Origin of the sequence: Nocardia arseniciresistens (assembly GCF_046764875.1) — a bacterium.
Classification (GTDB): Bacteria; Actinomycetota; Actinomycetes; order Mycobacteriales; family Mycobacteriaceae; genus Nocardia; species Nocardia arseniciresistens.
Genome location: NZ_JBKORD010000029.1, coordinates 1 through 56,411, shown reverse-complemented (window position 1 = coordinate 56,411; position 56,411 = coordinate 1). Strand labels below are relative to the sequence as shown.

Here is a 56,411-nt window from a genome sequence, read left to right as displayed (position 1 = left end):
GCCCGACTTGCGCGAACTCTGGCGCAGGCGGCACGAGCCCGACTATCGCGCGCTCTTTCGCAAACACCGGGTCCTTATCGCCGGACTCTGCGCGACCGCGGTATTCGCCGCCGCCGATTCGTCGGTCACCTGGGGCATCACCGATCGGGTTCCCAGCACGGCCGAAGCGCAACGTGTCGCCTTCGCCTACCCGATCCAGATGCAGTCGACCCCGCCCTCGGTGCGCAGGTACCTCAACGCGATCGCCACCGGCGAGCAACTGCGCGAGCAGGCGGTGGTCGCGGCCGCCGCGCGCAACACCCTCGAGCGCGCAAAGGCGGAGGCCGCCGCGGCGGTGGCGGGGGAACCGCAACCGTGGATGACCGGCAGCGCGCCGGTGCTGCCAGGCTCGGTGCTGCCCGGCTCGGCGCTGCCCGGCATCACCGGTTTCGTGCTGCCGACCCGAGGCACCTTCACCTCCGGCTTCGGTTCCCGCTGGGGCACTTTCCACAACGGCATCGATATCGCGGGCCCGATCGGCACCCCGATCTACGCCGTCGCCAACGGCACCGTCATCGACGCGGGCCCTGCCCAGGGCTTCGGTCTATGGGTGCGCATCCGGCACGACGACGGCAGCATCACCGTTTACGGGCACATGTACGACTTCTTCGTTTCCGTCGGCGAGCGCGTCCCCGCGGGCATGCAGATCGCCCGCATGGGCAACCGCGGCGACTCTTCCGGGCCGCACCTGCACTTCGAGGTGATCCTCGGCGGCCAGCACGTCGACCCGCAGCAATGGCTCGCGGTGCACGGCCTCACCTTCGGCTGACCCGCGTCAGACCGTGATGCGGTCCTCGACGGCGGCGAGGCCGATGTCGGTGCGGTAGTGGCTGCCGGGGAGTTTGATCGAGGCGATGCGGTCGTAGGCGTGCGCGCGGGCCTCGGACAGGTCGGCGCCGATGCCGACGACGCTGAGGACGCGACCGCCCGAGGAGACCAGCGCACCGTCCTCGCGCTGCGCGGTGCCCGCGTGCAGCACGGCGGAGTCGTCCCGGTCGCCGTCACCGGCGCCGGTGATGACGTCCCCGATGCGCGGACGGCCCGGATAGTTTTCGGCGGCGACAACCACGGTGATGGCAGAACCGTCGCGCCAGCGCGGTGCGGCGACCTGGGCGAGAGTGCCGGTAGCGGTGGCGTTCAGCAGCTCGGCGAGCGGGCTTTCCAGCAACGCGAGCACCGCCTGGGTCTCGGGGTCACCGAAGCGACAGTTGAACTCGACGACCGACGGGCCCGCCGCGCCGATCGCGAGACCCGCGTAAAGCAGGCCGGAGAAGGCACTTCCGCGCCGCACCATTTCCGCGGCGACCGGCTTGACCACGTCCTCGACGATCGCGGTGACCGTCTCTTCGGGCAGCCACGGCAGCGGCGTGTAGGCGCCCATGCCGCCGGTGTTCGGCCCGGTGTCGCCGTCGCCGACTCGCTTGTGATCCTGTGCGGGCAGCAGTGGGACTACCGTCTCGCCGTCGACCAGGCAGAACAGCGAAACCTCCGGCCCGTCGAGAAAGGATTCCAACAGCACGGGGTGACCGTTTTCGAGCAGCTCGGCACCGTGGTCACGTGCCGCGTGCCGGTCCGCGGTCACCACAACGCCCTTGCCCGCGGCCAGGCCGTCGTCCTTCACCACCCAGGTCGGTCCGAAGCGGTCGAGGGCGTCATCGAGTTCGGCGGGGGTGTCCACGATCTCGCTGTGCGCGGTGCGTACCCCGGCCGCGGACATGACGTCCTTGGCGAAGGCCTTGGAGCCCTCGATCCGCGCGGCCGAGGCAGAAGGACCGAAGCAGGCGATGCCCGCGGCCCGCACCGCGTCGGCGACGCCGAGCACCAATGGCACCTCGGGGCCGATCACCACGAGATCCGCGTTCAGGTCGGCGGCCAGCGCGACGACGGCTTCGGCCGAGCACGGATCGACGGGGCGGATCTCGGCGAGCTGGGCGATCCCGGCATTGCCCGGCGCCGCGTACAGCGCGTTCACCGCTGGGTCCCGGCGCAGCGCCAGGACGAGGGCATGTTCACGGGCTCCGGAACCTATGACGAGTACGCGCACGGCCATCAGCTTAAAGTGTGCCGATTCCAGCGCGACCGGCTAGTCCGCGGAGTGAACATACGACATCAGATGTCGTCTTCTCCGCCGCCGGTGAAACAGACAGGGATGATGGTTGCAGAGAGCACCGGTGCGGGCCGAGCGCGGCCGCACTCCGCACCCTGACTGCGCAAAGGACGTGCTGAAATGGGTCTGATCGACGGACTGATGGGCAATGCCGGGCGGATCGATCCCGGCCAGGCGCAATCGGAATACGCGAAACTGCTCGGCAACGGCGAGCAGATCTACGCCGCGTATCTGCTTGTCCGCGATGCCATCCTGTTCACCAACCGCCGACTGATCCTGGTCGACAAGCAGGGGCTTTCCGGCCGAAAAGTGAGCTATCACAGCGTTCCCTACCGGGCGATCACCCATTTCTCGGTAGAGACCGCAGGCACCTTCGACCTGGATGCCGAACTGTCCATCTGGATCTCGGGCTCGCACGAGCCGATCCAGAAGCGCTTCAACCGCCAGGTCGATATCTACGAGGTGCAGGGCATCCTGTCGCATTTCGTCTCGGTGTAGGTCGCGCGAACGACCCACACCGCCGAAAGGCCTACGCGGGCAACCATGTCCGATCGTCGGCCAGCACCGGCCGCACCCTGGTCAACAGCAACTCGAGGAACTGCTCGGGCTGCCAGAACGCCGCGAAATGGGTGGCGTCGGTGATCAGCGCGAACTCCTTGTGCGGCGCTTGCACGTCGCCGAAGTAGCGACGGGCGCGCTCGACAGGCATCAGGATGTCGTGTTCGCCGTGGAAGATGAAGATCGGGATCTCGAAACGGGTTCCGTCGCGCCAGGAATCGAAGTGCACGGACTCGACGCCGATCTGCTCGGCGAACTTCATGCCGTCCATGCAGTCCTTCAGGTCGCGCAGCCGGTGCTGGGGTGAGAACCACATCGAAGGGAGTATCAGCTTCTTCAACATGCTGGCGAGGAAGGGGTCGGAGACGGTCTTCAGCCTGGCGTGCAATCCCCAGTCCGTCGCCGACCACTTGGTCGCATCCGGGCCGATCTGCTCCAATTTCGCTGCGTCGGAACGCTTTCCGTTCTCGCGTAGCCGCTGCACGGTCGCGTGGAACTCGCCCTCGTCCAGCTCGGTGCCGCAAATGTTCTGATCGACACCGACATACGCCGAGTACAGCTCGGGGCGGTCGCGCGCCAGGCGCAGGCCGAGCACCGACCCGAAGGAATTGCCGACGAGCACCACCTTGTCCGTGCTCAGCCTGCGCCGCACATAGTCGGTGACCTCCAGCGCATCGGCGAACAGTCGATGGAAGCTCATCTCGCCCTGCTCTCCGCGACCGAAGGTCTTGCCGCAGCCGCGCTGGTCCCAGCGAACGACGGTGAAGTGCCGCTCCCATTCGCGGGTCCGGTTGGTGAAGAAGGTGTTGGTGGCGCCGGGACCACCGTGCAGCTCGAGCAGGACCGGGTTGGCCATGTCCTCGCCCCGGATCTCGATCCACTGGTCGATCCCACCGATGCGCACGAATCCGGCTTCGGAGATGCCGTTCGGGGTGTCGATACGAAGCGCCTTCGCGTTGCCGCGACGACGCAGTTGGCGATGACCGAGCAGACCGGCGGGAGCGGCGGCGATTGCGGCGAGTGCGATGGGGATCATGTCATTCCTAAACTGTGTCTATCGGAAACTGATATGTGTATATTAGACACAGTTTCACGGTAGCGTCAACATCAAGCGGCCGGTCGACACCTACCGGCCGACCCAGCGGCCTGCGCGTAGCCTGCGGGCATGGCTTCTGTTTTCAGTGCGATCATCGACGGTCAACTGCCTGGCCGATTCGTCTGGGAGGACGACGATTTCGTCGGTTTCCTGACCATCGCGCCGGTCACCCAAGGTCACACCCTTGTGGTGCCCCGCAAGGAAATCGACCAGTGGCAGGACATCGACGCCGATACCTTCGCCCGACTCAACGCCGTCGCCCAGAAGATCGGGCAGGCCGTACGGCAGGCATGGGATGCCCCGCGCGCCGGACTCCTCATCGCGGGCCTAGAAGTACCGCACCTGCACGTGCACGTCTTCCCGGCATTCACGATGGGCAATTTCGACATCTCGGGTGCCGACCCCAACCCCTCCCCCGAATCCCTCGACGAAGCGCAGACCAAGATCAAGCAGGCGCTGCGCGACCTCGGCTACGGCGCGAACGTTCCCGACTGACCTCGTCATGTACGGAAAAGCCGAAAGGGCGGTCAGGCGCAAAGTTGCGCGCTGACCGCCCTTTCGATCGAGCCCCCAGTCAGGATTGAACTGACGACCTTTCGCTTACAAGGCGAGTGCTCTACCACTGAGCTATGGAGGCGGGAAAACGGTGACCATCATAACCGGACACACCGACTGTGTGACACCGCATTACGGTGCCACACAGGCGGCGGTTCGTCGAACGTCCCTGCGGCGGTATCCAGCTGGGTACCGCGGGTCAGGACTGGGCGCCCTGTCGGGCCGCGTCATCGGCGGCCATCGCGTCGCGCAGGCTCTTCGGACGCATATCGGTCCAATTCTTTTCGACGTACTCGACGCAGGCAGCGCGGCTGTCCTCGCCGAAAACGACTCGCCATCCGGCCGGAACCTCCGCGAAGGCCGGCCACAGCGAATGCTGCTCTTCATCGTTGACCAGGACGAAGAAGCGGCCGTCTTCGTCATCGAAGGGGTTGGTGCTCAAGTTCACCTCACTGGATACTGGCGCATGTACGGGACTGGCTCGTGGGTCGGTCCGCCGCTGCTGAAGCGTCGGAAGTCCCCGAGCGATGTGTCGACCCTAGCAAGGTAGACGTTACGTGTTGGTAGTTACCTCAGGCCCCGAAAAAATCGAGCAGGATCTTGTTAACCGCTTCGGGACGCTCGAGGTAGCCGTAATGGCCCGCATCGGGAACCTCCTGGTAGCGCGCACCAGGAATGACCTCGGCGACCTCGCGCGACAGATAGGGCGGGATCATCCGATCATCGGCGAATCCGATGGACAGACACGGCACCTTGATCCCGCGATAGGCCTGCACCCTGTCGAAATCGTGGTCCATCCTGCGCTGCGCGCGGATACCCGGCGTGACCGGGCCGTTGGTGAATTCGAACAGATCGAGCCAGTCGCGCGCGGAGTTCGGATCGGCAAGTGTGGCGGGCGAAAGGTTCATCACGGCGGTCACCGCGGCCTCATACTTCGCAGGCAACTTCACCCCGCTCGCGTCGAGCTCGTGCTCGCCGAGCGAGAGTGTCTTCTGAAACTGGTCGAGCCGGCCGTGACCGGCCATGAACGCGGCCTTACGGACCAGCTCGGGGCGGGCAAGCGCCAGCTCCTGGGCCACCCGAGCCCCCATCGAGGTGCCGACAACGAGCGCGGGGCCCTCATCGAGCAGTTCGATGAGCCCGGCGGTATCGGCGGCCAGCTGGTCGATCGTCATACCGGACGCGGCCTCGAAAGAGGGCGCGATTCCGCGATTGTCGAAGGTACACACCCGATATCCCGCGGCGATCAGCGCAGGAACCTGATGCAACTCCCAGACCCGGCCCGGGCTACCGGTCCCCATGATCATCACGACAAGCGGCGCCGATCCCGGCGTCTGCGCTGCCTTGGTTCGGTCGCCCTTGACCTGGTAGTTGAGGGAAATTCCATTCACCGTCGCCAGCGGCATCTTCGAACCCTTTCGTGGAGTGGTGCGAGGCCCCAACGGTATAGGGCGCACCGAGCTGCCACACCGGCCGGGCGAACTGCTATCCCGGGTGCGGCGCGCCCGCACCAGGTCCGGATACCATTGACTACTCGCACGTACGAGCGTAACGAGCCGGGAGGACAAGAAGATGGCCGCGAAGGGCAGCGCGAACGACATCGCGGACGACGATCTGGAACCACTCGCCGACGAGACTGCCCGCCAGGCGCAGCGCGTCGTCGCCGCGTACGCGGAGGACGCCGACGAGTGCCGGATGCTGTTGTCGATGCTCGGCATCGCACCACCGACCGCGCGAGTCGAATAGCGACCGAGCCGACCAGATCGAGCTCGACGACAACGGCGCCGTCGACGAAACCTATAACTGCAGCGGGATAAGCGACGCCGCAAAGGATGCGTGGGTGGACCAGATGACCGATCAGCTGTCCGACGACTCCGAACACGTCCTGCCGGAACCAGTGCAGGGCCACACCGAGACGAACGGCGCAGGCTCCGGTTTCGTCGTTGTCGCCAATCGGCTTCCGGTAGACCTCGAGCGGCTGCCGGATGGCTCGACTCGCTGGAAGCGCAGCCCCGGCGGCCTGGTCACCGCGCTGGAGCCGGTGCTGCGCAGCAACAAGGGTGCGTGGGTCGGCTGGGCAGGCGTGCCCGATATCGACGTCGACCCGATCATCGAGGACGGCCTGGAGCTACACCCGGTGCCGCTCACCGCCAAAGAGGTCTCCGACTACTACGAAGGCTTCTCCAACGGCACCCTGTGGCCGCTCTACCACGATGTGATCGTGCGACCGGTCTACGACCGCAGCTGGTGGTCGGCGTACGTACAGGTGAACCGCCGCTTCGCCGAGGCGACCGCGAAGGTGGCCGCCGAGGGCGCGACCGTGTGGGTGCAGGACTACCAGCTGCAGCTGGTGCCGAAGATGCTTCGGATGCTGCGCCCCGATCTGACCATCGGCTTCTTCCTGCACATCCCGTTCCCCCCGGTCGAGTTGTTCATGCAGATGCCGTGGCGGGCCGAGATCATCGATGGCCTGCTCGGCGCCGATCTGATCGGCTTCCACCTGCCCGGCGGCGCGCAGAACTTCCTGTATCTGGCAAGGCGGCTCGCCGGGCAGCCCACCTCCCGCGGCACCGTCGGCGTGCGCTCCAAGCTCGGTGTTGTACAGGTCGGTTTCCGTACCGTCCGGGTTGGCGCGTTCCCGATCTCGATCGCCTCCGCCGAACTCGACGAACACGCCCGGCGCAGATCGGTGCGCGAACGCGCCGCGAAGATCCGCGCCGAGCTCGGCAACCCGAAGAACATCCTGCTCGGCGTCGACCGGCTCGACTACACCAAGGGCATCGACATCCGGCTCGGCGCGCTGGAGGAACTGCTGGTCGAGGGCCGGATCGATCCGGAAGAGACGGTCATGGTCCAGCTGGCGACACCGAGCCGCGAGCGGGTGGACAGCTACATCCAGATGCGTGGCGATATCGAGCGCCAGGTCGGCCGGATCAACGGTGAGTTCTCCCAGGTCGGCCACCCGGTGGTGCACTATCTGCACCGCCCCATCGCTCGCGAGGAACTCCTCGCCTTCTTCGTGGCCGCCGACGTCATGCTGGTGACCCCGCTGCGCGACGGCATGAACCTGGTCGCCAAGGAATATGTGGCCTGCCACAGCGGCCTCAACGGTGCACTCGTCCTGAGTGAATTCACCGGCGCCGCAGCCGAACTGCGTCAGTCCTACCTGTGCAACCCACACGACCTCGACAGTGTGAAAGACGCCATTGTCTCCGCACTCGAGGACGACCGCGACACCAAGCGCCGTCGCATGCGCTCGCTGCGCCGCCAAGTCCTCGCCCACGACGTGGATCGCTGGGCCCGCTCCTTCCTGGAAGCACTGGCCCAGGATCAGGTCGCGGGCAGCGCCCTGCTCAGCGACGACGACACCTTCCCGGAATCGCACTCACCGCGTAGATGAAGCCGTTGTTCACAGGAATCACCCAGCCAAGGTCCAGCGAGTTATCAGCCGGGTGTCGGACGATGTGATGATGAGCGCGCCTGCGGAGAGCACACCCAAGGCTCGGGTCCTTGTGGTGGACGACGAGCCGATGATCGTGGAGTTGCTTTCGGTGAGTCTGCGCTACCAGGGGTTCGAGGTGGATACCGCTGTGGACGGCGCACAGGCGCTCGACAAGGCCCGCAGCTTCCGTCCGCAGGCCATGATCGTCGATGTGATGATGCCGGGGATGGACGGTTTCGGACTGTTGCGCAGGCTGCGCGCCGACGGCATCGACGCGCCCGTGCTCTTCCTCACCGCACGAGACGATGTGCAGGACAAGGTCGCCGGGCTCACCCTCGGTGCCGACGATTACATCACCAAGCCCTTCAGGCTCGAGGAAGTGGTGGCCAGGCTGCGGGTCGTGCTGCGCAGGTCCGGTCAGCACACGCCGATACGGGAGAGTCCGCGAATTCGGTTCGAGGACATCGAACTCGACGACGACACCCACGAGGTGTGGAAGGCGGGCGAACCGGTTCCGTTGTCCCCCACCGAATTCACGCTGTTGCGTTACTTCATGGTGAACGCGGGGACCGTGCTGAGCAAGCCGCGCATTCTGGATCACGTGTGGCGCTATGACTTCGGCGGCGAGGTCGGCGTCGTGGAGACCTACGTGTCCTATCTGCGCAAGAAGGTCGATACCGGGGATCAGCCACTGATTCACACGCTTCGAGGTGTCGGCTATGTGATGCGCGCGCCCAATCGCGCCCGGCAGGCCGATAAGTGACCGAACGGCGGATTCGCAAGACCCGTCGCAGACTCGCACGCGCATGGTCGGCGATCCCGCTGCGCGTGACATTGGTGCTCGCCCTTGTTGTCCTGGCCGGGCTCGGGCTGCTCGCCTCCGGAATGGTGGTCACCTCCGCCCTGGAGAATTCGCTGATGCGTCGCACCGATCAGCAATTGCGCGAAGCTTCGATGGCTTGGACGCGGCCACCGCGGCCGGCACCATCGAACCCGCCGCACCTGCCGAGCGCCTTCTTCATCCGGTCCGTGCCGAATACGAGCAGCGGCATCCAGCTCGAGACAAGACCGTTCAATGTGGACGCCGAACCCGCGCTTGCGGACCCGCCGCAGTGGCGGACCGACCGCGATCCCCCGCCGGGGATCATCGGCATCACCGCACCGGCCACGGTCGGCTCCAAGAACGGAGCGTCGGTCCAGTGGCGGACCGTAACCATCAAAACACAGGAGTCGACCACGACGGTGGCCCTGCCGCTGACCCAGAACATCGAGACCGTGCGCCGACTGCTCATGCTGCAACTGATCGTCGGCGCGGCGGTCCTTGCCGCGCTCGCGGTGGCCGCTTACTTCGTGATCCGACGCAGCCTGCGGCCACTGCGCGGGGTCGAGAAGACCGCGGCCGCGATCGCCGCCGGTGACCTGACCCGCCGAGTTCCGGTGCGCGGCAACAACACCGAGGTCGACCAGCTGTCCCGATCGCTCAACGGCATGCTCGCCCAGATCCAGAGCGCCTTCGCGGCGACCGAGGCTTCCGAGGCCGCCGCGCGGCGCTCCGAGGCGAAGATGCGTCGCTTCGTCGCCGACGCCAGCCACGAGCTGCGCACGCCGCTGACCACGATTCGCGGCTTTGCCGAGCTCTACCGCCAGGGCGCGAACACCGACCCCGCCCTGTTCATGGACCGGATCGAACGCGAGGCCCAACGGATGGGCCTGCTCGTGGAAGACCTGCTGATGCTGGCCCGTCTCGACGCGCAGCGACCGCTGAAGCAGGGCACTGTCGATCTGCTCGCCGTCGCGAGCGATGCCGTGCACAACGCGCGCGCGATGGCCGCCGCCTCGGACCCGGACGGTCCGCGCCGCTCCATCGAACTGGAAATCCGTTCCGGCGAAGGCACATTGGAGGTGACCGGCGATGAGGAGCGGCTGCGTCAAGTCCTCGGCAACCTGCTGAACAACGCACTCACCCACACCCCGCCGGACGCCGAGGTGAAGGTTCGGCTGACGCCGGAATTCGACGAGGTCATCCTCGAGGTCGCCGACACCGGCCCCGGCCTCCCCACCGACCAGGCCGAACGTGTCTTCGAACGCTTCTACCGCACCGATACCTCACGCACCCGAGCCAGCGGCGGCACCGGCCTCGGCCTTTCCATCGTGCAGGCCCTGGTTGCCGCACACGAAGGCGCGGTGAGTGTCGACAGCACCCCCGGGGTGGGCACTACCTTCACCGTGCGACTGCCCAGGGACGCCGCCCGGTGAACTCTGCCGCCGGTGCGCCGGCTCAGATCGGCGTGACCTGGGAAACCAGCCAGTGGTCGTCGCTCTTGTCCAGATTCACCCTGACGCGGCTGCCGGTCGAAGTGCCCTGCGGCGATTCCTGACTGGTCGTGACCTGGTTGAGGAACATCAGAACCACCGCACGCGAGCGATCGGCGGAAACCACGCCGCTCGCCTCGGTGGTCGCCTTGACGGTGAGCTGCTTTTCCTTCGCGCCCGGCGCGATGGCCTGCTTGATCAGCTTCAGATAGTCGTCGCGGAAGCTCGGGGACAGTTGATCGGCCGCCTTCGGCAGCTCGGTGTCCACCGTCTTGAAGTCGTAGGTGAACATCGCGGTGACCGTTCGGTCGGCCGCGTCGACCGCTTCGGCGCGCGACTGCTCGGACTGCCGATCGTCCCAGTATCGGAATCCATTGATACCGCCCACAATTCCCGCGACGATCACAATGATGGCTGCCACCGCGAGCAGGATCTTGCCTCGTAGTCCACTCATCCCACGAACTCCACGTTGGAAGCGGACAGCCCGGAATCGCCGCGGGTCACCGTGACCCGGAACCGGTAGAACCGCGTCTGCGGCTCGGCCTGACCCGCGTTGGTCAGTGTCTGCTTGGCGGCGACCAGAATCTTCGCCGAGTTCTCGTCGTCGCTCTCGACCGCAGCCTCGACGATCTCGCCGTTGGAGACGACCTTGGCCTCTTTCACGATATTCAGGAACGGATCGACCCGACCATCGAATTCGGTCTTGAACTGGCCGGATGCGACCGAAAGGATCCGGTCGATGTCTTCCTTGGCGGAATCGGCCCTGATGGTGGTCAGGTTGAGAATCGCCTGCCTGGCGGTCTGGGTGTACTCGGTGCGGCGAGCATCGCGGTCGTCGACGGACTTCATCGCCATGACCGACCAGCCCGCGCCGACCACCGCGGCGATCGCGACAACGGCGCATGCGACCGCGGCGAGAATGCGGGTGCGACGCGACTTCGATTCCGCGGCCTGCGGGGAAGCATCCTCTTCATCGGCGTCTTTTGTGGTTTCCGCCCGGGTTTTACCCAGGTCGACCTGGCCGCCTTCGGCCGACGTCGAATCGGCTTTCACACCGGCCGCAGCAGTGGCGGCGATCTCGGCGACCGGCGGGGTCACGCCCGCGGTACCCACCGGCTCGGTCGGGGTCGCCGACTCGGCTGGGGTCGCCGACTCGCTGAAAGTCTCGTTCTCCTCGACGGGAGGCCCTGCCGAGCGCACCGCGCGGCGGCGCCCGCGGTGCGAATCCTCGTTCATCTCATTCATCGTTGCTGCTCCTCGAGCATTGCCTGCCAGCTCGACGGTACCGTTCCCGATCCGCCGGGCGCGACGTCGCCTTGTCGGTAGGTGCGGCCATCGGTGCCGGTGTAAACGCCGGTGGAAGGGTCATAGGGCTTGGCTGCCGCCGGTGTCCCGCCACCGTAGCTCGCGGGAGCGACCGGCACCGCGTCAGGCGCGCGGGGCGCACTCGCGGGAGCGACCGGCTGCACCGGACCGAACGGCGGGTTATTGCCTTCCGGTACGTACCCGGTGCGGCAAAGCTCCGGTGTCGGCGCGCGTACGCCGGGAACTTCCATGCAGGGGGTGTTGCGGATACCGCGCACCTCGATCGGTGAATCCTGCGGCACCTTGCAGTACAGACCGGGCGGCGTGCCGATGGAGTCCAGCTCACTCGGCGAGCGGCGCTGATCGGCGGGCAGGAATCCAGTGGTGCAGGCGGGCGGATCGTTGACAACGGCCATGAAGTCGACCATCACGCCGTACTCCAGCGGTCCACGAATAATGGTCTGCAATGCCGCGATCAGCGGCGGAAAGACCACCAGAAGTTGTTCTAATCCAGCGTGATACGTGACGGCGACCTGCCCCAGGCTCACCAGGTTCCGCAACAACAACGGCAGTGTGGGTCTCAGATCGCTGAACTGCGCGCTGACCTTTTGCATCGCGGCGGGACCGTCGCGAAGCAGATTGCGCAACGCTGGATCGTGCGCCCGCAGTTGATCGGTCACCGTAGCCAAATCGCTTGTCCACGAACGGATGTTCCCATCGGACTGCGTTTGGGTATCGAGCAGCGGGCCGATCTGGTCCAGCAGCTTCTTGGTCGGGTCCGCGCTGTTCTGTGCCTCCTGCACCAGCAGGGCCGCCGAATCGATGAACCGTTGCAGATCGGGACCCGCGCCGTTGAAGGCATGGAATGCCTCGTCGATCACCTGGCGCAGCCTGGTGTCGGCGACACTGGACAGCAGCCGGTCGGACTGGTCGAGCAGCGTTCCGACATCCTGCGGCAACTTGGTGCGCTCCACCGGAATCACCGAGCCGTCGGCCAGGTTCCCGCCCTTCGGCTGATCGACGGGCACCAGGTCGACGTACTGCTCACCGATCGCGGAAACGCTGCGCACCCAGGCATTCACATCGACCGGGATCTTGTAGTCGCTGGCGATGGACAGTTTCGCCTCGACGCCGTCGGAGGTCAGCCGAACTTCCTTGACCACACCGACATTCGTGCCGCGATAGGCGACGTTCGCCTGCTGGTAAAGGCCGCCGGTCGCGTCGAGTTGCACGGTCACGTCATAGCGTCCGATGCCGAACATCGCAGGCAGCTTGACATACATTCCGCCCATCACCACCAGGCCGACCACCGTGAGCACGGCGAAGATCGACAGCTGGATGCGGACGAATCTGGTGAGCGTCATCGGCCAGGACCCCCTTGTGGCGCAGTGGCTCCCGGCAACGGAACGGTCAGTCCTGGAATCGCGGGCAGCCCCGGTATCGGCGGCAAGCCGGGGATAGTCGGTGTCGGCCGGCCCTGGGCGGCGGGCGGCGGTTGCAGTGGCCCGGTCGCCGGGTTTCCGCTCTGCGTTGCCGTATCGGGCGCGAAGCCACCGAGCACACCTTCGACGCCGCCGAACCGACCGCCGAGCGGTGTTCCGGTGAGCCAGTTGGTATCCAGCCGCTTCGCGGTCAGATCCATGGTGATGTACAGATTGAGGTAGTCGCCCTTGATCGCGTTGTCGAGGTTCTTCATCGGGAACGGGAAGGTCGGCAAGATCTTGAGCGCCTCGATGAGATTGTTGCCGGTATCGGCGAGCGTCTGTAGCAACGGCGCGAGGCTGCGCAGATTCGACTTCAGGTTCTCGCCACTCGCGGCGACGATCCGAGACGTGACATCGCTCAGCTCGCCGAGCGCGGTGATCGCCGTGCTGATTTTCGCGGTGCGATCGGCGAGCACGGTCAGCGCGGGGTGGATCTGCTCGATGGCGGTGGCGAGCACATCTTTCTGCTGGACCAGTTGGCCGCCGAGGCGATCCAATCCGCTCATCGCCGAGATGATGTCGTTGCGCTGCGCGTCGAGGTTGGTGGTGAGCTCGGCCAGCTGCGGAAGCAGATCGCGGATGTCGTTTTCGCGACCGTGCAGAGCGGAATTGAGCTCGCGGGTGATCGTCTCGAGCTGGGAAATGCCACCGCCGTTGAGCACCACCGACAACGAGGAGAGGACCTGCTCGGTGCTCGGGTAGGTGCCTGCTCGCTCCAGCGGAATGAGGTCGCCGTTGTGCAGTTGTCCCTGCGGCGCGACATCGGTCGGTACGGCCAGCTCGACGTGATTGCTACCGAGCAAGCTGGTCTGGCCGATCTTCGCGACCGCGTTGGCTGGGAGCTTCACATCGGGGTTGAGCGAGACGGTGACCAGTGCGTGCCAGCCCTCCACCTCGATCTTGGATACCGTTCCGACCGAAACGTCGTCCACCCGAACCGGTGAATTCCGGGTCAGCGTCGTCACATTCGGCATCTGGATACGCACCTGATAGGAGCCGGCGCCGGTCCCCTCGGTGCCGGGCATCGGCAGTGAGTTCAGGCCGTCCCACTGACACCCGGATACGCCGAGTGTCACGGCTACGCCGACTGCGAGGGCGCCTATCCGGCGTATCGAACGCGGTCGCATCATCGCCCTCCTCCCGGAATGGCCAGTCCAGCCAGGCCACTCGGCACGGTCACCGGCGCCTGCTGCGGCGCGGCCGTCGGCGCCCGCTCGGCCAGGCTCGGTGGGCTGTACACCAACTGGTTCGGGAACGCGGTCACGCTGGTAGCCGGATTCAGCAGGATCGGCGCGTAATTCATGGCCAGCGAGCTGATCACGGGCGCCAGGTACTGGGCGCACAGATCGGCGGAGCGGCCGGAATCGTTGTCCTCGATGGCCCGGATCGATCCGCACAGGAAGCTGAGCGGATCCGCGGTGTTGTTCAGTGCGATGGCTCCAGTGACAGTTCCGGTGGCGGGCTTGTAGATCTGATAGAAGTTCACCAGCGCCGTCGGTCCCGAGTGCAGCACCCGCTCCAGCTCCGGCTGCTTGTCCACCAGAGTCTGTGTGACGTCGGCAAGCCGCTGCACCCCTTCGGTGAGTTCGGTGCCGCTGCCCTCGAGGAAGCGCTTCACATCGGCCAGGGCAGTGTCCAGGTTGTCCAGTCCGGCACCGAGATCCGAGGAGACGCCTGCCAGCACCGAGGACACCGAGGCGAGCCTGCCGCCGAACTGCACGATCTGTTCGTTGCTCGACGAGAGCACCTCGACGAACTTCTGCAAGTTCCGGATGGTGCCGAAAAGGTCGGTGCGGCCGTCCGAGAGCGTGCTCAATGTCGCCGAAAGCTCACGCAACGTGTCGCGCAGCTTCTGGCCGTTGCCGTCCAAATTGTCGGCGGCGGTATTGACGAAGCGTCCGAACGAGCCTTGGGTGTCACTGCCGACCGGCCCGAGAGTTGTCGACAATTTGGACAGTTCGGCCTTGATGTCGTCCCACTCGACGGGCACGGCCGTGCGATCGATCCCGATCTCCGCGCCGTCGCGCATCTTCGGTCCGCCGGTGTAGGCGGGCGCGAGCTGAATGAACCTGGCCGAGACCAGCGACGGCGAAATGATCACCGCGCGTGCGTCGGCGGGGATATCGATACCCCGATCGATGGTCACCCGCACCCTCGCCCGGTCGCGGCCCGGCTCGATCGAATCGATGCTGCCGACCCTCACCCCGAGCACGCGCACATCGTCGCCCGCGTACAACCCGTTCGTCGACGGGAAATACGCGGTGATGGTGGTCTTCCCGATCCGGCTGATGCCGGTGTACGCACCGGCCAATACCAGGGCGGCGACCAGCACTCCCGCGACGATCAGCACCCAGCGCGGTAGCTTCCGAACATTCGTCAGCATGCTCATCGCGGCGGCTCCTGGACTGCGGGCCCGATCGAGGGCCCCGGGTTCGTGAAGATATTGCGCAGATCCTCCGGGAGATGCTCCGGCCACACCAAGGCGTCGACGAGCGGCTGCAGTTCCGTACTGGACGCGTTCACCACATAGGCGTTGAACCAGGGACCGTTGCCGACCTGTTCACCGAGGGCAGCCGCATACGGTCCGAGCCCGTCGAGCGCGTCACTGATGTTCTGCTTATTGCGCTGCAACAGCGCGAGCACTGAGTTCAGCTTGTCCAGTGCGGGTTTCATCTGCGCCTCGTTGTCGGCGACCAGTCCGGACAACTGCTTGGCCACCCCGTTCACATAGACGATCAGCTGCGCGATCGCGCCGCGGCGGCGATCGAGCTCGCCGAGCAGGTTATTGCCGTCCAGCAGCAGCGCATTGATCTGATTGCTGCGGTCGGCGAGGATCTTCGTGACGTTCTGCGCACGGGCCAACAGCTCCGAAAGCGCCTGATCACGCGCGTTGATGCTGCGCGACAACGCGGTTACGCCGTCCAATGCGGACCGCAGCGGAGCGGGAGTGTCGGCGAAGGTCTCCGACAGCGCGTCGAGGGTCTTGTCGACCTGGTCCATATCCAGCCCGTGCACCGTACGACCGAGATCGCCGAGCGCGTCGTTGAGCGAATACGGAGAGGTGGTGCGGTCCAACGGAATCGTGTCGTCGGTACGCAACGCGCCGGTACCTTCCGGCGCTACCTCGAGCGACTTGCGTCCGAGCACGGTGTTCGTCTTGATCGCGGCGGAGGTCTTCTGGCCCAAGACGATCGACTCGTCGAGGGTGAATCGGACCAGCACCTTGGCGCCGTCCAGCTGGACGTCCTCCACCCGGCCCGAACGCACCCCGGCGACCTGCACCGGATCGCCCGGCACCAAACCGCCCGCATCGGAGAAAAAGGCCGTGAAGGTCGAGCCACCGCGGATGAACGGCAGCCGGTCGAATTGCAGTGCCGACAGCGCCACCGCGATCGCGACGACGAGGCCGACGACACCGATGGTGATGAGGGGGGATCGCTTCTCGTTCATTGGTTCGGCGCACACCTTCCGGTCTGCTGCTCCCCTGGCAGGTTGATCTCGATCTGCTTGCCGTCAGGACCGTCCACCAGCATGTTCGTGCCGCAGATATAGAGCTGTAGGAACGAGCCGTAGGCGCCGATGCGAATGAGCTTCTTGTAGGTGTCGGGCAGCCGCGCCAGCACCCACTGCAAGGTGTCCGAACCGCCGTCGAGATTGCTGGCGAGGCGTCCGGTCTGCTCGATGGTGCCGCGCAGATCGGGGCGCGCCTGACCGAGTAGTTCGGTGAGGTCTTGCGTGGCTCCCGCGATCCGGGGCAGCGCGTCGCCGATCGGGTCCCGCTCGGCGGCCAAACCGCTGACAAGGCGCTGCAATTCGTCGAGTGTTGTTGCGAACTGATCGCCGCGCTGGTCGATGGTCTGCAACACCGTGTTCAGGTTGTTGATCACATTGCCGATCAACTCGTCGCGGTCGGCGAGGGTCTTGGCGAAGGAGCCGCCGCTGTTGAGCAGCTGTACCAGCGTGCCGCCCTGGCCTTGGAAGATCTGGAGCAACGCACTGGTCAGGTCGTTCACCTGGCCCGGGTCGAGGCCACGGATCAGCGGCTTGAATCCGCCGAGCAGCATGTCCAGGTCGAGCGCGGGCGCGGTCTGTTCCTTGGCGATGGTGGCGCCGTCGCCGAGCACCTGCGTCGTGCCAGGGCCCTCGAGCAGTTCCATGTACCGGTCACCGACCAGGTTTTCGTACTTGATCGTCGCGCGGGTGCTCGCGAGCAACCGGTACTTGCGGTCGACATCGAATTCGACGTGCGCGAGATGGTCCTTGCCCACCTTGATCGACTTGACCGAGCCGACCGGCACACCGGCGATGCGCACCTTCGAGCCGGGCAACATCCCCGACGAGCTGGTGAAGACCGCGTGGTATCCGTTGGCCCTCGCGAAGCGCATCTGGCTGAACACGACCGTCAGCCCGGCGAAGATCAGAGCCATTACCAGGGTGAAGATGGCCAATTTGACCGCTGTTGCTGTGTTTTTCACGGCGCGGCCACCCCCGGCAGACCGGCGAACAGTAGCTGGAACACCCTGGGCGCTTCGTTGAGTCGCGGCGACCCCGTGTTGGGCTGGTACACCTTGCCCTCGCTGGAATCGGTGACGACGTAGTCGGCATGGCTGCCCGGCACGCGGTTCGTGACACCTTCGCAGTGCGGGCCGCCGGTGGCATTCACCTTCGGCAGATCATCCGGATAGGTATAGGGCTTGGCGCCGAACATGAAGTTGGTGTTCATCCCGATGCCGGGCTTCAAGCCGCCGAACATCGCCTCGGCGGTCGGCATCAGCGGCCCGATGGCGTTGATGATGCAGCCGAGCGCGGGGGCGTACTCCCACAGCAGACTCGTCGTCGGCCGCAGTAGATCGAGCGCGGTGACGAGCCGATTCTCGTTCTCCCGCAACACCGAACCGGTGGTGTCGGCGAGGCCGACGAGATTCACGAGCACGTTGTCGAGGCTGCTCTGCTCGTCGACGAAGGTATTGCTCGTCGTGATGAGGTTGTCGACGGTGCGCAGCAGGTCGGGCACGGTGTCGGCGTAGAGATTGGTGACATCGGCCGTCTTGACCAGGTCCTGTTGCAGTGTAGGCAGATACGGGTTGATGTCCTTCAGGTACGCGTCGCTGCGTGAGAGCAGATCACCCAGCTTCTCGCCGCGCCCCTGCAATGCGGTGCCGAGCGCGGACATCGTCGCGTTCAGCTTCTCCGGCTCGATCTTGCCGAGCAGATCCGACAGGTGCTGGAACAACGTGTTGAATTCGACGGTCACCGCGGCGGCGGCCACGGTCGCGCCCGGTTTCAGCGAGGTCGACGAGGGCTGCTGCGGCACCGTGAAGTTGATGTACTTCGCGCCGAATACGGTGGTGGACCTGATATCTACGCCCGCGTTGGACGGAACCAGTTTCAGCAGTCCGGGATCCACCGCGAGCTTTATCTTGGCTCCGTCACCGACCTGGTCGATTCCCGACACTCGGCCGATCTCCACCCCGCGCATCTTTACCTTGGCGTCGGGGTCGAGAACCAGACCGCTACGGGGTGCGTCGACAGTAATGGTGACCGTCTTGGTGAAACCACCGACGAACATGACCATCGCGAGAGCCGCGATGGCGACCAGAGTCAGCACCATCGCGGCGCCAGCCAGTTTCAGGCCGAGCCCACCGCGCATGGCTGCCGCCAGGCCGCTTTCTGCTTGTTTACTTTGCGCCATACCGCTTTACCCGGAGAGGTGGAAGTTGCCGGAGGTGCCGTAGATGGCCAGCGAGATCAGCAGGGTCACCGTGACCACCGCGACCAAGGAGGCCCGCACCGCATTGCCTACCGCGATTCCCACACCGACCGGCCCACCCGCGGCGTGAAAGCCGTAGTAGGTGTGAATCATCATGACCGCCAGGGCCATAAAGATCGCCTGCGCGAACGACCAGAGGATGTCGCTGGGAATCAGGAACGTCGAGAAGTAGTGGTCGTACACTCCCGCGGACTGCCCGTAGATGAACACGGTGGCGAACCGGCTCGCGATGAACGAACAGATCACCGCGAGCGCGTACAGTGGCACGATCGCGATCATCCCGGCAAGCACCCTGGTGCCGACCAGATAGGGCACCGGCCGGATCGCCATCGATTCCAGCGCGTCGATTTCCTCGGCCACCCGCATCGCACCCAACTGCGCCGTCGATCCCGCGCCGATGGTCGCGGCAAGGCCGATGCCCGAAATCACCGGCGCCGCAATGCGTACGTTGATGAAGGCCGCGAAGAATCCGGTCAGCGCTTCGACACCGATATTGCCGAGCGAGCTGTAACCCTGCACCGCAATGGTGCCGCCGGTGAACAGGGTGAGAAATCCGACGATCACAACGGTGCCACCGATAACGGCCAAAGCGCCTGAGCCCATGCTGATCTCGGCGATCAATCGGATCGTTTCGGTCCGATAGTGCACAAGCGCGCGCGGGATAGACCCCAGCGTCTGCGCATAGAACACCGCATGCTTGCCCAACGAATCGAGTGAGCCAGAAATTCGACGCACTCGCCGCACGGTACGAGGGAAGCGGGATTGGATCACGAATGCCACGTGATCACCGCGCCGAGAACTTGATACCGACGGCCGTGACCACGACGTTCACCACGAACAGGGCCATAAAGGCGAAGACGACGGTCTGGTTCACCGCATCACCGACACTCTTGGGACCACCTTTGACATTCAGGCCCAGATAACACGCGACCAACCCGGCGATCAGTCCGAACAGGCCGGCCTTCACCTCGGAGATGATCAGTTCGGGCAGATGGGTGAGCAGCGTGATGCCATTGACGAAGGCGCCGGGATTCACATCCTGTAGCAATACCGAGAACAGGAAGCCGCCGACGATGCCGATAGTGCACACCAGGCTGTTGAGCATCAGCGCGACGAAGGTCGATGCCAGCACGCGCGGCACAACCAGCCGCTGGACCGGGTCGATGCCGAGCACCCGCATGGCGTCGATCTCTTCGCGGATTGTCCGCGCGCCGAGGTCTGCGCAGATCGCGGTGGCGCCCGCACCTGCCACGATGAGAACGGTGACGATCGGTCCGACCTGAGTGACCGCGCCGAATGCCGCCCCAGCGCCGCTGAGGTCGGCGGCGCCGATTTCGCGAAGCAGGATGTTCAGCGTGAAGCTGACAAGGACGGTGAACGGGATCGCGACCAGCAATGTCGGAACAATCGAGACGCTGGCGATGAACCACGCCTGATCAATGAATTCGCGCCCTTGGAACGGCCGTCGAATACTGGCGCGGGCGACGTCGGCGACAAGTTCGAAAAACCCGCCGACTGCCCGCAACGGCACAGCAAGGACCTCGTTCATTCGCGATCCTCCTTGCTCATCCTGCTTGTACAGCTCACAGCCTGATGCCCCCTCGAGGCCTCATTGCCTCAACGATTAGAACATGTTCATTTTGCTGGCGGAAGCTTTTTGCCACTTTTGAACTGCACTTTTCTTATACGCGGGGACTTCAATTTGAAACATGTGTCAGAAATTGAACGACCTGAGCCTTGTGAGCCGCCGCACACTGTGACTCCCATGTCTACCAACCGCTGGACCAGTGATCAACAGTTGCCTGATGGCGACTGCCATCAGGCAAATCACTAGTGGTCGAGATCGAGCAATGCCGATGCCGAAAATGTACGACCTTCGGGCCGATCGGCGAAGTACCCACCGAGCGTGGCGGCCAAGTCATTGGCCGACCACTGGTCGCCCGCCGCGTCGAACCGCTGCTCGACCGTCGGCGCGGCCATCAGCGCGACCATCGGCCCGTACACCACGAAGACCTGCCCATTGACCGCATCGGCAGCAGGAGAAGCAAGGTAAGCCACCAGCTTGGCCACATGATCGGGTGCGAGCGGATCAATGCCGCCCTCGGGTGCCGCACTGAATACGGCCTCGGTCATCGCGGTCCGCGCACGCGGGCAGATGGCATTGGCACGCACACCGAAGCGAGAAAGGGAGCGTGACGCGGACAGCGTCAGCGCCGTGATCCCCGCCTTCGCGGCACCGTAGTTGGCCTGACCCTCCGGTCCGAGCAGTCCCGCCTCCGAAGAGGTGTTGACGAGCCTGCCGTAGATCGGAGCGCCCGCCTCCTTGGACTTGGCGCGCCAATAGGCTCCCGCGTTGCGGGTCAACAGGAAGTGGCCACGCAGATGCACCGCGATCACCGCGTCGAAGTCCTCGTCGGACATGTTGAACAGCATCCGGTCGCGGGTGATGCCCGCATTATTGACCACGATGTCGACGCCGCCGAACGCCTCATCCGCGGTACGGATGAGCGCATCGGCGGTCGAGCGTTCGGCAATACTGCCCGCGACGAACTCGGCCTTGGCTCCGAGGGACCGGATCTCGGCGAGCGTGTCGGCCACCGCGTCCGATTCGGACAGGTCGTTGACCACAACCGACGCGCCGGCGGCGGCAAGGGCAAGCGCCTCGGCCCGGCCCAGACCCGCACCGGACCCGGTCACGATCGCCACCCGGCCCGAAAGATCCGCGGCGCCCATCGCCTTTGATTCGCTCACGGCTGCACCTCACTAGCGCTCGGTTCCGTCGTGCGCGATGCGCATACTGTGTTCTCGGTTCGCTCGCTGCGGTCACTCACGGGGCCGACTCTAGAACGTGTTCCTATCTAGAGCAAGGTCCCGGTCACTGCAACCGCAGCGCGGCCTTCGGGCACTGCGCGACGGCGTCCTCCACATCGGCGATCCGATCGGGGTCAACCTCGGCCGACACGATGTGCAGTACGTCCTCGTCATCGAGTTCGAACACGTCGGGGGCGATTCCGACGCAGATTCCGTTCGCCTCGCACTGGTCCAGATCGACACTGACCTTCATGACAACTCCTTTGACAAGACTATGACCAAAGCCTAACAACCCGACCTGGCCGCGCGCGGCCATCGACCGGATTCGCCGTCAATACTGGAACATGTTTCAGTCTGTATGCAATGATCGGTTGACCCAATCGAACGAAGGCATGAGGTATTTGCCATGCGCATCGCGTACACGCCGCAGCAGGAAGAGCTCCGCGCGGAGCTGCGCGACTACTTCGCGCGGCTGATCACCCCGGAGCGCCGTGCCGCGCTGAGCTCGCAGACCGGCGAGTACGGGCAGGGCAATGTGTACCGCGAGGTCGTGCAGGAGATGGGCCGTGACGGCTGGCTCACCCTGGCATGGCCGAAGGAGTTCGGCGGCCAGGACCGGCCGACGATGGACCAGCTGATCTTCACCGACGAGGCAGCCATCGCGGGCGCGCCGGTGCCGTTCCTGACCATCAACTCGGTGGCGCCGACGATCATGCATTACGGCAGCGAGGAGCAGAAGAAGTTCTTCCTGCCCAAGATCGCGGCGGGCGAACTGCACTTCGCCATCGGCTACTCCGAGCCGAGCGCGGGCACCGACCTGGCCAGCCTGCGCACCTCCGCGGTGCGCGACGGCGACGACTACGTGATCAACGGTCAGAAGATGTGGACCAGCCTGATCGCCTACGCCGATTACATCTGGCTGGCTGTACGTACCGACCCGACCGCCAAGAAGCACAAGGGCATCAGCATGCTCATCGTGCCGACAACGGCAGCGGGCTTCTCGTGGACGCCGGTGCACACCATGGCGGGCCCCGACACCAGCGCCACCTATTACCAGGACGTTCGCGTCCCCGCGAGCTCGCTGGTCGGACAGGAGAACGCCGGCTGGTCGCTGATCACCAATCAGCTCAACCACGAGCGGGTCGCGCTCACCTCCGCGGGACCGCTCGGCCTCGCGCTGAGCCAGAGCGTGGAGTGGGCGCGCAACACCAAGTCCGCCGACGGCCAGCGGGTGATCGACAAGGAATGGGTGCAGCTCAATCTCGCAAGGGTGCACGCCAAGGTCGAGTACCTGAAGCTGATGAACTGGGAGATCGCCAGCCGCGCCGATGCGGGCGGCGACGCGGCGCCACGCCCGTGGGACGCCTCTACCTGCAAGGTGTACGGCACCGAACTCGCCACCGAGGCATACCGACTGCTGATGGAAATCCTCGGCCCGCAGGCCTACTTGCGCCAAGGCTCTCCCGGCTCGGTGCTGCGCGGCCGACTCGAGCGGATGCACAGGGCCGCGCTGATCCTCACCTTCGGTGGCGGAACCAACGAGGTCCAGCGCGACATCATCGCCATGACCGCACTGAAGCAGCCGGCCTCGGCGCGCTGACAGTGTGTTCAAAGGCGATGCTCCCCGGGCCCTACGTAGCTACGCAGGCCGCCTCCTCCAGGCCCGTGGCACGCACCGCAACTTTCGAAAGTAGGTAGACGCCATGGATTTCACCCCCACCGAGGCCCAGGCTGACCTCGCCAAGCTGACCGGCGAGGTGTGCGGCAAGCTCGTCACTGCCGACCGGTTGCGCGAACTCGACAAAGCCGCAGTGCGTTTCGACGAACCGCTGTGGGCTTCGCTCGCCGAGACCGGCGTGCTCGCGGCGGCGCTGCCGGAGAGCGTCGGCGGCAGCGACTTCGGGCCGCTGGAGCAGAATGCCATCCTGCGCGAGCTCGGCAAGCACGTAGCCGCGGTGCCGTACCTGTGGTCGGTGGTGCTCGGCGCGGGCGCGTTGGCCACGTTCGGCTCTGACATACAACGCGATTGGGCCACCCAGGCCGCTGCGGGCAGCGTGATCCTCACGGCGGCGCTCGCGGAAGAGCGGAATTGGGAACCGGCCAAGCCCACGACGACAGCGGTCGAGGCCGGGAGCGGCTGGCGGGTGACCGGCGCCAAACTTGCGGTACCGTTCGCCGCGCAATCAGTCAGAATCCTAGTCCCTGCCACGGTTTCCGGCCGCGCCGTTGTGTTCCTCGTCGACCCGTCCGACGCCTCGGTCCAGGTGACCACCCAGCAGGTGACCGACCTGAGTGCCGAGTACTCGCTCGAATTCACCGATACCCCTGCCGAATTGGTGGGCACCCTCGACAACGGCGACGAGATCCTCGACTGGCTGCTGACGAGGGCGTGGCTCGGCCTGAGCGCCCAGCAGCTCGGCACTCTCGAGCGCGCATTGGAACACGTCGCCGACTATGCCCGCGAGCGTGAGCAATTCGGCAAGGCGGTCGGCAGCTTCCAGGCCGTCGCTCAACGTCTCGCCGACGGATACATCGATGTTCAGGGCCTTCGCCTCGCTGTCACCAAGGCAGCTTGGCGGCTGTCAGAGAGTCTGCCGAGCGCCGAAGCGGTACACACCGCGAAGTTCTGGGCAGCCGATGCGGGACATCGAGTGGCGCACACCGTCATCCACGTACACGGCGGTGTCGGCATCGACCGCGACCACATCGTGCACAACTACTTCACCGCGGCCAAGCACAACGAATTCGCGCTCGGCGGTGCGACCGACCACCTCCGTGCCATCGGCACGCTCCTCGCGGAAACTCCTGCCTGACCCAGGAATCCGCACCCTCGATCGGCCCGCCGGTACTGCCACCGGCGGGCCGATTGCTGCGCCAACTCCGCCTCGACGGGGTCGGCCCCCGCCTTTACCGTGCGGCGGGGTGCCGATACCCCACACATCACACCCGTGCCCCGCCGCCGAGGATCGTTCGGCGCGGTCGAATCATTGCGCGCGCGTGCGATTGCCGACCCGGGCGGAGCAATGGGTTGCGGGCGATGCAGCACAGCGAGACACACCACTTCGCGGTGGTGCAGCTACTCGCCGCCTCCACAACCACAATGTGAAAATGCGCAGATCAGATGGTGTTTTCTGGTGCGCGAGGCGGCCGAGTTCGATATGATTAGAACATGCGTTCGAATGGTGGGGTAACAGAGCAGCGGGTCGGCGACCCGTTGCTCACCGCTGTCACCGGGCTGCTCGAACACCCCCTGGCCGGACTGTCCGATGACAGGGTCACCGAGCTGCTGCGCGACGTCGAACGCAGCACTCGGATGCTGACCGCCCTCACCAATCGGTTGACAGTGGAGGTCGTCGAACGCCATATCCCCGCGAGGGTCGGCGCACACGGCCCGAAAGGGTTCCTGATGGAAACCCTGCGCCTGTCCAGCCAGGAAGCAGGCCGCCGCATCGCAGCTGCGCGTTCGCTCGGTACCTGGCACGACATGGCAGGAGAAGCGCACGAGCCACAACACCCGCGGACTGCCGCCGCCCTAGCCGACGGGGACATCTCCGCCGACCATGCCAGCCGGATCGCAGCGGTGTTGAAACGAGTCCCCGGGTCGACCGCCGATCCGGAATTCGAAGCGGCCGAACAGGTTCTGGCCGAACACGCGTGCACCGGTTCACCCGACGACATCGCCAAGGTGGGTGATGCGATCCTCGCCTACCTGGACCCCGACGGGAAGCTGACCGACGACGGGGATCGGAAACGGATGCGCGGGCTCATGATCGGGCACCAACGCGCCGACGGCATGTCCCCCATCCGCGGCGAGATCACGCCAACCCTGCGCGCGTTGCTGGATCCGGTAGTCGCAAAGATGGCCCGGCCCGGGATGAACAACCCCGACGACCCCGAAAGCCCGTCCGGCGATTGCGAATACGTGGACCGCGAGGCCATGGTCGCCGCCGCAGCGCGAGACACTCGCACCGCCGCACAACGCAATCACGATGCCTTGGTGGCGCTGCTGCAACCAGGAAGGTCGGCCGACCAGCTCGGTTCACACCGCGGGCTGCCGGTCTCCACCATCCTGACGATGAGCATCACCGACGTCGAACGCGCCGCCGGAGTCGCGACCACCGCCACCGGCGGCACCGTCCCCCTCGCCGAAGCGTTGAAGCTCGCCGAACGGTCCCAACCATTCCTGATGGTGTTCGACCACCAAGGAGTGCCACTGCATTTCGGACGCACCAAACGCCTTGCTACCGCAGCACAACGGATGGCATTGATCGCATCGGTGCGCGGCTGCACCCGCCCCGGCTGCGACGCTCCCGCCAGCCTGTGCGCCACCCATCATGTGACCGACTGGATCAAGAACGGTCCGACCGACATAGACAACGAAACCTTGGCCTGCGATCACTGTCACGCCCTCGTCAACGACGGACCGAACGGCTGGAAAACCGTTGCACTGGGACCGGATTCGACACACCCCGGTCGTACCGCGTGGATCGCACCACCGCACATCGACCCCACCCGCACCCCACGGGTCAACAACCGCCACCACCCCGGCGAACTCCTTGCCGAAGCCATGTCCCGAATCCACCACCGCAACGAACAACACCGTCAGTCGCCGAAGCAACTCCAGCGGCCGGACAAACACGCCGCCTGACCACCAGCCCGAGTCGTCGCGGACGCAGCGACAGTATTCGATGATCCCGGCGGAGCTGCGCTCGACCATCAGCGGCGCACAGAACACTGAATACGCTCGCGTCGCCGGCACGTCTTACGATCTGAACCGTCAGTGCCAGAACGTGTTCAGTCCAGTCCACGAGTCGCCCGACATATCCTCCGTAGGACCAGAGGTCAGAGTGATCGTCGAGAATTCGGTGCACCAGCAACCGAAGAGAAGTGTCCGAGAACATCACCACAGCCAGTCGAGCACGCTGGAAGCCGTGTGCCTGCCTCCAAAAGCTGCGGAAGAGAAAGCCGGGTACCCCACCTGACGTGCCCAGCACTGCCCGGTCATCCGCTGGAAGGTGAGATCCGCTCCCAGACGGGGGAACGCTACGGAAGTTCTGCCTCACGTTCGGCTTGCCAGGCTGCGGTTCGGGGTGGTGGTCATGCACAAACTCATCCAGACCGCTGCCCAAGGATGGTTCGGCATTCAGTGGTTCTACCGGGAGTAATGCTGGGCGCGTCAGGTGGTTCCCGGCCTTCTCTTCCGCAGCCCGGGTAGGCAGGCAGCGGCTTCCAGCATGAGGACTGGCCGTGGTTGCCTATCGGACAAAATCGTCCTGACATTTGTGTTGTCACGCCCGCTCGAGCAGATCCCCAGGTGCTGTACTCAGCACGGGTTGCCGCAGCCGTGAAGGCGGACCACTCGGTCGAAGTGAAAAGCAACGCCGGACCGGACGGGTCCTTCGAATCACGAACGCCAACTCGGTCATTCGAGAGGAGCGCGACCTCGGCACACCTCTTGCCACCTCCGTCACCTGGTCGGCCGACACGACGAATTTCGTCTAATGCCGCCCTGAGCCGGCTTCGATCGGGCTCGAAGTCAGGTACCGCTGCAGGGTCGGGCCGATGTCCGCGATGATTTCCGCGCGCGTCAAAGCGACCACCGGCGGCAGTTCGAGCACGTAGCGGCACAGGGCCAGCCCGAGCAGCTGGGTGACTACCAGTCCGCCGCGACGCTGAGCGTCGGCCGGGTCGCCGACGCGAAGTACCGCGGGTAGTACCTGTTCGGCGAAGATCTGCCGGAACCGTTGGCTCACACCTTCATCGGTGATCGACGATCGCATCAGAATCACCAGAACGTTGGTGTCGGCCCGGTCCTCCCAGATGTCCAGGAATCGGCGCACAAGCAACTCGCCGAGGGCGTCGGGATCGGCGGCGGTGAGATCGGGCAGATCGAGGCTCACGTCGACCGCGGCCGCGAACAGGCCATCCTTGCTACCGAAGTAGCGCATCACCATGGACGGATCAATCGCGGCGTCGGCCGCGATGGCGCGGATCGTCGCCGTGCGAAAACCCTCGGCGGCGAAGCGGGCGCGCGCGGCTTCGAGGATCGCGGCGCGGGTCGCATCCGAGCGGCGAGCAGGCGGTTGATCAGGCACTACGGTCATGCCAACAAGTGTAGGCCAACAACTGTTGACTTACGAGCCCGGCCCGGCTTACAGTTATGCCAACGAGCGTTGGCCTACAGATGTTGACCTAGGAGTTCTAATGAGCACCACCCCGAGCAACAAGCTTCCGGACACTACCGCCGTGGTGATCGTCGGAGCCGGGCCCGCCGGACTGACCGCGGCGATCACCCTCGCCGATGCCGGCGTCGACTTCGTGCTGCTCGACCAGCTTGCCGAGGGCACCAACACTTCTCGTGCCGCAGTGGTGCACGCGAGGACCCTCGAGATGCTGAAAGAACTCGGTATCGCGGATGAACTCATCACCCGGGGCGTCGTGGTGCCGACCTTCACCGTCCATGACGGCGGCCGCACACTGGCCACGGTGGGGTTCGACAACCTTCCCACCGAGTACCCCTACACCCTCATGGTTCCGCAGGACACTACCGAGACCGTGCTGCTCGGCCGGCTGCGCAAGGCAGGCGGCGACGTGCACCGGCCTTATGAGATTACCCGGGTCGTCGAGGAAAATGACGCCGTCACGGTGGAATACACCGATGGCACCGGCTCGAGCGGCGCAATCCGCGCCGACTACCTGATCGGCGCCGACGGTATGCACAGCGTGGTCAGGGAGCAGGCGAACATCGGCTTCACCGGCGACACCTACCCAGCCTCCTTCGTGCTCGCCGACGTCAGGATGAATTGGCCGATCGCGCGCAACGAAGTGGCGCTGCATCTTTCGCCGGAGGGCATCACCGTGGTCGCCCCGCTGCCCGACGACACCGAACCCAACCGCTATCGCGTTGTCGCCACCGTCGACGAGGCGCCCAAGCAGCCGACCGCGGCCGACATTCAAACGATCCTCGACACCCGCGGCCCCGGTGGTGACGTCAAAGTCCTTGAGGTGCAGTGGAGTTCACGCTTCCGGGTGCACCACCGCGTCGCCGACCGCTACCGCGCAGGGCGCATCCTGCTCGCGGGAGACGCCGCGCACGTGCACAGCCCCGCTGGCGGGCAGGGCATGAACATCGGCATCCAGGACGCGGCCTTCCTCGGCCCGCTGCTCGCGAGGGTCGTCAACGGCGAGCCGGACACGATCCTCGACAGCTACGAAACCACCCGCCGCCCAGTGGCACTCGGCGTCGTCGCCTTCACCGACCGGATGACCAAGACGGCCACTCTGCGCCCGCTTCCAGCACGATTCGTCCGCAATACCGCGATATCGCTGCTGACCCGCATCCCCGCGGTTCGCAATAAGCTGGCCTTCCGCCTCGCCGAACTCGCCAACCGCTGAAACTCGATCAGCAAGCTGACAACACGGTCCGCAGCCCTGCGGACGGTGTACATCTGCGCCCGGCAGTTCTACTGAATCCCGACCCTGGTCCGGTGCATCGAGCTGTCGGTGAAATCCACCTGCCGGTCCGCGTTCGACAGCGCGGTCACCATGCAGGTCCCGAACGATCCGGATCTGTCGAACAGGGTCGCGCTACCCACGGCGATCCCGTCCACACTGATGTGACTGTCGGCCTCCAGCCCGATCTCCGGACCGATGGCGGGCCGCGCAAGCGCAAGCGTCAGATCGGTATTGATGAACCCGATCCCCTCGCTGCCCCAGTTTGTCATCATGCTCGTCGCTTCACCGATCATCGCGGCACCGGCGAAAGCCGACGGCGTCTCCCCCTCCAGCACCGACATCGGCACCTGCCAGGTACGTTTGCGTCCGTCGTTCTGGTGCTCGCCGATCCGGGTCGACCAGCCATCGGGGCGGCCGTCGCTGTTCCACAGCGGCGGTGTCGGCCCCTCAGCGATCGACACAGTCGGCGGCTGCGGACCGTCGGCGCGGGTCCAGACCCGTCCGGGCGGTTGCTCCGACCGCTTCAAGAAGATCGCCGTCGCTCGGGCCACGTCCGCGCCGTCCTGCATCAGCGCGGCATCGGCAACCAGGATCCGCTTCCCCTCGCGAACCAGCTCGGTCACCACGGTCACCGGCTTGTTCAGCGTCGGCCGGAACAGGTCGACGGTCAGCCGCGCGGGCGTGAACCCGGCCGAACAGTGCTGCAATTCCAGCGCCCTCGCCATCAGGCCGCATATCGCGGGCCCGTTGATCATCTTCGACGACCAAGCGCTCGCGGCGAACGGCAATGGCTCGAAGCCGCGCTCGGTGGCTGCGAAAAACGCGTAGGGCGTTGCCAATTGGATCTCCTATCAGCCGCAGCGATCGACGAACGGCAAGGGCCGCCGCTGGTTCGCGGCAGCCCTTGCCGTTGTCGGTCGTCCTACAGTCTTACTTGCCGCTCGCCCCGAGGTGCTCATCGGCCGGGCGAATCTTGGTCTGCTCCTTGGCCCAGCGGTAATCCGGCTTGCCCGCGGGCGAGCGCTTGATCTCGTCGACGAACCACAGGCTGCGCGGCTGCTTGTACGGCGCGATCTCGTTGGTCAACATCGGCCGGAGCTCTTCGAGCGAAGGGCGATTCGCGCTGCGACACTGCACAACCGCAACGACCCGCTGGCCCCACCGTTCGTCCTCGACACCGACCACCAGCGCGTCGAAGATCTCCGGGTGCGACTTGAGCGCGCCCTCCACCTCTTCCGGGTAGATCTTCTCGCCACCACTGTTGATGCTCACCGAACCGCGACCGAGCATCGTCACGGTGCCGTCTTCCTCGACCCTGGCGTAGTCGCCGGGGATCGAGTAGCGAATACCGTTGATCTCCTTGAAGGTTTCCGCGGTCTTCGCTTCGTCCTTGTAGTAGCCGATCGGAATGTGGCCCTTGCGGGCGAGGATGCCGACCACACCCGAACCGGCCGCCACCGGATGGCCGTCCTCGCCGAGCACCTCGGTGGACGCATCGATCTTCACGCGGGGTCCACCGGTGTGGGTAGCCCCCTTGGTGACGATGGACAGGCCACCGAAACCGGTCTCCGACGAGCCGATGGAGTCCGAGAGCATCCGGTTCGGCAGCAGCTCGAGGAACTGATCCTTGAGCGCGGGGGAGAACAGTGCGGCACTGCTGGCCAGCACGTACAGCGTCGAAAGGTCATAGGGCTTACCGGTTTCCGGATTGCCTTCGATCAACGCGTCGAGCATCGGACGCGCCATGGCGTCACCGGTGATAAAGATGAGGTTGATCCCGTGACGATCGATGTGCTGCCACACGCCGTGCCCGCTGAACTCCGGGATCATCACGGCCTTGCCACCGCCGAACAGGCTGTGGAAGGTGGCCCACTGCGAGCCACCGTGGATCATCGGCGGAATCGGGAAGCGCACCATCTGTGGGTTGGCCGCGCCGACCTTGGCCAATTCCCATTCGTCATCGACGTATTCGCCGGTGACGAAGTTGATGCCGGCGCCGAGCACCCGCCACACATCCTCCTGCCGCCACATCACGCCCTTCGGCAGGCCGGTGGTGCCGCCGGTGTAGAGCATGTACAGGTCGTCAGGAGACCGATCGCCGAAGTTGCGCTCGCCGGAGGACTGCTCGAGCACCGCCTCGTATTCCACCGAATCCGCTGCGGTGGGAATCGCGGCGGACGTATCGTCGTCGTCGACGACGATGACCGTCTTCAGTAGCGGAGTATTCGAGCGAACCCCGGCCACCCTTTCGCTGAAGCGGCGCTCGTGGATCAGTGCGACCATGTCCGAGTTGTCGAAGATGTGCTGTAACTCGTTCTCGACGTATCGAAAGTTGACGTTGATCATCACGGCCCGCGCCTTGAAGATCGCGACCATGGCCTCGACGGCCTCGATCGTGTTGCGCGAGTAGATGCCCACCTTGTCACCCGGCTGGACGCCTTGTTTCAGCAGGTAGTTGGCCAACTTGTTGGCCCGCTCCTCCAGCTGCGCGTAAGTCACCTCACGGCCGTCGTCGGCCAGCGCTACGCGGTCGGGCATGAGATCGATGGCGTGTTCGACTAAGTCCGCTATGTTGTAGCTCACAGAGCTAAAAATAGAACGTGTTACTGTTTCTGACAAGGCTCGAGCGTCAGGAGATTGAGATATGCCAGATTGCCTCGTCGAGAAGCGCGATCATGTCCTCATCGTCACTATGAATCGTCCGGAGGCTCGCAACGCGCTTTCGGGCGAAATGATGGCGATCATGCGCGACGCGTGGGACCAGGTCGACAGCGATCCCGACATCCGGGTCGCGATCTTGACCGGCGCGGGCGGCGCGTTCTGTGCGGGTGCGGATCTGAAGGCGATGACGACCAAGCACCCCGGCGACTCCTTCGCGGGCGGTGGCTGGGATCTTTCGAAGATCGAGGCACTGCTCAAGGGGCGTCGGCTCACCAAGCCGCTGATCGCGGCGGTGGAGGGACCCGCCATCGCGGGCGGCACCGAGATCCTCCAGGGCACCGACATCCGAGTGGCCGGCGAGAGCGCGAAATTCGGTGTGTCCGAGGCGCGTTGGGGCCTCTTCCCGCTCGGCGGCTCGGCGGTGCGGCTGGTTCGCCAGATTCCTTACACCGTCGCCGCGGACATTCTGCTCACCGGTCGGCACGTCACCGCGACCGAGGCCAAGGAGATCGGTTTGATCGGGCATGTGGTGCCGGACGGCACCGCCCTCGACAAAGCGCTCGAGCTTGCCGCACAGATCGCGGCCAACGGGCCGCTCGCGGTGCAGGCCATCCTGCGCACCATCCGTGACACCGAGGGCATGCACGAGGAAGCGGCCTTCAAGATCGATGCCGAACTCGGCGCCGCGGTCTTCAAGTCGGCCGATGCGAAGGAGGGCCCGAAAGCCTTCGCGGAGAAGCGCAAGCCCACTTTCTCCGGCAGCTGACGAATTTCTCCGCCAGCTGATTCCTCCGGCAGTCTCTAGTGGCCCGGGTAGTCCATCCAGAACGGCTCCCACTGGTGGCCGTCCGGGTCGATGAAGGTGCGGCCGTGCATGCCGACCTGCGCCTCCTGTGCCCGCTTGTCCTCGTTCACCTCTTCGATGGCCCCGGCGGCCAATGCCGCGGCGGTGAGCGTGTCGACCTCTTCGGCGCTGGACAACGCGAGCGCATACGCGGCGCCGATGGTCGACACGGTGTCCCCCAGAGGTCGTTTGCTGAAGGTCGGGAAGAAGTCTCTGGTCAACAGCATCAGGCAGATATTGTCGTCGACCACGATGCACGCCGCATTCTCATCGGTGAAGTCCTGATTCACCTTCCAGCCGAGAGCCTCATAGAAGTTCTTCGACCGGTCCAGGTCGGCGACAGGGAGGTTGATAAAGATCATCTTGCTGCTCATGTTCGGCGTCCTTGCTCTCGGTCCATGCGTGGTCCGTCTTTCTGTTCATAAATGGAGACGGACCGACTACCCGGAATTCATCGGACCGGCATTGTGATGCCGGTCGTTGTCTCCAACACGGCGCCACCGGCACTGATGATGATCTTGATTCCGCAGGTAGGGCCCTTTTAGCTCTGTAATGTGTCAGTGGCCTGTGGCAGGGTCATTTCCATGACCGACTTGTCCGGCGATACCGCTGGCCTCGCCCCTGACGTCTCCTCTTCCTTCGAGGGCCATCGGCGGGAGCTGTGCGCTTACACCTACCGAATGCTCGGATCGTCCTTCGAGGCGGAGGATGCGGTACAGGAAACCTTCACCCGCGCCTGGAGGTCCTACGACTCGTTCGAAGGCCGGGCCAGCCTACGGTCCTGGCTGTACCGCATCGCCACCAATGTCTGCCTGGACATGCTCGACGGTCCGCAGCGCCGCGCGCGGCCGATGGATCTGGCCGGGCCGTCGCGACCGGACGCGCCGCTGCCCATGCCGCAGCCGGACTACGTGTGGATCGAGCCGATCCCCAACGCCCTCGCCTTCGGGGCGGACCCCGCCGAGCACGCGAGCGCCAAAGACACCCTCCGGCTCGCCTTCGTCGCCGCCTGTCAGCACCTGCCCGCTACCCAGCGCGCCATTCTCATCATGCGCGAGGTGCTGCGCTTCTCGGCAAGCGAAACCGCCGAGGCCCTCACCATGTCCCCCGCATCGGTGAACAGCGCGCTACAGCGCGCGAGGGCGACCATGTCGAAGATCCAGCCCGCGGACACCGACACCTATGACGAAACCAATGAGGACCAGCGCAGACTGGTCGACGACTTCGTCAAGGCGTTCGAGGCCTATGACATGGACACGCTGACCACACTGCTGAAAGCGGATGTGGCACTGTCCATGCCGCCGCTCGAGCTGTGGATCTCCGGCCCCGAGAACGTGGCCGCTTTCATGCTCGGCCACGGCCATGCCTGCCGCGATTCCCGGCTGATTCGCCTGGAGGGCGCGAACGGCCTGCCCGCCTTCGGCCACTACAAGCCGAGCGACGAGCCCGGCGTGTGGATCCCGTGGTCGATCACGGTGCTCGAGCTCGACGGCGACACGGTCGCCGGACTCAACTTCTTCCTCGATACCGACAAGCTGTTCCCGCTGTTCGGCCTCTCGAAGGAACTGCGCGAGCCGGCCTGAGCCGACGCTCTCACGCAACGAAAACCGCCCCGCTACTTCGGATTTCGATCCGGGTGGCGGGGCGGTTCGGTTGTCTGCGCCTAGGAGGTAGAAAGGTAACTTTCCTTGAGTTTGCGCTTGTAGAGCTTGCCGTTGGGGTCGCGCGGGAGCTCGGGAAGGTAGTCGATCGAGCGCGGCATCTTGTACTTCGCCAATTGTGTTGCGGCGAAGGCGAGTAGCTCGGCGGTGAGGTCGTCGTCGCCGGTAAAGCCTTCCGCGGGCTGCACCACCGCCTTCACCTCCTGGCCCCAGTCCGCATGCGGCAGGCCGAAGACCGCGACGTCGGCAACCTTCGGATGGGTGATCAGCACGCTCTCGATCTCGGCGGGATAGATGTTCACGCCACCGGAGAGGATCAGGTCCGAGCGGCGGTCATGCAGGTAGAGGTAGCCGTCCTCGTCGAGGTGGCCGATATCGCCGACGGTGAACAGGTCGCGGACCCTCGACTCCTCGGTCTTCTCCTTGGCGTGGTGGTACTCGAAGCTCGACGCACCCATCTTCATGTAGACCAGCCCCGTTTCCCCCGTGGGCACCTCGGAGCCGTCGTCTTCGCTGAGCACCTTGATCACCGACCACGGCCAGGCCTTACCGACCGAGCCCGGCTTGAGCAGCCACTCGGTGCCGTTGATCACCGTGCCACCGCCCTCGGTGGCCGCGTAGTACTCGGTGACGGTCGGGCCCCACCATGCCAGCATCTGCCGCTTGGTCTCCTGTGGGCACGGCGCCGCACCGTGCACCATGCTGCGCAGCGAGGACACGTCGTACTTCGCGCGCACCTCATCGGGCAGCGCGAGCAGCCGATGGAACTGGGTCGGCACCATATGGCTGTGGGTCACTCGATGCTTGTCGATGAGCCGCAACATGTCCTCGGCGTCCCAGCGGTCCATCAGAACAACCTTGTGTCCCAGCTGAATCGAGATGGTCGCCCAGTTCAGCACCGCCGTGTGATAGAGCGGCGAGCCACAGATGTGCACGTGATCGTCATAGGGGTCCAGGCCGAACAACCCGAAGAAAGCATTCGTATGCGGCGGAATGACATCCGGATCCGCGCCGGTCAGCGGGCGGCGAACACCCTTGGGGCGCCCCGTGGTTCCCGAGGTGTAGAGCATCGGCGCACCGGTTGTCCTGTTGTCCGGACGGCCGGTGTCGGCGGCGCCGAGCCAGGCCACCGACTTGAAGCCCGCTATCTCGCCTACCGCGAAGCGTGCCGTCGCGGGCAATCCCGCCTCATCGGCGGCGGCGATCGCGGCCGCGGCGAACCGGTCACTTGCGATGAACGCCTTCGCCTCGCTGTCGGCCAGGATGTAGGCGACTTCCGGGCCGGTCAGGTGCCAGTTCACCGCGACGATATACAACCCGGCCTGGTAGGCCGCGAAGTAGGCGGCGACCGCCTCGATGCAGTTGTGCACCATGCTGACAAGCACGTCACCTGGCTGTAGGCCCAGCGCCCGCAGGCCGGTGCCGTAGCGGTTTGCGAGGGTGGCCAATTCGCGATACGTCACCTCACGGCCCGTTGGATCGACCACGGCGATTCGATCGGGTTCCGCGTCAGCGATGTTCCACAGACCGAGAATTTCTACTGACTCCTGCCCCGGGGAACGGCGAGCAGGCGGAGCCGACGGGGTGGGTGAATTCGTCACCCCTACGAATCTAGAACGTGTTCTACATCTGTACAAGGGGTGTGAGCCGATGCAATTGCTCGACATCGGGAACAGACACCAGCATCTCGGTCACACCGGCCGCCTCCCAGACCCCGAGCTGCTTACGAATATGCTCCTCGTCGCCGATGATCGCGGTATCCAAAATCAGCTCATCGGGCACCAGCGCGGCCGCCTCGGCCTTCTTGCCTGCCTGGTAGAGCCTGCCGATCTCGTCGACCTCACGGTCGTAGCCCATCCGCCGATACACCTGCGCGTGGAAATTCATCTCCGGCGCGCCCATGCCGCCGATGTAGAGCGCCATGATCCAGCGCATCCGCTCGATCTCGCTCTTGGCATCGTCGGTCAGCACCACCTGACAACTCGCGGCGATCTCGAAATTTTCCCGCGAACGCCGCGCGCCGGCCCGCGCGAAGCCCTCGTCGAGCCAGTCGTTGTACATCCCGGCCAGCCGCGGCGCGTAGTAGATCGCCAGCCAGCCGTCGGCGATCTCGGCCGTCAGCGCGACGTTCTTCGGGCCTTCCGCACCGAGCCAGATCGGCAAATCCGCTCGTAGTGGATGCACGATCGGCTTGAGCGGCTTACCGAGCCCGGTCGAACCCGGTCCGGCGTAGGGCAGCGGATACTGCGGCCCCGCATTGGTGACCGGCGCCTGACGCGCGAGCACCTTACGGATGATGTCGACGTACTCCCTGGTGCGCTGCAACGGCTTGGCGAACGGCTGCCCGTACCAGCCCTCAACCACCTGCGGGCCGGAGACACCGAGCCCGAGGACCGCCCGGCCGCCGCTGAGATGGTCGAGCGTCAGCGCGTGCATCGCGGTCGCGGCGGGCGTTCGCGCGGACATCTGGACCACCGAGGTACCGAGGCGAACCCGCCGCGTCGACGATCCCCACCACATCAGCGGCCCGAAGGCGTCCGACCCCCAGGATTCGGCGGCGAATACGGCGTCGAACCCGGCCGCCTCGGCGGCAATCACCAACTCACCGGCATTCTGCGGCGGTTGCGCCATCCAGTACCCGAGCTGCAATCCGAACTTCACGATCGACCTCTTTCCAGCCAACTTCTTGCCAGCAGAATAAGAACCTGTTCTACTCGACATTGTGACTCAGGGGAATACCGTATCCGGCACAATCGCGGATGAGAGAGGGTCGGATTTGAACACCGTGCCTGATGTACTCAGCGCGCCCCTCCGGGTGCGATTCGACTACACCCGATCGGTCGGACCGACCATCGGCAACTTCCTGACCAAGCTGCGCGCCCGCAAGATCGTGGGCGTACGCGGCTCTGACGGGCGGGTGCTCGTGCCGCCGCCGGAATACGATCCGATCACCTCCGCGCCACTCACCGAGTTCGTCGACGTGGCCGACACCGGCACGGTGCAATCGTGGACTTGGGTCCATGATCCACTGCCCGGCCAGCCCTTCGATCGCCCGTTCGCCTGGGCGTTGATCAAGCTCGACGGCGCGGACACGGCGCTGCTGCACGCCGTCGACGTGGCCGACCCCGACGCCATCCATAGCGGCCAGCGCGTGGCCGCAAGGTGGGCGGCCGAGACCGAGGGCAGTATCAAGGACATCGCCTGCTTCGAGCCCGGCGAAACATCCAACGCACCAGCGGAATCCGTCGACGACGCCGAGCCGGTCACGGTGATCACCACTCCGGTCGACCTCGACTACAAGCACACCGCCTCGCCGCAGGAGACCATCTACCTGCGCGGACTTGCCGAAGGCAAGCTGCTCGGCGGGCGCACCGACGCCGGGGGCAAGGTGTACTTCCCGCCGCGCGGCGCTAACCCGACCAACGGCAGGCCGACCGACGAGATCGTCCAGCTGTCCGACCGCGGCACCGTCACCACGTTCTGCATCGTGAACGTTCCGTTCCTCGGACAGCGCATCAAGCCGCCGTATGTGGCGGCCTACGTGCTGCTCGACGGTGCCGACATCCCGGTGCTGCACCTGGTCCTCGGGTGCGAGGCGAGCGAGGTGCGGATGGGCATGAAGGTGGAAGCGGTGTGGAAGCCGCGCGAGGAATGGGGCTACGGGTTGGAGAACGTGGACCACTTCCGTCCCACGGGCGAGCCCGACGCCGAATACGACACCTACTCCCATCACCTCTAGAGAGGCCCACGTGACCGACAACGCAACCGACATCGCGGTCGTGGGTTTCGCCCACGCACCGCACGTGCCGGAAACCTTCGGCACCACCAACGGTGTCGAGATGCTGGTGCCCATCTTCCAGCAGCTCTACACCCAGCTCGGCATCACCAAATCCGATATCGACTTCTGGTGCTCGGGATCCTCCGACTACCTTGCCGGACGGGCCTTCTCGTTCATCTCGGCAATCGATGCCATCGGCGCCGTGCCGCCGATCAACGAATCCCACGTGGAGATGGACGCCGCATGGGCGCTCTACGAGGCCTTCGTAAAACTGCGTTCCGGGCAGGCGACGACCGCGCTGGTGTACGGCTTCGGCAAGTCCTCCGCCGGCACGCTGCGCCAGGTCCTCACCATGCAGCTCGATCCCTATCTGGTCGCACCGCTGTGGCCGGACTCGCTGTCCATCGCGGGCTTGCAGGCGCGCGCCGGACTCGATAGCGGTCGCTGGACCGAACGCGATATGGCGGCGGTGGCCGCCGGTATCACCGGCGCCGGCGGTGACATCAAAAGCCTGCTCGGCACACCGTATGTGGCCGACCCGCTACGCGCGCACGACGTCGCGCCGATCACCGATGGTGCGGCGGCGGTCGTGCTCGCCGTCGGCGACCGGGCCCGCGAACTCTGCGAGCGCCCGGCCTGGATCACCGGAATGGCGCACCGCGTGGACACCGGTCAACTCGGCGCCCGCGATCTGACCGTCTCCCCCTCGACTTCGGCTGCCGCCCAAGCGGTTACCGGCGGCGATACCAGCGGCTTCGACATCGCCGAACTACACGCGCCGTTCAGCCACCAGCAGCTGATCCTCGCCGAGGCGATCGGCCTGAAGCCCGAAACAACCGTGAACCCCTCGGGCGGCGCGTTGGCGGCCAATCCGATGTTCGCCGCCGGACTCGAGCGGATCGGCTTCGCGGCAAGGGCCATCATGGCGGGCACCGCGAATCGCGCACTCGCCCATGCCACCAGCGGCCCCGTGCTACAGCAGAATCTTGTGACTGTTTTGGAGAACCGATGACGTTACCGGCTGCGGTGCTCGGCACCGGACAAACCCATCACGTGACGAAACGGACCGATGTGTCCATGGCGGGCATGTGTCGCGAGGCAATAGATCGCGCGCTCGAGGATTCGGGCCTCACCATCGCCGATATCGACGCGGTGGTGGTGGGGAAGGCGCCCGACCTGTTCGAGGGCGTCATGATGCCCGAGCTCTATCTGGCGGATGCGTTGGGCGCCACTGGAAAACCGCTGCTTCGCGTACATACCGCAGGCTCCGTCGGCGGCTCGACCGGCGTCGTCGCCGCGAACCTGGTGCAGGCCGGGGTGCACAAGCGCGTGTTGGCGATCGCATGGGAGAAGCAGTCGGAATCGAATGCCATGTGGGCGTTGTCGATTCCCGTGCCGTTCACGATGCCGGTCGGCGCGGGCGCGGGCGGATACTTCGCGCCGCACGTCCGTTCCTACATTCGTCGCTCCAACGCACCGAGCCACATCGGCGCGATGGTCGCGGTGAAGGATCGGCGCAACGGCGCCAAGAACCCCCTCGCGCATCTGCACCAGCCGGATATCACGCTGGAAAAGGTGCTGGCATCCCAAATGCTGTGGGATCCCATCAGATTCGACGAGACCTGCCCATCCTCCGACGGTGCCTGCGCGGTAGTGATCGGCGACGAGGAAGCAGCGACCGTCGCTGAAGCCGCCGGCAAGAAGGTGGCGTGGGTACACGGCACCGCGATGCGCACCGAACCGACCACCTTCGCCGGACGCGATCAGGTGAATCCGCAGGCAGGCCAGGACGCCGCTGCCGCGCTGTGGAAGGCGGCGGGGATCACCGATCCGCTCGCCGAAATCGACGTCGCCGAAATCTACGTGCCATTCTCATGGTTCGAACCGATGTGGCTGGAGAACCTCGGATTCGTGCCGCCGGGCGACGGCTGGAAACTCACCGACAAGGGCGAGACAGAAATCGGCGGCACGCTGCCGGTCAATCCCTCCGGCGGGGTGCTCTCCTCGAATCCCATCGGCGCGTCCGGGCTCATCCGTTTCGCCGAGGCCGCCAAGCAGGTGATGGGCCGGGCGGGTGCGTATCAGGTCGAAAATGCCAAGAAGGCGCTGGGCCACGCGTATGGCGGTGGCTCGCAGTACTTCTCGATGTGGGTCGTCGGATCCGAGCGGCGATGAAGTTCACCGCTAGCGTCGCGCTGAGCCCGATCGAACAGTTGCCGGAACTGGCGAAGACCGCCGAGGAATGCGGTTTCGCTTCCGTCGCACTGCCCGACTCGTTGTTCTACATGAAGTCCGCGGCGGCGAAATATCCATACACCGCCGACGGCAGTCGCTTCTGGGGACCGGAGACGCCATGGGTCGACCCGCTCATCGGGGCGACCGCCATGGCAGCGGTGACCAGCCGGATCCGCTTCTACACCAACGTCCTCAAGCTCGGATCCCGCAATCCACTGCTGCTGGCAAGGCAGGTCGGCTCGGTCGCCAACCTGTCCGGTAACCGGTTCGGGTTCGGCGTCGGAATCGGATGGGCCCCAGAGGAATTCGAGTGGTGCGGCGTTCCATACGCGCGGCGCGGCGCCAGGGTCGACGAAATGATCGAGGTCATCAAGCTCGCACTGGGCGGCGGCATGGTCGAATTCCACGGCGAGTTCTTCGATTTCGACCCACTACAGATCAGCCCGGCTCCGACCGAGCCGGTGCCGTTCTACGTCGGCGGACATACCGAGCCCGCGCTGCGGCGCGCCGCCAAGATCGGCGACGGCTGGACCTCGGCGATGATGACCTACGACGAGCTCCGCGCGACGATCGGCAAGCTCGGCGCGCTGCGCACCGAATATGGCAGGGACAGTGTGCCGTTCGAGATCCAGGCGGTGTGCATCGACCGGTTCGGCCGATCCGGATATCAGAATCTGGCCGATGCCGGAGTGACCGACACGATCGTGATCCCGTGGCTTGCCGACGGTATCGGCTTCGACGGTGAGCTTGCGGCCAAACAGGATTCGATGCGCCGGTTCGCCGAAAAGAATATCGAGGATCCCATCGTCGCGAAGGTATGAGTATGACAACTACCGACCATCCAGCACGGGTCGCAGGGCTCGCCTCGCAGGCCGCGGTCATCGCAAGGGACAAGCAGGCATGGGTCGCATTGTTCGCCGAGGACGGCATCGTCGAAGATCCCATCGGTCCTTCGGGTTTCGACCCCGAAGGCAAGGGCCATCGCGGCAGGGGAGCCGTCGCGGCGTTCTGGGACAAGGCGATAGCCAAGACCGATTCGATCGAGTTCCTTTTCGGCGATTCCTTCGCCTGTGGCAAAGAGATCGCCTTCACCGGCACCATTCGCTCCAAGCTCGGCGGCCATCAGATCGACGCCGACGGCGTGTTCACCTACAAGGTGGATGATGCGGGCAAGATCGTCGCGCTGCGGGCATTCTGGGAGGTCGACCGCGCGATGGCCACCGCAAAACCCATCAGCTGAGCTCGCTGCCTTGCTCCCTCGGGGCAGCATACCGAAGGGCCCTCGTACCGGCAAAGGAACTGCCGGATACGAGGGCCCTTCGGTATGCCTGTGCCCCTTCGGGTTTCGTCAGTGCGCGACCGGACAGCCCCCCGAGGACTTGTAGTCGACCTGGAACTCCTTGACGCCGTTGAGCCAGCCGGAACGCAGTCGCTTCGGATCGCCGAGCTTGGTGATATCGGGCATGGCGTCGGCAATGGCGTTGAAGATCAGATCGACCTCCATCCGTGCCAGGTTCGCGCCGATGCAGAAGTGGGCGCCGGTGCCGCCGAAAGACAAGTGCTGATTGTCCTTTCGGGTGATGTCGAACTTCTCCGGGTTCTCGAAGACGTCCTCGTCGAAGTTGGCCGAGCGGTACAGCATGACCACACGCTGCCCCTGCTTGATCCGCACTCCCCCGAGCTCGGTGTCCTCCAGCGCGGTCCGCTGGAACGAGGTGATCGGGCTTGCCCACCGGATGATCTCGTCGGCCGCGGTGGCCGGGCGCTCCTTCTTGAACAGCTCCCACTGGTCCGGGTGCTCCAGGAAGGCCGCCATCCCGTGGGTGATCGCGTTGCGGGTGGTCTCGTTGCCCGCGACGGCCAGCAGGATCACGAAGAACCCGAACTCCTCCGGCGACAGCTCATCGCCGTCGACATCCGCCTCGATCAGCTTGGTCACGATGTCGTCGGCCGGGCACTCCTTGCGTGCCGCGGCCATTTGGTACGCGTAGCCGAGGACCTCGGCGGACGCGGCGAGCGGGTCGGCCTCGCTCTCGGGGTCGTCGTATCCGGTCATGTCGTTGGACCAGGTGAAGACCTTCCTGCGGTCTTCCTGCGGGATGCCGATCAGCTCGGCGATCGCCTGCAACGGCAGCTCGGATGCGACCTGGGTGACGAAGTCACCGGATCCGGTCGCCACCGCCTCTTTAACGATCGACTCGGCCCTGGCCTTCAGTTCGGCGCGCAGACTGTTGATCACTCGCGGGGTGAACCCGCGCGAGATGATTTTGCGCAGCTTGGTGTGCTGCGGCGCGTCCATGTTGAGCAGGACGAACCGTTGCAGCTCGATCTGCTCGCGGGTGATGTCGTCGTTGAAGCGCGGGATCGAGGTGTTCTCGAAGGTGGAGAACACGTCACTTCGCCGCGACACCTCCTTCACGTCGGCATGCTTACTGACGACCCAGAAGCCGTCATCGTGGAAGCCGCCGACCTCGGGAGGCTGTGGATTCCACCAGATCGGTGCGGTCCGGCGCAGCTCCGCATATTCCTCGACCGGGATCCGCTCGGCGTAGATATCGGGGTCCGTGACGTCGAACCCCTCGGGCAGATTCGGTACAGCGTTCCGAGGGTCAACCACCAGATGTCTCCTTCGACAAACTGAAACACGTTCTACAATCATTGAAGCATAGGCTGGATAATGAGGGAAGAACTGGACCGATCCACCTGACGCTAACGTGGACACACGTTTCAGTTTTCTGTCCCAAAGGAAAGGTTGGACATGGGCACACCCGTAATCGTCGAGGCCGCTCGCACCCCGATCGGCAAGCGAGGGGGCTGGCTGTCGGGCCTGCACGCCGCCGAGCTACTCGGACTGACCCAGCGCGGACTGCTGGAGAAGGCGCATCTGGACCCCGCCCTCGTAGAGCAGGTTATCGGTGGCTGCGTCACCCAGGCCGGTGAGCAGTCCAACAACGTCACCCGAGTCGCGTGGCTGCACGCGGGCCTGCCGTGGCAGACGGGCGCCACCACCATTGACACACAGTGCGGTTCGGCGCAGCAGGCCAATCACCTGATCGCCGGGCTCATCGCGACCGGCGCCATCGACATCGGGATGGCCTGCGGCGTCGAGGCTATGAGCCGAGTCCCATTGGGCGCCAACGTCGGTACCAACGCGGGCCCGCGCCGGCCCGCGTCATGGAGCATCGACCTGCCCAATCAGTTCGAGGCGGCCGAGCGTATTGCCAAGCGGCGCGGCATTACTCGCGACGATATCGACGCACTCGGCGTCCGCTCGCAGCGCCGGGCCGCGCAGGCCTGGGCCGAGGGCCGCTTCGATCGCGAGGTACTTTCGATCACGGCGCCCGCCGCCGATAAGGAAGGCAACCTCACCGGCGAGAAGCTCGAGGTGACCAGGGATCAGGGCCTTCGCGATACCAACCTGGAGAGCCTCGCCAAGCTGAAGCCGGTGCTCGAGGGTGGCATCCACACCGCGGGAACCTCGTCGCAGATTTCCGACGGCGCCGCCGCGGTACTGCTGATGGACGAAAAGGCCGCGCAGCGAGCGGGATTGCGCCCGCGCGCCCGAATTGTCACACAAGTCGTGGTCGGCGCCGAGCCGGAGTTCCACCTCGACGGGCCCGTTCAGGCCTGCACGCGGCTACTGGAGCGCTCCGGCATGAATATCGGGGACATCGATCTATTCGAGATCAATGAGGCATTCGCATCGGTCGCACTTTCGTGGGCCTCTGTACACCATCCGGACATGGACCGGGTGAATGTCAACGGCGGCGCGATCGCACTCGGCCACCCGGTCGGCTCCACCGGATCTCGGCTCATCACAACGGCTTTGCACGAACTCGAGCGAACCGGAGGCAGCACGGGGATGGTGCTCATGTGTGCGGGTGGCGCACTGGCGACGGGCACGATCATCGAGCGGTTGTAGGCGTATCGACCAATTCCTTGCGATTGGTTGAACGTTCATCCCAAATGCGCCAAAACGTGTCGTACGCCACACAAAGGCCACTACAGACAAGTCGATGAGACGTCAGCTATCTTTAGGCTATCCCTCAACTGGAGGGCGAGACCGCTGCGACGGGCCAGAACCTGGGAACACCACCGCTTCGCAAGAGCCGTTGGGGCGACCCGCAAACGCCACGGTCGGAGTCACTTCACCTGGGCTGGACCTAGAAGCTTCAAGGAAATCCTGAATCAGGCGTAGGTTTTCAGTTACTGAGCCGCTAATATCAATGATACGTATCCGAGATAACGACTGTTAGTACAGCGAAGGGAATTGGGCGGCTCACAATGGCTGATTTCGCGGCGCGGCTGAACAAGCTGTTCGAAACCGTGCATCCCCCGGGGCGCAAGCCGCACACCAACGCGGAGGTTGCGGCTGCGCTGACGGCCTCCGGGCATCCGATATCGAAACCGTACCTCTCCCAGTTGCGGTCGGGGCAGCGGACGAATCCGTCGGACGAAACGGTGGCTGCACTGGCCAAGTTCTTCAAGGTCAAGCCGGACTACTTCTTCAACGACATCTACGCCGCCAAGATCGATCACGATCTTGAGTTGCTGTCCCAGCTGCAAGGCTATGGACTGCGGCGCTTGTCGAGTAGAGCGTTCGATCTGTCCGAAGAATCACAGAATCTCCTCACCTCCATGGCAGAGAAGTTGCGGGCAAGCGAAGGTTTGCCCGAAATTCCTCCGGATGGCACCGAATAGGTTCTCCTACTACGTAGTACGGTGCGCCCCGAGGGGCGCACCGTACTACGTCATGGGTTCGGGCGCCCCGAGAGTTATGGGCTGGCGGAGAGTGCGGGGGTGAGTTATAACCGTCCCCGCGACATACCCATGTGTGTACGAAACAGTTGATCGGATACCGGGGTGACTTACATCGAATCCGGCTCGGCGATCGCCGAGCCGGATTCGTTGTTATGTCAGGAGTTTCAAAACGGGGTTTCATCGAGAATGCGTCGCGATGATCGGTATTGGTGATCCGCATTGTGGCGAGTTGATCAATTCCGGACGTGCACGGGAGTTGACGCTTCATAGGCCCGCGCGATCGTCTGGACCCAACCGCGCGGGCTGATTCCCTCGGGTGGAGCAATCCATCGCGCGTCTACTACGGCGTCGCCCAATGGATTACGCGCCCACTCCGCGACCCGGTCCGCACGATCCACCGGTGACGAGGGCGGCGGGCCAGCGGCAGTCAACTCGATGCCGCCACCCGACTGCAAGTACAGCGCGTCCATGATCTGCGCCACGTGATCGGAAGCCTTGAGCTGTGTGGACGAGGTCTCCTGCTCGTGTGCGATCACCTCGGGGAAGCGCCCGATCATGGTGCGGTGCAGCGGCCGAATCTGGCTCAGTAGCACCCGCGCTCGCACCCACAGCTCGACCACGATCCATACCGCACCGAACGCGATGAGCAGACTCGCGATTTCCCACGCGGGCCAGGCCCACGCCGCGTTTCCCGGTGCTGCTCGCGGTGCATCGATGAATGCCCGGCGGATCTCCAGTACCGCGAGCACGGCCACGAAGGCAGTACCGGTGGTGTAGATCGCGATACCGCGACCGAGCGCCGTCCAGTCGAGATTACGCAGTCCGGTAATGACGATGAATGTGCTGCCGAGTGCCACGTAGATCCAGCCGAAAGTGGTCGACCAGGCCAGCGTGATCGCGATCGCGATCACACCGATGCCGTAGATCACCGTCGCTACCCGACGCAGGTTCTGTCGCGAGACCACCGGCCACGCCGCCGACGCGACCACCGAGGTGGCCGTGGCGAAAATCATCCACGCCGACACCACAACTCCGTCGGAAAGCATGGCGTTGCGCAGTCCGCGCGGCAGCAGATTGTCGATCGCCAAAGCAATCTCGGGGACCGCGACCGTTGCGGCGAGTGCGACGGCGGCTACCGCGACGACGATGGCGACCCGAGCTGTCGTCGCCGGCTTCACCAGCACACGGCCAACTCGCGCACCAGCGGCAACCCAGACCAGCAGGGCAGTCAACCAGAAGGTCATCCGAGTGCCTCATCGAATCGAAGGACCGAGACGCCTGCGCCCCGGCTGTTGAATACGCGCAGGCGGGTCATCAACATGGCGGCGAACGTCTCCGCCTCCCATTCGGCGAGTTCGTCGGCACCGTCTTCCATGATCTGCTGATGGGCCCGCTGGCTGAGCATGTAGGCGATCAAATCGTCGGTGGCCTCCAGCGTCACCTCTTCCGCGGGCGCGCCGTCGTGATCGAACACGATGTGCCCCAACTCATGCGCGAGCGTGTGATCCCGGCTCGGCAGCGCGGTGGCAAGCACGATCACATCCCGGTCCGGATAGAACCTGCGCTGACCGCAGACGCCGGGACCCAGTTGCGCACTGGCGATTTCGATATGCCGACGGCGCTCGCTCGCTATCGATGCGACAACCTCGTCGAGCGTCGTCGCATCGGAGTCCGCGGCGACGGCGCACACGGCATCGACCGCCGCGGCAACCCGCCGATAGGACCGCGAGCTGTTCTGCGTTTTGCTCTCACTCACGTCTGCAGCCCCTTACGCCCGCGGTCCGAAGAACTCGGCACGTGCCGCATCGATACGCGCCTGTGCGGCCGAAGCGCTTTGGAAACTCACTGCACCGGAACCGGTTCCGACCAATGCCATCGCGATGAGGCCACCGACCACCGACAGCAGCTTCGGCTTCGGCAGCCCGTCGTTCGCGCTGGTCGGACGCACGTCCGGGTTCTGCTTGGCGGGCGCTGCGGGCGCAGCCGCGATTGCGGGAGCGGGCGGCGGCGCGGGAGCGGGAGCGGGCGGCGCGAGCACGGGGATCGGCGCGATCTGCGGGGCCGCCGGGATGACAATGGGAGCGGGCGGGACGACCGGGGCAGGCGGGGCGGGAAGCGGTATCAGAAGCAGCAGCAGGGGGCTTGCCGAACCGACCGCGGCAGAACCAACGGCGGCGGAACCGACGGCCGCGGAACCGACTGCGGCAGAACCGGTTCCGATGCCCGCAGAACCGACGCCAGCGGAACCGACGCCCGCCGAACCCACTGCGGCAGAGCCGGTCGTACCGAGCGCCGAACCTGTGCCGAGAACAGCCGAACCGGTACCCACAACAGCGGAACCCACTGCGGCAGAACCGCTTCCGACCACGGCCGAGCCTGTGCCGAGTGCCGCGGAGCCGGTTCCGGCAACCGCGGAACCGGTACCGACGGCCGCGGCACCGAGCGCGGCCGAGCCCGTGCCGAGTGCGGCACCGAGTCCGGCGGAACCGGAGCCGAGCAGCGCACCGAGAATTACCGAAGTCGCCGTGGCCGAACCAGCGGCAGCCGAACCCGCGGCCGCCGAACCTCCCGCAGCGGCGGAACCCGCGGCGGCAGAGCCGGGAACCAGCGCCACCTCCGACGCGGCGTCGGTCGGCTCTACCGGAAGACCTACCGATGACTGCTGACCAGGGATGGAAAGCGGCTGCCAGACATCTCCGTTGTCATGGCCGGAGTTACCTGACGAGGCAGAATCGGGCTGAGCCTGCGCCGCGCCGCCGCCCCCGAGTAGCGCAATGCCGGCAACAGCCGCAACTACTGCGACTACACGCGACGTGCGACCAACGGCCATGCGCCAGACTTCCCCTCATTTGATTTAGCGCAGATCTTCGCCCGGTCGCAACGCACAGGTCCGGGACTTTTAACGGACGGCAGCCCATAGTAAACCCCCGCCCAGATCGGCGCAGACGGTCGGCCGAGGCGCCCCAGACGACACACCCGCCACGCTGAGGCTCACGCCGCCGACGCCCGTACGGTAATCCCGCACGTCCTTCCGCGTAAATACCCGAGCTCGGCACCAGCCGATTTCCCCGCCCGGTGACAATCCACGCAGCCCCACCCACCAGCACCGGGAAGCTGCGTGACCCGGGAAACGCACTTCGGCCAGGCCACGCACTTTCAGCCGAGCGCGGGTACCGCACAGCCCCACTCAGCGCTCAGGCGCCGTATACCGGCTCCGCGGGCATTGCTTTTGTGATCAGCTCGGCGACTACCGGGCCGAGTTCGGCGGGGGTCCAGCGGGCACCGCGGTCCACCGCGACGCCGTGACGCCAGCCGTCGGCGAGGGCCACCTTGCCGCCTTCGACCTCGAACATTCGGCCGGTGATGCCCGCGGACCCGGCGCTGCCGAGCCAGACGACGAGGGGGGAGATGTTCTCCGGGGCCATTGCGTCGAAGCCGTCCTCGGGCGCCGCCATGGTGTCGGCGAAGACGGTTTCGGTCATTCGGGTGCGTGCGGCGGGTGCGATGGCGTTCACGGTGACGCCGTAGCGGGCGAACTCGGCGGACGCGGTCAGGGTGAGGCCCGCGATACCCGCCTTGGCCGCACCGTAGTTGCCCTGCCCGACGCTGCCTTGCAGGCCGGCGCCAGAGCTGGTGTTGATGATGCGCGCATCGACGGCGCGGCCTGCCTTGGACTCACCGCGCCAGTATTCGATCGCGTGCCGCATGGTCGCGAAGTGGCCCTTGAGGTGGACTCGGATGACCGCGTCCCATTCGTCCTCGCCGAGATTGACCAGCATTCGGTCGCGCACGAAGCCCGCGTTGTTCACGAGCACGTCGAGGCCACCGAAGGTGTCGACGGCCTGGCGGATGAGATTGCGGGCGCCGTCCCAGTCCGCGATGTCGTCGCCGTTGTCGACGGCCTCACCGCCGAGCGCCTTGATCTCGGCGACCACCTGTTCGGCGGGGGTCTCCGAGGTCTGCGCGCCATCGAGCGCCGAGCCGAGGTCGTTGACCACCACACTGGCGCCTGCGGCGGCGAAGGCGAGCGCGTGCGCCCTGCCGATGCCGCGGCCGGCGCCGGTGACGATGACGATGCGCCCGGCGCAGATCTGCTCGGTGTCCATACCTGTTGTCCCTCTGTCGTATTTGTCTATTAGGTCAGGTCTGCCGGATCAGGCGTCGGCCCGTTGTGCACCGAGGGCCGCATTGGACGCTGCGAGGAAGGCTGGGCGCTCACCGCCGCCGTGCACGAGCAACGTCGCACCACTCACATAGGAAGCCAGTGGCGAGGCAAGGAAGGCGGCGCAACGGCCGACGTCGTCCGGCTTGGCCATCCGCCCGAGCGGGATCGTCTCGCCCACCGCGTCGATGCCGTCTTGATCGCCGTAGTGCAGCTCGCTCTGTTCGGTCTCGACCGGCCCGACCACGAGCGAGTTCACCCGGACCTTCGGCGCCCACTCGACCGCGAGGGAGCCGGTGAGGTTGTCGATGCCCGCCTTCGCGGCGCCGTAGGCGGCGGTGCCCGGCGAGGGCCGGTGCCCGCTCACGCTCGAAACCATCACGATGGATCCGCCGCTGGACTGCCGCTGCATCACCGCGTTCGCGGCCTGCGAAACGAGCAGCGGTGCGAGCAGGTTCAACTCGATGATCTTGGAGTGGAAGTTCTCGCTCGCGTCGGCCGCGAGGGCGAACGGCGCGCCACCGGCGTTGTTGATCAGGTGGTCGAGATGGCCGTGCCGCTCGACGATCGTCTCGACAAGCGCACGCACCGCATCCGCATCGCGCACATCACACGGCAGGTACTCGATCTCACGCCCGCCGCTGCGCACCGGTTCGTCGGCCGGGCGTCGAGCGCACGCAACCACGGTCGCGCCCGCGGCAAGAAAAGCCTTGCTCACCCCGGCGCCTATCCCGCGCACACCTCCGGTGACCAGAACGACGCTGCCGGCGAGATCGATTTCGAGTGCCACCGTGCTAACCTACCAAGCAACTGCTTGCTTTGCCAACATCCGCTGGCGACTGCTTGCAGGTCGGTCGAAAGAAACCGCGCCGAGCTAATCCGGCACGCACGATGGGATATGCGATGGGGATCAACCGTCACTCCGAATCAACAGGCATCACCGTGGTCACGGTCGATTACCCGCCGGTCAACGCCATACCGTCCGACGGCTGGTTCGCCATCGCGGACGAGATCCGCGCGGCAGGGCGCGATCAGGAGACCAAGGTGGTCGTGCTGCGCGCGGAGAACCGCGGATTCAACGCCGGTGTCGACATCAAGGAAATGCAGCGCACGCCGGGCCATCAGGCGCTGATCGACGCGAATCACGGTTGCTACGAGGCATTTGCGGCGGTATACGACTGCCAGGTGCCGGTGATCGCGGCCGTCCAGGGCTTCTGCCTCGGCGGCGGCATCGGGCTTGTCGGCAATGCCGACATCGTCATCGCCTCCGACGATGCCACTTTCGGCCTGCCGGAGGTCGACCGTGGCGCGCTCGGCGCCGCGACCCATCTGTCGCGACTGGTGCCGCAACACCTGATGCGGGCGTTGTTCTACACCGCGAGCACCATCACCGCACAGCAGTTGCAGCACTACGGCTCGGTGTACCAGGTCGTACCGCGCGCCGAACTCGACGCCGCCGCAATGGAAGTCGCCAAGAACATCGCGGCCAAGGACGGCAGGGTCATCCGGGCGGCCAAGCGCGCACTCAACGGCATCGACGTGCAGGACGTACACCGCAGCTACCGCTTCGAGCAGGGCTTCACCTTCGAGCTGAACCTGGCCGGTGTCGCCGACGAGATCCGCGCCCGCTTCGACGACGACCTGGCGGCGCGCAAGGCAGCCGAGAGCAAGGGGAACTAAAGCCATGCGGGACAAGCGAATGTCGCTCGACGAGGTCGTCGGCGAACTGCGCAGCGGAATGACCATCGGCATCGGTGGCTGGGGTTCACGGCGCAAGCCGATGGCCATGGTGCGTGCCATCCTGCGCTCGGACATCACCGACCTGACCGTGGTCAGCTACGGCGGCCCCGATATCGGGCTGCTGTGCTCGGCGGGCAAGGTCCGCAAGGCGTACTACGGCTTTGTATCCCTGGATTCGGCGCCGTTCTACGATCCGTGGTTCTCCAAGGCGCGCACCTCGGGTGCGCTGGTGGCGCGGGAAATGGACGAGGGCATGCTCAAGTCCGGGCTGGAGGCGGCCGCGGCGCGACTGCCGTTCCTGCCGACTCGCGCCGGGCTCGGGTCCGATGTCATCAACTTCTGGGACGGCGAACTGCGCACCGTCGCATCGCCGTACGCCGATACGGACGGCAAGACCGAGACCTTGATCGCGATGCCCGCACTGAATCTCGATGCGGCGCTGGTGCATCTGAATATCGGTGATCGGCACGGCAATGCGGGCTACACCGGCGTCGACCCCTACTTCGACGACCTGTACTGCCTTGCCGCCGAACGCCGCTATGTCTCGGTGGAGCGCGTTGTCGACACCGAGGAGCTCGTGAAAGCCGTTCCGCTGCAATCACTGCTGCTCAACCGCATGATGGTTGACGGCGTCGTGGAAGCACCCGATGGTGCGCACTTCACCCTGGCCGGTGACAACTACGGCCGCGACGAGAAGTTCCAACGCCACTACGTCGAGTCGGCCAAGACGCCGGAGTCATGGCAGCAGTTCGTCGACAAGTATCTGGCCGTCTCCGAAGCGGAGTACCAGGCCGCCGTTCGCGAGTTCGCACAGGAGGCGTCGAAGTGACGAGCACCGAGACCATCACAAGGGCCGAGATCTGCGCCGTCGCGTGCGCCGAAATCTTCAGCGGCGCAGGGGAAATAATGGCGAGCCCGATGTCGCCGATGTCGATCATCGGCGCGCGCCTCGCCAAGCTCACCACCGAGCAGGACCTGCTGCTCTCCGACGGTGAGGCACTGTTGTTCGCCGACACTCCCCCGCTCGGCGGCAAGTCGCCGATCGAGGGTTGGATTCCGTTCCGCAGGGTGTTCGACGTGGTGGCCTCGGGCCGCCGCCATGTGGTGATGGGCGCCAATCAGATCGATCGGTTCGGCAACCAGAACCTGTCGGCATTCGGTGCGTTGCAGCAGCCGACCAGGCAGATGTTCGGTGTGCGCGGCGCGCCGGGCAACACCATCAACCATGCGACGAGCTACTGGGTTTCGCGCCACACCAAACGCGTCTTCGTCGACAAGGTCGACATCGTCTCCGGCGTCGGCTACGACAAGGTCGATCCGACCAATCCCGCGTTCCGGTTCCACCACCTGCACCGGGTGGTCACGAACCTGGGCGTCTTCGATTTCGAGGGCCCCGATCACACGATGCGAGCGCGCAGCCTGCACCCCGGCGTCTCCGCTGCCGAGGTCGCCGAGAACACCTCCTTCGAAATCGCGGGCCTGGCCGACGCGGGCGAGACTCCGCTGCCCACCGCCGAGCAGCTTCGCATCATCCGTGAGGTGTTGGACCCCAAGAAGGTTCGTGAATCGGAGGTACCGGTATGAGTGGGCCGCTGCGCACCCCGCTGACCGAACTGGTCGGCGTCGAGCACCCGATCGTGCAAACCGGCATGGGCTGGGTGGCCGGGCCGAGCCTGGTGTCGGCCACCGCCGATGCGGGCGGCCTCGGCATTCTCGCCTCGGCCACCATGACCTTCGCGGAGCTGGAAGCGGCGATCGCGAAGACCAAGAAACAGACGACGAAACCGTTCGGCGTGAACATTCGCGCCGACGCCTCGGACGCGTCCGAGCGCATCGACCTGCTCATCCGCGAGCAGGTGGCCGTCGCGTCGTTCGCGCTTGCCCCCAAGCAGGACCTCATCGCCAAACTGAAAGACGCGGGCGTCGTGGTGATTCCGTCGATCGGCGCGGCGAAGCACGCGGTGAAGGTCGCCGCGTGGGGAGCGGACGCGGTGATCGTGCAGGGCGGCGAGGGCGGCGGACACACCGGCCCGGTGGCCACCACCCTGCTGCTGCCCTCGGTGCTCGACGCCGTCGACATCCCGGTCGTGGCGGCGGGCGGCTTCTTCGACGGCCGCGGCCTTGCCGCGGCACTGGCCTACGGCGCCGCGGGTGTCGCGATGGGCACCCGCTTCCTGCTCACCCAGGAAAGCACCGTGCCCGATGCCGTCAAGCAGGAGTACTTGCAACGGCAACTGCAAGACACCGTGGTGTCGCTCAAGGTCGACGGCATGCCGCACCGGGTACTCAATACCGAACTGGTGCAGCGCCTCGAGCATTCGGGCCGTTGGCGCGGCCTGTCCGCCGCGGTCGCCAACGCGGCCCGATTCAAGGGCATGACCGGCATGAAATGGTCGACCATGGTCCGCGACGGCCTGGCCATGCGAAAGGCCAAGGACCTCACCTGGTCTCAGGTCATCATGGCCGCCAATACCCCGATGCTGTTGCGCGCCGGCCTCGTCGAAGGCAACACCCACGCGGGCGTACTTGCCGCAGGACAGGTCACCGGCATCATCGACGACCTGCCCACCTGCCAGGAACTCATCGACCGCATCATCACCGACGCTGTGACACGAATCGACGCCATCGCCGGACTCAGAACAGCAAGGTAACCCCAGCGCGTCCTGACCGAAGCGTTCCCTTCGGTCTACCGACGAAAGCCGCCCAGGTCTCGCCGACCGGGGCGGCTTTCGTGTGCCTGCTAGTGGCTCTAACCCAAGCGTTCGATGATGGTCGCGTTGGCGGTGCCGCCGCCTTCGCAGATGGTGAGCAGGCCATAGCGACCGCCGACGCGCTCGAGTTCGTTGAGCAATGTGGCGAAAAGCTTTGCGCCGGTGGCGCCGAGAGGATGGCCGAGGGCGATCGCGCCGCCGTTGACATTGACCCGCTCCGGGTCGGCGCCGGTCTCTTTCAGCCACGCGAGGACCACCGGAGCGAACGCCTCGTTGATTTCGATCACATCGATGTCATCGATGGTCAGCCCGGATTTCTCCAGCGCCCACTTGGTCGCGGGGATGGGGCCGGTGAGCATCATGATCGGGTCGGCGCCGCGGGCGCTCACGTGATGGATGCGGGCGCGTGGCTTCAATCCATATGCCTCGACGGCCCATTCGGAGGCCAGCAGTGTCGCGCTCGCGCCGTCGGAGATCTGGCTGGCGACGGCGGCGGTCAGGGTGCCGCCCTCGGCGAGCACGGCAAGCGACGCCATCTTCTCGAGTGTGGTCTCACGCGGGCACTGGTCGATCCAGAAGTCACCGACCGGGACGATCTCCTTGTCGAAGCGACCGTTCTTGATGGCATCGCGTGCCCGCTCGTGGCTGCGAAGTGCCCAGCGCTCCATGTCTTCTCGGCTGATGTCCCACTTCTGGGCGATCAGCTGCGCGCCGTTGAACTGCGAAACCTCGCCGGTGCCGTAGCGGTGATCCCAACCGGTTGCCCCGACGAACGGGGAGTCGAAACCGTACTCCTTGCCCGCGATCATCGCCGCGGAGATCGGGATGGCGCTCATGTTCTGCACGCCGCCGGCGACGATCACCTCGGCGGTGCCGCTCATGATGGCTTGCGCGCCGAAATTGATGGCCTGCTGGCTGGATCCGCACTGCCTGTCGACCGTGACGCCGGGAACCTCCTCCGGGTATCCGGCGGTCAGCCACGCGGTGCGGCCGATATTGCCCGCCTGCGGGCCGATGTTGTCGACACAGCCGACGATCACGTCGTCGACGACCGCGGGATCGATTGTGTTGCGGTCCAACAGTCCTCGCAGCGCGGCCGCACCGAGGTCGGCGGGGTGCACGGCGGCAAGTGCGCCGTTGCGCTTGCCGACGGGGGTGCGCACCGCGTCGATGACGTAGGCGTCCCGCAACGGCGTGTAGGGACGACGGGCAGGTGCAGACATGAAGATCTCCTACTTGGTGCGTTCAGGGACTGTGAGTCCGTCGAGCACGATGGTCAGGTACTGCTTGGCAAGATTTTCGACGGTGATGGCGCCGCCCGGCTCGTACCACCGCACCGCGACCCATACGGTGTCGCGCAGGAAGCGGTAGGCCAGTTCGACGTCGAGTTCGGGCCGGAAGCTGCCGTCCTGCACACCGTTGGTCAACACCCGGTGCCAGAGCTCACGGAATTCGCGGTTGTATTCGTCGATGTAGGTGAACCGCTCCGAGCCGCGCAGGCGCTTGGCCTCGGCCTGGTAGATCGCCACCGCGGCGTGCCAGTGGTCGAATGATTCGTAGGAGGCAAGTACCAAGGCTTCCAAGGTGTCTCGCGAACTGAGCCCGGAACCGACGATCTCCCGGTAGCGTCCGAACAGGTCGTCGAGGAAGCCGCGCAGGATCTCATCGACCATCGACTCCTTGGAATCGAAATGGTGATAGAGGCTCCCGGATAGGATTCCGGCCGCATCGGCGATATCGCGCACGGTGGTCGCGCGTAGCCCCCGCTCGGCGAACAGCTGGGCCGCCAGTGCGAGCAGTTCGTTGCGCCGTGCTGATTTCGAGACGTCTGGTGCGGTCACCTGGCCATAATACAACCAAGCATTTGCTTGGTCGAGACGACACGCCTTCCCGTCACCAGTCGAGCAGCCGGACGGCCTGCGACATGCCCATCAGCGCTGCGAATACCGCAGCGGTGACGAGACCGACAGGTCCGCGAGCAGCCGCTCACAGATCACCTCGGGCGCGACACCCGCTCGCGCCATCCGCGCGACGAGGGCAAGGCGGCGCTCGCAGCTGTCCCACTCGAGGGTGAGCTGGCCGCGGCCCGGCCCCGCGTCCACCGTCGCCGTCACCCGCGGCGGACCGAAGGGCATCGCGACCTCATTCAGCTTCAGCACCATGCCGCGCTGCCAGGCGTAATAGGTGTCCATATCCGCACCGACGACCAATTTGTCGGTAGCGGCGCACAGACCCTTCGCGATCTCGTCCGCGAACGTGACGCGATCGAACCGGAACTTCCGGCACTTGCTGACCAGCGCGAGCAGATCGGCACGCACCTCACCGAGCAGCGCCTTCTGCCGCTGCCTTCGACCGTCCCGATCGGCGGCGGGCGCACCCATCTCGGTGTTGAGACCGATCCGGCAGGCACGCGCGTGATCGCGTGCCATATCCGAGCGCAACGCACCGCGCGGATCGCGCGCGACCTCGCCCTCGTCGACGGCATACCATTCCAGAATTTGCGCGGCCCTTATCGCGGTCGCCCCCTCGGACACATGGTCGATCAGTTCGGCACCGAGAGTCAGCGCGGCAAGTACCAAGCTGTCCAGGCGACGCCTGGTCAGCACCACCTCGCGCACCAATTCGAGTTCCAGTTGCTCGCGGGCAAGTGGGCGATCCAAGCCCATAGCCATCGCCCCTTTATGGGAGTGCCGGATCAAACTACCCCCAAGCATGGCACACCCGACGCGCCGACGCGCCATCCTTTTTTTACCTGATCAGACGCCCACTTTGCCCTAGAAAGCAGAGGTCGGAATGCATTTATGCGCTGCCGACCACCCACAGCGCGACTCTTCCGAGCGCTGTTCACGATCAGCTCGCAGGGCACAGGGCACAGGGCAGTAGTCGCATGCCTCCCCACCGACGCGCCCACTGGGCACGACCA

Annotated in this window: 56 protein-coding genes and 1 tRNA gene (1 of these 57 running past the window's edge); 24 read left to right on the top strand and 33 right to left on the bottom strand. The window is 65.4% G+C overall.

Annotation, left to right across the window (positions count from 1 at the left end):
- Nucleotides 1–808: the 3' portion of a M23 family metallopeptidase gene (locus tag ACLMAJ_RS36450; RefSeq protein WP_412018463.1), read on the top strand. It extends 170 nt beyond the left edge of the window; only the last 808 of its 978 coding nucleotides appear in the window; the start codon falls outside the window, past its left edge; it ends in the stop codon at nt 806–808.
- A gap of 6 nt (nt 809–814) precedes the next feature.
- On the opposite strand, the gene purD is transcribed toward ACLMAJ_RS36450, so the two are convergent.
- Complete coding sequence (gene purD, locus ACLMAJ_RS36445) at nt 815–2,083, bottom strand: phosphoribosylamine--glycine ligase (protein WP_412018481.1); 1,269 nt, start codon at nt 2,081–2,083, stop codon at nt 815–817.
- A gap of 183 nt (nt 2,084–2,266) precedes the next feature.
- Between purD and ACLMAJ_RS36440 the strand changes: the two genes are divergently transcribed.
- Nucleotides 2,267–2,644: a PH domain-containing protein gene (locus ACLMAJ_RS36440; protein ID WP_412018462.1), complete on the top strand. Its 378-nt coding sequence runs from the start codon at nt 2,267–2,269 to the stop codon at nt 2,642–2,644.
- Nucleotides 2,645–2,675: 31 nt separating this feature from the next.
- On the opposite strand, the gene ACLMAJ_RS36435 is transcribed toward ACLMAJ_RS36440, so the two are convergent.
- A complete protein-coding gene (locus ACLMAJ_RS36435; protein ID WP_412018461.1) occupies nt 2,676–3,740 on the bottom strand; it encodes an alpha/beta fold hydrolase in 1,065 nt (354 codons plus the stop codon).
- A 129-nt stretch (nt 3,741–3,869) separates the two neighbouring features.
- Here ACLMAJ_RS36435 and ACLMAJ_RS36430 point away from each other — a divergent pair, with 129 nt between their 5' ends.
- Complete coding sequence (locus ACLMAJ_RS36430; protein ID WP_412018460.1) at nt 3,870–4,295, top strand: HIT family protein; 426 nt, start codon at nt 3,870–3,872, stop codon at nt 4,293–4,295.
- 70 nt (nt 4,296–4,365) lie between these two features.
- On the opposite strand, the gene ACLMAJ_RS36425 is transcribed toward ACLMAJ_RS36430, so the two are convergent.
- The 3 genes from ACLMAJ_RS36425 to ACLMAJ_RS36415 form a co-directional block, all read right to left on the bottom strand.
- A tRNA-Thr gene (locus ACLMAJ_RS36425) sits at nt 4,366–4,437 on the bottom strand.
- Between the two features lie 117 nt (nt 4,438–4,554).
- Nucleotides 4,555–4,797 (bottom strand): MbtH family protein, encoded by a 243-nt coding sequence (locus ACLMAJ_RS36420; protein ID WP_011207082.1) that lies wholly within the window; start codon nt 4,795–4,797, stop codon nt 4,555–4,557.
- Nucleotides 4,798–4,927: 130 nt separating this feature from the next.
- Nucleotides 4,928–5,761 carry an alpha/beta fold hydrolase gene (locus tag ACLMAJ_RS36415; protein ID WP_412018459.1) on the bottom strand — a complete coding sequence of 278 codons (834 nt, stop codon included), beginning with the start codon at nt 5,759–5,761 and terminating at the stop codon, nt 4,928–4,930.
- 166 nt (nt 5,762–5,927) lie between these two features.
- Between ACLMAJ_RS36415 and ACLMAJ_RS36410 the strand changes: the two genes are divergently transcribed.
- The 4 genes from ACLMAJ_RS36410 to ACLMAJ_RS36395 all read left to right on the top strand — a co-directional run bounded on the left by ACLMAJ_RS36410 (nt 5,928) and on the right by ACLMAJ_RS36395 (nt 10,053).
- Nucleotides 5,928–6,101, top strand: a complete 174-nt coding sequence (locus ACLMAJ_RS36410; RefSeq protein ID WP_412018458.1) for a hypothetical protein — start codon at nt 5,928–5,930, stop codon at nt 6,099–6,101.
- Between the two features lie 103 nt (nt 6,102–6,204).
- Nucleotides 6,205–7,755 (top strand): alpha,alpha-trehalose-phosphate synthase (UDP-forming), encoded by a 1,551-nt coding sequence (locus ACLMAJ_RS36405; RefSeq protein WP_412018480.1) that lies wholly within the window; start codon nt 6,205–6,207, stop codon nt 7,753–7,755.
- 70 nt (nt 7,756–7,825) lie between these two features.
- A complete protein-coding gene (locus ACLMAJ_RS36400; protein ID WP_412018457.1) occupies nt 7,826–8,560 on the top strand; it encodes a response regulator transcription factor in 735 nt (244 codons plus the stop codon).
- A complete protein-coding gene (locus ACLMAJ_RS36395; protein WP_412018456.1) occupies nt 8,557–10,053 on the top strand; it encodes a sensor histidine kinase in 1,497 nt (498 codons plus the stop codon). The genes ACLMAJ_RS36400 and ACLMAJ_RS36395 overlap by 4 nt, the downstream gene beginning before the upstream one ends.
- Nucleotides 10,054–10,075: 22 nt before the next feature.
- Here the strand turns inward: ACLMAJ_RS36395 and ACLMAJ_RS36390 are convergent, their stop codons facing one another.
- The 12 genes from ACLMAJ_RS36390 to ACLMAJ_RS36335 all read right to left on the bottom strand — a co-directional run bounded on the left by ACLMAJ_RS36390 (nt 10,076) and on the right by ACLMAJ_RS36335 (nt 21,733).
- Nucleotides 10,076–10,564 (bottom strand): h domain protein, encoded by a 489-nt coding sequence (locus ACLMAJ_RS36390; RefSeq protein ID WP_412018455.1) that lies wholly within the window; start codon nt 10,562–10,564, stop codon nt 10,076–10,078.
- Nucleotides 10,561–11,355: a hypothetical protein gene (locus ACLMAJ_RS36385; RefSeq protein WP_412018454.1), complete on the bottom strand. Its 795-nt coding sequence runs from the start codon at nt 11,353–11,355 to the stop codon at nt 10,561–10,563. The genes ACLMAJ_RS36390 and ACLMAJ_RS36385 overlap by 4 nt, the downstream gene beginning before the upstream one ends.
- Nucleotides 11,352–12,779: an MCE family protein gene (locus tag ACLMAJ_RS36380; RefSeq protein ID WP_412018453.1), complete on the bottom strand. Its 1,428-nt coding sequence runs from the start codon at nt 12,777–12,779 to the stop codon at nt 11,352–11,354. The genes ACLMAJ_RS36385 and ACLMAJ_RS36380 overlap by 4 nt, the downstream gene beginning before the upstream one ends.
- Nucleotides 12,776–14,029: an MCE family protein gene (locus ACLMAJ_RS36375; RefSeq protein ID WP_412018452.1), complete on the bottom strand. Its 1,254-nt coding sequence runs from the start codon at nt 14,027–14,029 to the stop codon at nt 12,776–12,778. The genes ACLMAJ_RS36380 and ACLMAJ_RS36375 overlap by 4 nt, the downstream gene beginning before the upstream one ends.
- A complete protein-coding gene (locus ACLMAJ_RS36370) occupies nt 14,026–15,288 on the bottom strand; it encodes an MCE family protein (protein ID WP_412018451.1) in 1,263 nt (420 codons plus the stop codon). The genes ACLMAJ_RS36375 and ACLMAJ_RS36370 overlap by 4 nt, the downstream gene beginning before the upstream one ends.
- Nucleotides 15,285–16,349 carry an MCE family protein gene (locus ACLMAJ_RS36365; protein WP_412018450.1) on the bottom strand — a complete coding sequence of 355 codons (1,065 nt, stop codon included), beginning with the start codon at nt 16,347–16,349 and terminating at the stop codon, nt 15,285–15,287. The genes ACLMAJ_RS36370 and ACLMAJ_RS36365 overlap by 4 nt, the downstream gene beginning before the upstream one ends.
- The gene (locus ACLMAJ_RS36360; protein ID WP_412018449.1) at nt 16,346–17,374 is read right to left on the bottom strand and encodes an MCE family protein; all 1,029 of its coding nucleotides are present in this window, start codon (nt 17,372–17,374) and stop codon (nt 16,346–16,348) included. The genes ACLMAJ_RS36365 and ACLMAJ_RS36360 overlap by 4 nt, the downstream gene beginning before the upstream one ends.
- Nucleotides 17,371–18,549 carry an MCE family protein gene (locus tag ACLMAJ_RS36355; protein WP_412018479.1) on the bottom strand — a complete coding sequence of 393 codons (1,179 nt, stop codon included), beginning with the start codon at nt 18,547–18,549 and terminating at the stop codon, nt 17,371–17,373. The genes ACLMAJ_RS36360 and ACLMAJ_RS36355 overlap by 4 nt, the downstream gene beginning before the upstream one ends.
- A 48-nt stretch (nt 18,550–18,597) precedes the next feature.
- Nucleotides 18,598–19,449, bottom strand: coding sequence for an MlaE family ABC transporter permease (locus ACLMAJ_RS36350; RefSeq protein WP_412018448.1), 852 nt, complete (start codon nt 19,447–19,449; stop codon nt 18,598–18,600).
- 4 nt (nt 19,450–19,453) lie between these two features.
- Nucleotides 19,454–20,218: an MlaE family ABC transporter permease gene (locus ACLMAJ_RS36345; protein WP_412018447.1), complete on the bottom strand. Its 765-nt coding sequence runs from the start codon at nt 20,216–20,218 to the stop codon at nt 19,454–19,456.
- 281 nt (nt 20,219–20,499) lie between these two features.
- Nucleotides 20,500–21,402 carry a 3-oxoacyl-ACP reductase gene (locus ACLMAJ_RS36340; protein ID WP_412018478.1) on the bottom strand — a complete coding sequence of 301 codons (903 nt, stop codon included), beginning with the start codon at nt 21,400–21,402 and terminating at the stop codon, nt 20,500–20,502.
- 142 nt (nt 21,403–21,544) lie between these two features.
- Complete coding sequence (locus ACLMAJ_RS36335; protein WP_412018446.1) at nt 21,545–21,733, bottom strand: ferredoxin; 189 nt, start codon at nt 21,731–21,733, stop codon at nt 21,545–21,547.
- Between the two features lie 153 nt (nt 21,734–21,886).
- On the opposite strand from ACLMAJ_RS36335, the gene ACLMAJ_RS36330 reads away from it, so the two are divergent.
- The 3 genes from ACLMAJ_RS36330 (at nt 21,887) to ACLMAJ_RS36320 (ending at nt 26,128) form a co-directional block, all read left to right on the top strand.
- Complete coding sequence (locus ACLMAJ_RS36330; RefSeq protein ID WP_412018445.1) at nt 21,887–23,080, top strand: acyl-CoA dehydrogenase family protein; 1,194 nt, start codon at nt 21,887–21,889, stop codon at nt 23,078–23,080.
- 103 nt (nt 23,081–23,183) lie between these two features.
- On the top strand, nt 23,184–24,293 hold the full coding sequence (locus tag ACLMAJ_RS36325) for an acyl-CoA dehydrogenase family protein (protein ID WP_412018444.1): 1,110 nt from the start codon (nt 23,184–23,186) through the stop codon (nt 24,291–24,293).
- Between the two features lie 356 nt (nt 24,294–24,649).
- Entirely contained in the window at nt 24,650–26,128 is a 1,479-nt protein-coding gene (locus ACLMAJ_RS36320; protein WP_412018443.1) for an HNH endonuclease signature motif containing protein, read from the top strand.
- A gap of 461 nt (nt 26,129–26,589) precedes the next feature.
- Here the strand turns inward: ACLMAJ_RS36320 and ACLMAJ_RS36315 are convergent, their stop codons facing one another.
- Complete coding sequence (locus ACLMAJ_RS36315) at nt 26,590–26,973, bottom strand: DUF397 domain-containing protein (protein WP_412018477.1); 384 nt, start codon at nt 26,971–26,973, stop codon at nt 26,590–26,592.
- 5 nt (nt 26,974–26,978) lie between these two features.
- The gene (locus tag ACLMAJ_RS36310; RefSeq protein WP_412018442.1) at nt 26,979–27,584 is read right to left on the bottom strand and encodes a TetR/AcrR family transcriptional regulator; all 606 of its coding nucleotides are present in this window, start codon (nt 27,582–27,584) and stop codon (nt 26,979–26,981) included.
- Between the two features lie 100 nt (nt 27,585–27,684).
- Between ACLMAJ_RS36310 and ACLMAJ_RS36305 the strand changes: the two genes are divergently transcribed.
- Entirely contained in the window at nt 27,685–28,875 is a 1,191-nt protein-coding gene (locus ACLMAJ_RS36305; protein WP_412018441.1) for an FAD-dependent oxidoreductase, read from the top strand.
- A 68-nt stretch (nt 28,876–28,943) separates the two neighbouring features.
- Here the strand turns inward: ACLMAJ_RS36305 and ACLMAJ_RS36300 are convergent, their stop codons facing one another.
- Together ACLMAJ_RS36300 and ACLMAJ_RS36295 are read right to left on the bottom strand one after the other, a co-directional pair.
- Nucleotides 28,944–29,774, bottom strand: a complete 831-nt coding sequence (locus ACLMAJ_RS36300) for a thioesterase family protein (RefSeq protein WP_412018440.1) — start codon at nt 29,772–29,774, stop codon at nt 28,944–28,946.
- A 91-nt stretch (nt 29,775–29,865) separates the two neighbouring features.
- Nucleotides 29,866–31,518, bottom strand: a complete 1,653-nt coding sequence (locus ACLMAJ_RS36295; protein WP_412018476.1) for an acyl-CoA synthetase — start codon at nt 31,516–31,518, stop codon at nt 29,866–29,868.
- 61 nt (nt 31,519–31,579) lie between these two features.
- On the opposite strand from ACLMAJ_RS36295, the gene ACLMAJ_RS36290 reads away from it, so the two are divergent.
- A complete protein-coding gene (locus ACLMAJ_RS36290) occupies nt 31,580–32,362 on the top strand; it encodes a crotonase/enoyl-CoA hydratase family protein (RefSeq protein ID WP_412018439.1) in 783 nt (260 codons plus the stop codon).
- A 35-nt stretch (nt 32,363–32,397) separates the two neighbouring features.
- On the opposite strand, the gene ACLMAJ_RS36285 is transcribed toward ACLMAJ_RS36290, so the two are convergent.
- Nucleotides 32,398–32,814 (bottom strand): VOC family protein, encoded by a 417-nt coding sequence (locus tag ACLMAJ_RS36285; protein WP_412018438.1) that lies wholly within the window; start codon nt 32,812–32,814, stop codon nt 32,398–32,400.
- A 210-nt stretch (nt 32,815–33,024) separates the two neighbouring features.
- Here ACLMAJ_RS36285 and ACLMAJ_RS36280 point away from each other — a divergent pair, with 210 nt between their 5' ends.
- Complete coding sequence (locus ACLMAJ_RS36280) at nt 33,025–34,023, top strand: sigma-70 family RNA polymerase sigma factor (RefSeq protein WP_412018437.1); 999 nt, start codon at nt 33,025–33,027, stop codon at nt 34,021–34,023.
- Nucleotides 34,024–34,103: 80 nt separating this feature from the next.
- Here the strand turns inward: ACLMAJ_RS36280 and ACLMAJ_RS36275 are convergent, their stop codons facing one another.
- Nucleotides 34,104–35,702: an acyl-CoA synthetase gene (locus tag ACLMAJ_RS36275; RefSeq protein WP_412018436.1), complete on the bottom strand. Its 1,599-nt coding sequence runs from the start codon at nt 35,700–35,702 to the stop codon at nt 34,104–34,106.
- Between the two features lie 22 nt (nt 35,703–35,724).
- On the bottom strand, nt 35,725–36,762 hold the full coding sequence (locus tag ACLMAJ_RS36270) for an LLM class F420-dependent oxidoreductase (protein WP_412018435.1): 1,038 nt from the start codon (nt 36,760–36,762) through the stop codon (nt 35,725–35,727).
- Between the two features lie 115 nt (nt 36,763–36,877).
- Between ACLMAJ_RS36270 and ACLMAJ_RS36265 the strand changes: the two genes are divergently transcribed.
- The 5 genes from ACLMAJ_RS36265 to ACLMAJ_RS36245 are packed head-to-tail and all read left to right on the top strand — an operon-like array spanning nt 36,878 to nt 41,354.
- The gene (locus ACLMAJ_RS36265) at nt 36,878–37,840 is read left to right on the top strand and encodes a Zn-ribbon domain-containing OB-fold protein (protein WP_412018434.1); all 963 of its coding nucleotides are present in this window, start codon (nt 36,878–36,880) and stop codon (nt 37,838–37,840) included.
- A gap of 10 nt (nt 37,841–37,850) precedes the next feature.
- Nucleotides 37,851–38,891: a thiolase domain-containing protein gene (locus ACLMAJ_RS36260; RefSeq protein WP_412018433.1), complete on the top strand. Its 1,041-nt coding sequence runs from the start codon at nt 37,851–37,853 to the stop codon at nt 38,889–38,891.
- Complete coding sequence (locus tag ACLMAJ_RS36255) at nt 38,888–40,054, top strand: thiolase domain-containing protein (RefSeq protein WP_412018432.1); 1,167 nt, start codon at nt 38,888–38,890, stop codon at nt 40,052–40,054. The genes ACLMAJ_RS36260 and ACLMAJ_RS36255 overlap by 4 nt, the downstream gene beginning before the upstream one ends.
- Entirely contained in the window at nt 40,051–40,935 is an 885-nt protein-coding gene (locus ACLMAJ_RS36250; RefSeq protein WP_412018431.1) for a TIGR03619 family F420-dependent LLM class oxidoreductase, read from the top strand. The genes ACLMAJ_RS36255 and ACLMAJ_RS36250 overlap by 4 nt, the downstream gene beginning before the upstream one ends.
- A gap of 2 nt (nt 40,936–40,937) precedes the next feature.
- Complete coding sequence (locus ACLMAJ_RS36245; RefSeq protein WP_412018430.1) at nt 40,938–41,354, top strand: nuclear transport factor 2 family protein; 417 nt, start codon at nt 40,938–40,940, stop codon at nt 41,352–41,354.
- A gap of 108 nt (nt 41,355–41,462) precedes the next feature.
- Here ACLMAJ_RS36245 and ACLMAJ_RS36240 read toward each other — a convergent pair whose 3' ends face one another.
- Complete coding sequence (locus ACLMAJ_RS36240; protein WP_412018429.1) at nt 41,463–42,773, bottom strand: cytochrome P450; 1,311 nt, start codon at nt 42,771–42,773, stop codon at nt 41,463–41,465.
- Between the two features lie 99 nt (nt 42,774–42,872).
- On the opposite strand from ACLMAJ_RS36240, the gene ACLMAJ_RS36235 reads away from it, so the two are divergent.
- Together ACLMAJ_RS36235 and ACLMAJ_RS36230 are read left to right on the top strand one after the other, a co-directional pair.
- A complete protein-coding gene (locus tag ACLMAJ_RS36235; protein WP_412018428.1) occupies nt 42,873–44,036 on the top strand; it encodes a steroid 3-ketoacyl-CoA thiolase in 1,164 nt (387 codons plus the stop codon).
- Between the two features lie 362 nt (nt 44,037–44,398).
- On the top strand, nt 44,399–44,815 hold the full coding sequence (locus tag ACLMAJ_RS36230; protein WP_011207048.1) for a helix-turn-helix domain-containing protein: 417 nt from the start codon (nt 44,399–44,401) through the stop codon (nt 44,813–44,815).
- A gap of 293 nt (nt 44,816–45,108) precedes the next feature.
- Here ACLMAJ_RS36230 and ACLMAJ_RS36225 read toward each other — a convergent pair whose 3' ends face one another.
- From ACLMAJ_RS36225 to ACLMAJ_RS36205, 5 genes are all read right to left on the bottom strand, one after another.
- Nucleotides 45,109–46,119 (bottom strand): hypothetical protein, encoded by a 1,011-nt coding sequence (locus tag ACLMAJ_RS36225; protein WP_412018427.1) that lies wholly within the window; start codon nt 46,117–46,119, stop codon nt 45,109–45,111.
- Entirely contained in the window at nt 46,116–46,631 is a 516-nt protein-coding gene (locus ACLMAJ_RS36220) for an ImmA/IrrE family metallo-endopeptidase (protein ID WP_412018426.1), read from the bottom strand. Before ACLMAJ_RS36220 ends, ACLMAJ_RS36225 begins: the two co-directional genes overlap by 4 nt.
- A gap of 12 nt (nt 46,632–46,643) precedes the next feature.
- A complete protein-coding gene (locus ACLMAJ_RS36215; protein WP_412018425.1) occupies nt 46,644–47,705 on the bottom strand; it encodes a TrbL/VirB6 family protein in 1,062 nt (353 codons plus the stop codon).
- A gap of 364 nt (nt 47,706–48,069) precedes the next feature.
- On the bottom strand, nt 48,070–48,981 hold the full coding sequence (locus ACLMAJ_RS36210; RefSeq protein ID WP_412018424.1) for an SDR family oxidoreductase: 912 nt from the start codon (nt 48,979–48,981) through the stop codon (nt 48,070–48,072).
- 48 nt (nt 48,982–49,029) lie between these two features.
- A complete protein-coding gene (locus ACLMAJ_RS36205) occupies nt 49,030–49,827 on the bottom strand; it encodes an SDR family oxidoreductase (RefSeq protein WP_412018423.1) in 798 nt (265 codons plus the stop codon).
- A 113-nt stretch (nt 49,828–49,940) separates the two neighbouring features.
- On the opposite strand from ACLMAJ_RS36205, the gene ACLMAJ_RS36200 reads away from it, so the two are divergent.
- From ACLMAJ_RS36200 to ACLMAJ_RS36185, 4 genes are read left to right on the top strand one after another with little or no spacing between them, the layout of a single operon-like run.
- Nucleotides 49,941–50,717 carry an enoyl-CoA hydratase family protein gene (locus tag ACLMAJ_RS36200; protein ID WP_412018422.1) on the top strand — a complete coding sequence of 259 codons (777 nt, stop codon included), beginning with the start codon at nt 49,941–49,943 and terminating at the stop codon, nt 50,715–50,717.
- Nucleotides 50,718–50,721: 4 nt separating this feature from the next.
- Nucleotides 50,722–51,606: a CoA transferase subunit A gene (locus tag ACLMAJ_RS36195; RefSeq protein WP_412018421.1), complete on the top strand. Its 885-nt coding sequence runs from the start codon at nt 50,722–50,724 to the stop codon at nt 51,604–51,606.
- A complete protein-coding gene (locus ACLMAJ_RS36190; RefSeq protein WP_412018420.1) occupies nt 51,603–52,361 on the top strand; it encodes a CoA-transferase subunit beta in 759 nt (252 codons plus the stop codon). The genes ACLMAJ_RS36195 and ACLMAJ_RS36190 overlap by 4 nt, the downstream gene beginning before the upstream one ends.
- Nucleotides 52,358–53,428 carry an NAD(P)H-dependent flavin oxidoreductase gene (locus ACLMAJ_RS36185; RefSeq protein ID WP_412018419.1) on the top strand — a complete coding sequence of 357 codons (1,071 nt, stop codon included), beginning with the start codon at nt 52,358–52,360 and terminating at the stop codon, nt 53,426–53,428. Before ACLMAJ_RS36190 ends, ACLMAJ_RS36185 begins: the two co-directional genes overlap by 4 nt.
- Nucleotides 53,429–53,526: 98 nt before the next feature.
- On the opposite strand, the gene ACLMAJ_RS36180 is transcribed toward ACLMAJ_RS36185, so the two are convergent.
- The 3 genes from ACLMAJ_RS36180 to ACLMAJ_RS36170 all read right to left on the bottom strand — a co-directional run bounded on the left by ACLMAJ_RS36180 (nt 53,527) and on the right by ACLMAJ_RS36170 (nt 56,154).
- Nucleotides 53,527–54,711, bottom strand: coding sequence for an acetyl-CoA C-acetyltransferase (locus tag ACLMAJ_RS36180; protein WP_412018418.1), 1,185 nt, complete (start codon nt 54,709–54,711; stop codon nt 53,527–53,529).
- Nucleotides 54,712–54,720: 9 nt separating this feature from the next.
- Nucleotides 54,721–55,329, bottom strand: a complete 609-nt coding sequence (locus ACLMAJ_RS36175; protein WP_412018417.1) for a TetR/AcrR family transcriptional regulator — start codon at nt 55,327–55,329, stop codon at nt 54,721–54,723.
- Nucleotides 55,330–55,419: 90 nt separating this feature from the next.
- A complete protein-coding gene (locus tag ACLMAJ_RS36170; RefSeq protein WP_412018416.1) occupies nt 55,420–56,154 on the bottom strand; it encodes a hypothetical protein in 735 nt (244 codons plus the stop codon).
- Nucleotides 56,155–56,411 lie beyond the last annotated feature (257 nt).

Coding starts and splice junctions, on each gene's coding strand:
- ACLMAJ_RS36235 (WP_412018428.1), top strand. CDS start 42,873: ATGGGCACACCCGTAATCGTCGAGGCCGCTCGCACCCCGATCGGCAAG.
- ACLMAJ_RS36355 (WP_412018479.1), bottom strand. CDS start 18,549: ATGCGCGGTGGGCTCGGCCTGAAACTGGCTGGCGCCGCGATGGTGCTG.
- ACLMAJ_RS36230 (WP_011207048.1), top strand. CDS start 44,399: ATGGCTGATTTCGCGGCGCGGCTGAACAAGCTGTTCGAAACCGTGCAT.
- ACLMAJ_RS36405 (WP_412018480.1), top strand. CDS start 6,205: ATGACCGATCAGCTGTCCGACGACTCCGAACACGTCCTGCCGGAACCA.
- ACLMAJ_RS36305 (WP_412018441.1), top strand. CDS start 27,685: ATGAGCACCACCCCGAGCAACAAGCTTCCGGACACTACCGCCGTGGTG.
- ACLMAJ_RS36430 (WP_412018460.1), top strand. CDS start 3,870: ATGGCTTCTGTTTTCAGTGCGATCATCGACGGTCAACTGCCTGGCCGA.
- ACLMAJ_RS36310 (WP_412018442.1), bottom strand. CDS start 27,584: ATGACCGTAGTGCCTGATCAACCGCCTGCTCGCCGCTCGGATGCGACC.
- ACLMAJ_RS36400 (WP_412018457.1), top strand. CDS start 7,826: ATGAGCGCGCCTGCGGAGAGCACACCCAAGGCTCGGGTCCTTGTGGTG.
- ACLMAJ_RS36375 (WP_412018452.1), bottom strand. CDS start 14,029: ATGATGCGACCGCGTTCGATACGCCGGATAGGCGCCCTCGCAGTCGGC.
- ACLMAJ_RS36200 (WP_412018422.1), top strand. CDS start 49,941: ATGGGGATCAACCGTCACTCCGAATCAACAGGCATCACCGTGGTCACG.
- ACLMAJ_RS36225 (WP_412018427.1), bottom strand. CDS start 46,119: ATGACCTTCTGGTTGACTGCCCTGCTGGTCTGGGTTGCCGCTGGTGCG.
- ACLMAJ_RS36340 (WP_412018478.1), bottom strand. CDS start 21,402: ATGGGCGCCGCGGATCTTTCGGGCCGGGTGGCGATCGTGACCGGGTCC.
- ACLMAJ_RS36195 (WP_412018421.1), top strand. CDS start 50,722: ATGCGGGACAAGCGAATGTCGCTCGACGAGGTCGTCGGCGAACTGCGC.
- ACLMAJ_RS36345 (WP_412018447.1), bottom strand. CDS start 20,218: ATGAACGAGGTCCTTGCTGTGCCGTTGCGGGCAGTCGGCGGGTTTTTC.
- ACLMAJ_RS36385 (WP_412018454.1), bottom strand. CDS start 11,355: ATGAATGAGATGAACGAGGATTCGCACCGCGGGCGCCGCCGCGCGGTG.
- ACLMAJ_RS36240 (WP_412018429.1), bottom strand. CDS start 42,773: ATGATTGTAGAACGTGTTTCAGTTTGTCGAAGGAGACATCTGGTGGTT.
- ACLMAJ_RS36290 (WP_412018439.1), top strand. CDS start 31,580: ATGCCAGATTGCCTCGTCGAGAAGCGCGATCATGTCCTCATCGTCACT.
- ACLMAJ_RS36185 (WP_412018419.1), top strand. CDS start 52,358: ATGAGTGGGCCGCTGCGCACCCCGCTGACCGAACTGGTCGGCGTCGAG.
- ACLMAJ_RS36320 (WP_412018443.1), top strand. CDS start 24,650: ATGCGTTCGAATGGTGGGGTAACAGAGCAGCGGGTCGGCGACCCGTTG.
- ACLMAJ_RS36410 (WP_412018458.1), top strand. CDS start 5,928: ATGGCCGCGAAGGGCAGCGCGAACGACATCGCGGACGACGATCTGGAA.
- ACLMAJ_RS36335 (WP_412018446.1), bottom strand. CDS start 21,733: ATGAAGGTCAGTGTCGATCTGGACCAGTGCGAGGCGAACGGAATCTGC.
- ACLMAJ_RS36285 (WP_412018438.1), bottom strand. CDS start 32,814: ATGAGCAGCAAGATGATCTTTATCAACCTCCCTGTCGCCGACCTGGAC.
- ACLMAJ_RS36370 (WP_412018451.1), bottom strand. CDS start 15,288: ATGAGCATGCTGACGAATGTTCGGAAGCTACCGCGCTGGGTGCTGATC.
- ACLMAJ_RS36440 (WP_412018462.1), top strand. CDS start 2,267: ATGGGTCTGATCGACGGACTGATGGGCAATGCCGGGCGGATCGATCCC.
- ACLMAJ_RS36380 (WP_412018453.1), bottom strand. CDS start 12,779: ATGACGCTCACCAGATTCGTCCGCATCCAGCTGTCGATCTTCGCCGTG.
- ACLMAJ_RS36210 (WP_412018424.1), bottom strand. CDS start 48,981: ATGGACACCGAGCAGATCTGCGCCGGGCGCATCGTCATCGTCACCGGC.
- ACLMAJ_RS36325 (WP_412018444.1), top strand. CDS start 23,184: ATGGATTTCACCCCCACCGAGGCCCAGGCTGACCTCGCCAAGCTGACC.
- ACLMAJ_RS36215 (WP_412018425.1), bottom strand. CDS start 47,705: ATGGCCGTTGGTCGCACGTCGCGTGTAGTCGCAGTAGTTGCGGCTGTT.
- ACLMAJ_RS36180 (WP_412018418.1), bottom strand. CDS start 54,711: ATGTCTGCACCTGCCCGTCGTCCCTACACGCCGTTGCGGGACGCCTAC.
- ACLMAJ_RS36170 (WP_412018416.1), bottom strand. CDS start 56,154: ATGGGCTTGGATCGCCCACTTGCCCGCGAGCAACTGGAACTCGAATTG.
- ACLMAJ_RS36280 (WP_412018437.1), top strand. CDS start 33,025: ATGACCGACTTGTCCGGCGATACCGCTGGCCTCGCCCCTGACGTCTCC.
- ACLMAJ_RS36435 (WP_412018461.1), bottom strand. CDS start 3,740: ATGATCCCCATCGCACTCGCCGCAATCGCCGCCGCTCCCGCCGGTCTG.
- ACLMAJ_RS36390 (WP_412018455.1), bottom strand. CDS start 10,564: ATGAGTGGACTACGAGGCAAGATCCTGCTCGCGGTGGCAGCCATCATT.
- ACLMAJ_RS36255 (WP_412018432.1), top strand. CDS start 38,888: ATGACGTTACCGGCTGCGGTGCTCGGCACCGGACAAACCCATCACGTG.
- ACLMAJ_RS36330 (WP_412018445.1), top strand. CDS start 21,887: ATGCGCATCGCGTACACGCCGCAGCAGGAAGAGCTCCGCGCGGAGCTG.
- ACLMAJ_RS36250 (WP_412018431.1), top strand. CDS start 40,051: ATGAAGTTCACCGCTAGCGTCGCGCTGAGCCCGATCGAACAGTTGCCG.
- ACLMAJ_RS36245 (WP_412018430.1), top strand. CDS start 40,938: ATGACAACTACCGACCATCCAGCACGGGTCGCAGGGCTCGCCTCGCAG.
- ACLMAJ_RS36415 (WP_412018459.1), bottom strand. CDS start 5,761: ATGCCGCTGGCGACGGTGAATGGAATTTCCCTCAACTACCAGGTCAAG.
- ACLMAJ_RS36365 (WP_412018450.1), bottom strand. CDS start 16,349: ATGAACGAGAAGCGATCCCCCCTCATCACCATCGGTGTCGTCGGCCTC.